51 protein-coding genes (2 of these 51 cut by a window edge) are annotated in these 56,329 nt (G+C 73.2%); 15 read left to right on the top strand and 36 right to left on the bottom strand.

The features are described 5' to 3' along the window. The 6 genes from cbiE to ACIBTU_RS24320 all read right to left on the bottom strand — a co-directional run. A protein-coding gene (cbiE, locus tag ACIBTU_RS24345; RefSeq protein ID WP_399128503.1) for a precorrin-6y C5,15-methyltransferase (decarboxylating) subunit CbiE crosses the window boundary here: on the bottom strand, window positions 1-495 show its start. The gene continues 720 nt to the left of window position 1, outside the view; only the first 495 of its 1,215 coding nucleotides appear in the window; it begins with the start codon at window positions 493-495; the stop codon falls past the left edge of the window. Window positions 496-681: 186 nt separating this feature from the next. After that, complete coding sequence (locus tag ACIBTU_RS24340) at window positions 682-1,320, bottom strand: GNAT family N-acetyltransferase (protein WP_399128502.1); 639 nt, start codon at window positions 1,318-1,320, stop codon at window positions 682-684. A gap of 165 nt (window positions 1,321-1,485) precedes the next feature. Beyond that, a complete protein-coding gene (locus tag ACIBTU_RS24335) occupies window positions 1,486-2,316 on the bottom strand; it encodes a MetQ/NlpA family ABC transporter substrate-binding protein (protein ID WP_399128501.1) in 831 nt (276 codons plus the stop codon). 68 nt (window positions 2,317-2,384) lie between these two features. Next, window positions 2,385-3,149, bottom strand: a complete 765-nt coding sequence (locus ACIBTU_RS24330; protein WP_399128500.1) for a methionine ABC transporter permease — start codon at window positions 3,147-3,149, stop codon at window positions 2,385-2,387. After that, the gene (locus tag ACIBTU_RS24325) at window positions 3,146-4,195 is read right to left on the bottom strand and encodes a methionine ABC transporter ATP-binding protein (protein WP_399128499.1); all 1,050 of its coding nucleotides are present in this window, start codon (window positions 4,193-4,195) and stop codon (window positions 3,146-3,148) included. Before ACIBTU_RS24325 ends, ACIBTU_RS24330 begins: the two co-directional genes overlap by 4 nt. Window positions 4,196-4,589: 394 nt before the next feature. Continuing rightward, entirely contained in the window at window positions 4,590-5,240 is a 651-nt protein-coding gene (locus ACIBTU_RS24320) for an HAD-IA family hydrolase (protein ID WP_399128498.1), read from the bottom strand. 73 nt (window positions 5,241-5,313) lie between these two features. Between ACIBTU_RS24320 and ACIBTU_RS24315 the strand changes: the two genes are divergently transcribed. Both ACIBTU_RS24315 and ACIBTU_RS24310 read left to right on the top strand, forming a co-directional pair. Further along, entirely contained in the window at window positions 5,314-5,673 is a 360-nt protein-coding gene (locus tag ACIBTU_RS24315; protein WP_188339963.1) for a hypothetical protein, read from the top strand. 7 nt (window positions 5,674-5,680) lie between these two features. Beyond that, window positions 5,681-6,160: a hypothetical protein gene (locus ACIBTU_RS24310; RefSeq protein WP_399128497.1), complete on the top strand. Its 480-nt coding sequence runs from the start codon at window positions 5,681-5,683 to the stop codon at window positions 6,158-6,160. A 7-nt stretch (window positions 6,161-6,167) separates the two neighbouring features. Here ACIBTU_RS24310 and ACIBTU_RS24305 read toward each other — a convergent pair whose 3' ends face one another. The 3 genes from ACIBTU_RS24305 to ACIBTU_RS24295 form a co-directional block, all read right to left on the bottom strand. Beyond that, window positions 6,168-6,665 (bottom strand): GNAT family N-acetyltransferase, encoded by a 498-nt coding sequence (locus ACIBTU_RS24305; RefSeq protein ID WP_399128496.1) that lies wholly within the window; start codon window positions 6,663-6,665, stop codon window positions 6,168-6,170. A 39-nt stretch (window positions 6,666-6,704) separates the two neighbouring features. Continuing rightward, on the bottom strand, window positions 6,705-7,220 hold the full coding sequence (locus ACIBTU_RS24300) for a sigma-70 family RNA polymerase sigma factor (protein ID WP_399128495.1): 516 nt from the start codon (window positions 7,218-7,220) through the stop codon (window positions 6,705-6,707). 74 nt (window positions 7,221-7,294) lie between these two features. After that, window positions 7,295-8,488 carry a glycerophosphodiester phosphodiesterase gene (locus ACIBTU_RS24295; RefSeq protein ID WP_399128494.1) on the bottom strand — a complete coding sequence of 398 codons (1,194 nt, stop codon included), beginning with the start codon at window positions 8,486-8,488 and terminating at the stop codon, window positions 7,295-7,297. 269 nt (window positions 8,489-8,757) lie between these two features. Here ACIBTU_RS24295 and ACIBTU_RS24290 point away from each other — a divergent pair, with 269 nt between their 5' ends. Then, entirely contained in the window at window positions 8,758-9,447 is a 690-nt protein-coding gene (locus tag ACIBTU_RS24290; protein ID WP_399128493.1) for a lysophospholipid acyltransferase family protein, read from the top strand. Between the two features lie 118 nt (window positions 9,448-9,565). Here the strand turns inward: ACIBTU_RS24290 and ACIBTU_RS24285 are convergent, their stop codons facing one another. The 8 genes from ACIBTU_RS24285 to argH form a co-directional block, all read right to left on the bottom strand. After that, window positions 9,566-11,095 (bottom strand): MFS transporter, encoded by a 1,530-nt coding sequence (locus ACIBTU_RS24285; protein ID WP_399128492.1) that lies wholly within the window; start codon window positions 11,093-11,095, stop codon window positions 9,566-9,568. Continuing rightward, complete coding sequence (locus tag ACIBTU_RS24280; RefSeq protein WP_399128491.1) at window positions 11,092-11,643, bottom strand: TetR/AcrR family transcriptional regulator; 552 nt, start codon at window positions 11,641-11,643, stop codon at window positions 11,092-11,094. The genes ACIBTU_RS24285 and ACIBTU_RS24280 overlap by 4 nt, the downstream gene beginning before the upstream one ends. Before the next feature lie 106 nt (window positions 11,644-11,749). Further along, the gene (locus tag ACIBTU_RS24275; RefSeq protein WP_399128490.1) at window positions 11,750-13,516 is read right to left on the bottom strand and encodes a hypothetical protein; all 1,767 of its coding nucleotides are present in this window, start codon (window positions 13,514-13,516) and stop codon (window positions 11,750-11,752) included. Further along, window positions 13,513-17,094 carry a DUF5682 family protein gene (locus ACIBTU_RS24270; RefSeq protein ID WP_399128489.1) on the bottom strand — a complete coding sequence of 1,194 codons (3,582 nt, stop codon included), beginning with the start codon at window positions 17,092-17,094 and terminating at the stop codon, window positions 13,513-13,515. The genes ACIBTU_RS24275 and ACIBTU_RS24270 overlap by 4 nt, the downstream gene beginning before the upstream one ends. A 5-nt stretch (window positions 17,095-17,099) precedes the next feature. Then, on the bottom strand, window positions 17,100-18,281 hold the full coding sequence (locus ACIBTU_RS24265; protein WP_399128488.1) for an AAA family ATPase: 1,182 nt from the start codon (window positions 18,279-18,281) through the stop codon (window positions 17,100-17,102). Window positions 18,282-18,344: 63 nt separating this feature from the next. Further along, window positions 18,345-23,408, bottom strand: a complete 5,064-nt coding sequence (locus ACIBTU_RS24260; RefSeq protein ID WP_399128487.1) for a hypothetical protein — start codon at window positions 23,406-23,408, stop codon at window positions 18,345-18,347. Beyond that, entirely contained in the window at window positions 23,405-24,262 is an 858-nt protein-coding gene (locus tag ACIBTU_RS24255) for a DUF4132 domain-containing protein (RefSeq protein WP_399128486.1), read from the bottom strand. Before ACIBTU_RS24255 ends, ACIBTU_RS24260 begins: the two co-directional genes overlap by 4 nt. 120 nt (window positions 24,263-24,382) lie before the next feature. Further along, window positions 24,383-25,810 (bottom strand): argininosuccinate lyase, encoded by a 1,428-nt coding sequence (argH, locus tag ACIBTU_RS24250; protein WP_399128485.1) that lies wholly within the window; start codon window positions 25,808-25,810, stop codon window positions 24,383-24,385. Between the two features lie 147 nt (window positions 25,811-25,957). On the opposite strand from argH, the gene ACIBTU_RS24245 reads away from it, so the two are divergent. The 3 genes from ACIBTU_RS24245 to ACIBTU_RS24235 all read left to right on the top strand — a co-directional run bounded on the left by ACIBTU_RS24245 (window position 25,958) and on the right by ACIBTU_RS24235 (window position 28,360). Beyond that, window positions 25,958-26,545 (top strand): pyridoxamine 5'-phosphate oxidase family protein, encoded by a 588-nt coding sequence (locus ACIBTU_RS24245; protein WP_399128484.1) that lies wholly within the window; start codon window positions 25,958-25,960, stop codon window positions 26,543-26,545. A gap of 3 nt (window positions 26,546-26,548) precedes the next feature. Then, window positions 26,549-27,271 (top strand): L,D-transpeptidase, encoded by a 723-nt coding sequence (locus ACIBTU_RS24240; RefSeq protein ID WP_399128483.1) that lies wholly within the window; start codon window positions 26,549-26,551, stop codon window positions 27,269-27,271. Between the two features lie 102 nt (window positions 27,272-27,373). After that, the gene (locus tag ACIBTU_RS24235; protein ID WP_399128482.1) at window positions 27,374-28,360 is read left to right on the top strand and encodes a bile acid:sodium symporter family protein; all 987 of its coding nucleotides are present in this window, start codon (window positions 27,374-27,376) and stop codon (window positions 28,358-28,360) included. Between the two features lie 30 nt (window positions 28,361-28,390). Here ACIBTU_RS24235 and ACIBTU_RS24230 read toward each other — a convergent pair whose 3' ends face one another. From ACIBTU_RS24230 to argC, 5 genes are read right to left on the bottom strand one after another with little or no spacing between them, the layout of a single operon-like run. After that, window positions 28,391-28,960: an arginine repressor gene (locus ACIBTU_RS24230; RefSeq protein ID WP_399128481.1), complete on the bottom strand. Its 570-nt coding sequence runs from the start codon at window positions 28,958-28,960 to the stop codon at window positions 28,391-28,393. A 16-nt stretch (window positions 28,961-28,976) separates the two neighbouring features. Beyond that, window positions 28,977-30,176 (bottom strand): acetylornithine transaminase, encoded by a 1,200-nt coding sequence (locus tag ACIBTU_RS24225; protein WP_399128480.1) that lies wholly within the window; start codon window positions 30,174-30,176, stop codon window positions 28,977-28,979. Continuing rightward, window positions 30,173-31,132: an acetylglutamate kinase gene (gene argB / locus ACIBTU_RS24220; protein ID WP_399128479.1), complete on the bottom strand. Its 960-nt coding sequence runs from the start codon at window positions 31,130-31,132 to the stop codon at window positions 30,173-30,175. The genes ACIBTU_RS24225 and argB overlap by 4 nt, the downstream gene beginning before the upstream one ends. After that, on the bottom strand, window positions 31,129-32,280 hold the full coding sequence (gene argJ / locus ACIBTU_RS24215; RefSeq protein WP_399128478.1) for a bifunctional glutamate N-acetyltransferase/amino-acid acetyltransferase ArgJ: 1,152 nt from the start codon (window positions 32,278-32,280) through the stop codon (window positions 31,129-31,131). Before argJ ends, argB begins: the two co-directional genes overlap by 4 nt. Next, window positions 32,277-33,305 (bottom strand): N-acetyl-gamma-glutamyl-phosphate reductase, encoded by a 1,029-nt coding sequence (gene argC / locus ACIBTU_RS24210; protein WP_399128477.1) that lies wholly within the window; start codon window positions 33,303-33,305, stop codon window positions 32,277-32,279. Before argC ends, argJ begins: the two co-directional genes overlap by 4 nt. A gap of 175 nt (window positions 33,306-33,480) precedes the next feature. Here argC and ACIBTU_RS24205 point away from each other — a divergent pair, with 175 nt between their 5' ends. Both ACIBTU_RS24205 and ACIBTU_RS24200 read left to right on the top strand, forming a co-directional pair. Then, a complete protein-coding gene (locus ACIBTU_RS24205; protein ID WP_399128476.1) occupies window positions 33,481-35,748 on the top strand; it encodes a protein kinase in 2,268 nt (755 codons plus the stop codon). A 152-nt stretch (window positions 35,749-35,900) separates the two neighbouring features. Further along, on the top strand, window positions 35,901-36,374 hold the full coding sequence (locus ACIBTU_RS24200) for a DUF6314 family protein (protein ID WP_399128475.1): 474 nt from the start codon (window positions 35,901-35,903) through the stop codon (window positions 36,372-36,374). Here ACIBTU_RS24200 and ACIBTU_RS24195 read toward each other — a convergent pair. Together ACIBTU_RS24195 and ACIBTU_RS24190 are read right to left on the bottom strand one after the other, a co-directional pair. Then, window positions 36,322-36,900 carry a histidine phosphatase family protein gene (locus tag ACIBTU_RS24195; RefSeq protein WP_399128474.1) on the bottom strand — a complete coding sequence of 193 codons (579 nt, stop codon included), beginning with the start codon at window positions 36,898-36,900 and terminating at the stop codon, window positions 36,322-36,324. The genes ACIBTU_RS24200 and ACIBTU_RS24195 overlap by 53 nt on opposite strands. 48 nt (window positions 36,901-36,948) lie before the next feature. Further along, a complete protein-coding gene (locus tag ACIBTU_RS24190) occupies window positions 36,949-38,376 on the bottom strand; it encodes a PLP-dependent aminotransferase family protein (protein WP_399128473.1) in 1,428 nt (475 codons plus the stop codon). Here ACIBTU_RS24190 and ACIBTU_RS24185 point away from each other — a divergent pair. The 4 genes from ACIBTU_RS24185 to ACIBTU_RS24170 all read left to right on the top strand — a co-directional run bounded on the left by ACIBTU_RS24185 (window position 38,375) and on the right by ACIBTU_RS24170 (window position 41,254). Continuing rightward, window positions 38,375-39,394, top strand: a complete 1,020-nt coding sequence (locus ACIBTU_RS24185) for a DMT family transporter (RefSeq protein ID WP_399128472.1) — start codon at window positions 38,375-38,377, stop codon at window positions 39,392-39,394. The two genes, ACIBTU_RS24190 and ACIBTU_RS24185, sit on opposite strands and share 2 nt — an antisense overlap. 38 nt (window positions 39,395-39,432) lie before the next feature. Next, window positions 39,433-39,627, top strand: a complete 195-nt coding sequence (locus tag ACIBTU_RS24180) for a DUF1918 domain-containing protein (RefSeq protein ID WP_399128665.1) — start codon at window positions 39,433-39,435, stop codon at window positions 39,625-39,627. A gap of 296 nt (window positions 39,628-39,923) precedes the next feature. Then, entirely contained in the window at window positions 39,924-40,784 is an 861-nt protein-coding gene (locus tag ACIBTU_RS24175; protein WP_399128471.1) for a 3-hydroxybutyryl-CoA dehydrogenase, read from the top strand. Window positions 40,785-40,996: 212 nt separating this feature from the next. Continuing rightward, window positions 40,997-41,254: a hypothetical protein gene (locus tag ACIBTU_RS24170; protein WP_399128470.1), complete on the top strand. Its 258-nt coding sequence runs from the start codon at window positions 40,997-40,999 to the stop codon at window positions 41,252-41,254. 20 nt (window positions 41,255-41,274) lie between these two features. Here ACIBTU_RS24170 and ACIBTU_RS24165 read toward each other — a convergent pair whose 3' ends face one another. The 9 genes from ACIBTU_RS24165 to infC form a co-directional block, all read right to left on the bottom strand. Further along, window positions 41,275-41,802: an NUDIX hydrolase gene (locus ACIBTU_RS24165; protein WP_188339935.1), complete on the bottom strand. Its 528-nt coding sequence runs from the start codon at window positions 41,800-41,802 to the stop codon at window positions 41,275-41,277. Window positions 41,803-41,907: 105 nt separating this feature from the next. After that, on the bottom strand, window positions 41,908-43,248 hold the full coding sequence (locus ACIBTU_RS24160; RefSeq protein ID WP_399128469.1) for a transcriptional regulator: 1,341 nt from the start codon (window positions 43,246-43,248) through the stop codon (window positions 41,908-41,910). A 342-nt stretch (window positions 43,249-43,590) separates the two neighbouring features. Continuing rightward, the gene (gene pheT, locus ACIBTU_RS24155; RefSeq protein ID WP_399128468.1) at window positions 43,591-46,104 is read right to left on the bottom strand and encodes a phenylalanine--tRNA ligase subunit beta; all 2,514 of its coding nucleotides are present in this window, start codon (window positions 46,102-46,104) and stop codon (window positions 43,591-43,593) included. Further along, window positions 46,104-47,240 (bottom strand): phenylalanine--tRNA ligase subunit alpha, encoded by a 1,137-nt coding sequence (gene pheS / locus ACIBTU_RS24150; protein ID WP_399128467.1) that lies wholly within the window; start codon window positions 47,238-47,240, stop codon window positions 46,104-46,106. Before pheS ends, pheT begins: the two co-directional genes overlap by 1 nt. 328 nt (window positions 47,241-47,568) lie before the next feature. Then, on the bottom strand, window positions 47,569-48,657 hold the full coding sequence (locus ACIBTU_RS24145) for an ATP-binding protein (protein WP_399128466.1): 1,089 nt from the start codon (window positions 48,655-48,657) through the stop codon (window positions 47,569-47,571). Between the two features lie 55 nt (window positions 48,658-48,712). Next, complete coding sequence (locus ACIBTU_RS24140; protein WP_399128465.1) at window positions 48,713-49,552, bottom strand: TrmH family RNA methyltransferase; 840 nt, start codon at window positions 49,550-49,552, stop codon at window positions 48,713-48,715. Window positions 49,553-49,727: 175 nt separating this feature from the next. Continuing rightward, window positions 49,728-50,114 carry a 50S ribosomal protein L20 gene (gene rplT / locus ACIBTU_RS24135; protein ID WP_017241732.1) on the bottom strand — a complete coding sequence of 129 codons (387 nt, stop codon included), beginning with the start codon at window positions 50,112-50,114 and terminating at the stop codon, window positions 49,728-49,730. Window positions 50,115-50,212: 98 nt separating this feature from the next. Beyond that, the gene (gene rpmI / locus ACIBTU_RS24130) at window positions 50,213-50,407 is read right to left on the bottom strand and encodes a 50S ribosomal protein L35 (protein ID WP_003977225.1); all 195 of its coding nucleotides are present in this window, start codon (window positions 50,405-50,407) and stop codon (window positions 50,213-50,215) included. Between the two features lie 123 nt (window positions 50,408-50,530). Beyond that, on the bottom strand, window positions 50,531-51,235 hold the full coding sequence (infC, locus tag ACIBTU_RS24125) for a translation initiation factor IF-3 (RefSeq protein WP_399128664.1): 705 nt from the start codon (window positions 51,233-51,235) through the stop codon (window positions 50,531-50,533). A gap of 366 nt (window positions 51,236-51,601) precedes the next feature. Between infC and ACIBTU_RS24120 the strand changes: the two genes are divergently transcribed. Continuing rightward, complete coding sequence (locus ACIBTU_RS24120; protein ID WP_188339929.1) at window positions 51,602-51,979, top strand: DUF1844 domain-containing protein; 378 nt, start codon at window positions 51,602-51,604, stop codon at window positions 51,977-51,979. Window positions 51,980-52,010: 31 nt separating this feature from the next. On the opposite strand, the gene ACIBTU_RS24115 is transcribed toward ACIBTU_RS24120, so the two are convergent. Then, window positions 52,011-52,760 carry an SseB family protein gene (locus ACIBTU_RS24115; RefSeq protein WP_399128464.1) on the bottom strand — a complete coding sequence of 250 codons (750 nt, stop codon included), beginning with the start codon at window positions 52,758-52,760 and terminating at the stop codon, window positions 52,011-52,013. Between the two features lie 77 nt (window positions 52,761-52,837). Here ACIBTU_RS24115 and ACIBTU_RS24110 point away from each other — a divergent pair, with 77 nt between their 5' ends. Next, window positions 52,838-53,557 carry a serine hydrolase gene (locus ACIBTU_RS24110; RefSeq protein ID WP_399128462.1) on the top strand — a complete coding sequence of 240 codons (720 nt, stop codon included), beginning with the start codon at window positions 52,838-52,840 and terminating at the stop codon, window positions 53,555-53,557. On the opposite strand, the gene mycP is transcribed toward ACIBTU_RS24110, so the two are convergent. Continuing rightward, window positions 53,541-54,707 (bottom strand): type VII secretion-associated serine protease mycosin, encoded by a 1,167-nt coding sequence (gene mycP, locus ACIBTU_RS24105; RefSeq protein ID WP_399128461.1) that lies wholly within the window; start codon window positions 54,705-54,707, stop codon window positions 53,541-53,543. The genes ACIBTU_RS24110 and mycP overlap by 17 nt on opposite strands. After that, on the bottom strand, window positions 54,704-55,846 hold the full coding sequence (locus ACIBTU_RS24100) for a hypothetical protein (protein ID WP_399128460.1): 1,143 nt from the start codon (window positions 55,844-55,846) through the stop codon (window positions 54,704-54,706). The genes mycP and ACIBTU_RS24100 overlap by 4 nt, the downstream gene beginning before the upstream one ends. Before the next feature lie 268 nt (window positions 55,847-56,114). Here ACIBTU_RS24100 and ACIBTU_RS24095 point away from each other — a divergent pair, with 268 nt between their 5' ends. Continuing rightward, window positions 56,115-56,329 carry the start of an amino acid deaminase/aldolase gene (locus tag ACIBTU_RS24095; protein WP_399128459.1) on the top strand. It continues 988 nt past the right edge of the window, so only the first 215 of its 1,203 coding nucleotides appear in the window; it begins with the start codon at window positions 56,115-56,117; its stop codon lies beyond the right edge, outside the window.

Below are 56,329 nucleotides of genomic sequence, written 5' to 3'. Positions count from 1 at the left end.
GATGACGAAGGTGCGGTGGACGCCTTCGAGGAGGAGGCCGAGTTCGGCGGGGCCGGCGCCGGGCGAGGTGAGGACGGCGACCTTGGTGTGGGCGCGGCACACGTTGATCGCGCGGCGCAGGGTGCGGCGGTGTGCGACGACCACCTTGGCGTCGTCCCAGGGCATGCCGGCGCGGGCGAAGGCCTGGGCGACGGCGGAGACGGCGGGGACGACCTCGACCTCGAGTCCGTACTCGGGGGCGCGCAGGGTGCGGACGACGCCGAAGAAGCCAGGGTCACCGTCGGCGAGGACGACGGCGGTGCCGCGGTGGGCGGTGATGCGGCGGGCGGCGAGGGAGACGCTGCCGAGCCGGATCCGCTCCGCGGTGGGCGGGACCTCGGGCAGTGCCAGGTGGTGGGCGGCGCCGGCCACGAGGGTGGCGGCGCCGAGTGCGGAGCGGGCCGCCGCGGTCAGGGGCGAGCCGTCCCAGCCGATCACCGTGACCCGGTCGGCCATCGTCGTCTGTCTCCTGGGTGTGCGCGGGGGGCTGGGCAGGGTGAGCGTACCCGGTGGGGTTCGGGGGTCTCGTCGCGGGCTGCGGGCCGGTGGGGGCTGGTCGCGCCCCGCGGCGGAGCCGCTGATGTCACAGCCCCGCGCCCCTGAGGTGCCCGCCCTTCGGGCGCACCTCAGGAGCCGCCTCGGTCAGTTCCAGTCGGAGAAGGCGGTGAAGCCGCCGGCCTCCGCGAGCTGCTCCGTGACGCCTTCGAGGTCCTCGGGGAGGAGGCTCCACACGATGAAGTCGGTGCGGACCTCGGCCAGGGTGCCGTCCTCCGTGCGCGTACGCGCTATGCACGCGTTGCGCAGAACGCCTTCGCTGATGCAGCCGATCTTCTGGGCGACCTGCTGGGACGCCGTGTTGTCGGCGGCGGTGCGCAGTTCGATGCGCTCCATGCGCTGGTCGCGGAAGAGCCACTGGGCGGTGGCGAGCGCGGCCTCGGAGGCGTAGCCCTCGCCGCGGGCCCAGGGGGCGACGATGTACGACAACTCGGTGGCGCGGACGTGCCAGTTGGTCTTGGTGAGCTGGACGACCCCGACGAGGCGCTGGGTGAGGAACTCGGTGACGGCGAGGTCGAGGCCGCGTCCCGAGCGGCGCTCGCGGGGCGCGTACTCGGTGATCCATCGGCGGGCGCCCTCCTCGGTGAAGGGCTGCGGGACCGAGGTCCAGGCGGCGACGAGTTCGTCGTTCATCATCTCGGTGAGGGCGGGGACGTCGTCCTCGTCGAGGCGGCGCAGCACCAAGCGCTCCGTGCTGATGGAGATCTCGGGGAAGGTGTTCGTCATGCGGCGCTCCGTAACCTTCGTGGCCGCCTCTTCGTCCCTCGTGCCGGCCGGGGTGAGTGCCCAGCATGCAGCATGAAGGCACGTCACTGCACATGGGGGCCGCACCCGTTGCCGGGTACGGCCCCCAGGGAACGCCTCGAAGGCGGCCGCGGAAGTGACGCGGGATCAGAACGAGGGCAGGACGGAGCCCTTGTACTTGTCCTCGATGAACTTCTTGACCTCGGGCGAGGTGAGGAGCTTGGCGAGCTTCTTCACGCGGGGGTCGTTCTCGTTGCCCGCCTTGACGGCGAGGACGTTGTTGTACGCGTTGCCCTTCGTCGACTCGAGGGCGAGGGCGTCCTTGGCCGGATTGAGGTCGGCACCGATGGCGTAGTTGCCGTTGATCACCGCGCCGTCGACGTCCTGCAGGGAGCGCGGGGTCTGCGCCGCCTCGACCTCCTTGAACTGGAGGTCCTTGGGGTTCTTGGCGATGTCCTGCGGGGTGGCCGTGGCCTCCGCGCCCTTCTTCAGACCGATGATGCCGGTCGAGGCGAGGAAGCGCAGGGCACGGCTCTCGTTGTCGGCGTCGTTCGGAAGGGCGATGGTGCCGCCCTTCTTGAGGTCGTCGAGCTTCTTGAACTTCTCGGAGTAGAGACCGAGGGGCTCGAGGTGGACGACCGCGACGGACTTGAGGTGCGTGCCGTTCTTCTTGTTGAAGTCTTCCAGGTACGGGACGGTCTGGAAGTAGTTGGCGTCGACCGAGCCGTCCTCGGTGGCGTTGTTCGGCTGGACGTAGTCCGTGAACTCCTTGACCTCGAGGTTGAGGCCTTCCTTCTTCGCCAGGTTGTCCTTGATGTAGTTCAGGACCTCGGCGTGCGGGACGGGAGTGGCCGCGACGACCAGGGGGTCGGAGGCCTTCGCCTTGGTGTCGCCCTTGTCCGAGCCGCAGGCGCTGAGGCCGAGGGTGAGGGCTCCGGTGACGAGGACAGCAGCGGTGATCTTGGTGGTGTTACGCACGAAAAGTGCCTTTCTCCATGGGTGGTGCAACCCGCCGGGGGACGGGGAGTCTGGGTGCGGCGGGTGGTTCAGTGAGTGGTCTTGCCGGTGGTGCCCGCGGTGGCTTCGGCGGCGACGGGGCCGCCGGGGAGGAAGCCGCCGAACAGGCGGAAGCGGAGCGGTTCGCCGCCCTTGCCGGCGCGGCGGTGCAGGACCCGGGCCCCGCTGTCGCCCGCGAACTGGATGAGCGAGATGACGACGGCGAGGACCGCGACGGTGATCCACATGAGGTTGCCCTCGAAGCGCTGGTAGCCGTAGCGGATCGCGATGTCGCCGAGGCCGCCGGCGCCGACGGTGCCCGCCATGGCCGAGTAGCCGATGAGGGCGACGATCGTCGTGGTGGTCGCGGAGATCAGCGAGGGCAGCGACTCGGGTACGAGGACCTTGCGCACGACGGTCCAGGTGTTGCCGCCCATGGACTGGACGGCCTCGACCAGGCCGCCGTCGACCTCGCGCACGGCGGTCTCGACGAGCCGGGCGAAGAACGGGATGGCGCCGATGGCGAGCGGCACGATGGCGGCCTCGCGGCCGATGGTGGTGCCGACGACCGCACGCGTGAAGCTCATGAGCGCGACCATCAGGATGATGAAGGGCATCGAGCGGACGATGTTCACGACCTGCCCGATGATCTTGTTCACCAGCGCGTTCTGGAGCAGTCCGCCGCGGTCCGTGAGGACGAGCAGCACGCCGAGCGGCAGGCCGCCGACGATCGCGATGAGCGTGGACCAGCCGACCATGTAGAGGGTGTCCCAACACGCCTGGGACAGCAGCGGCTGCATCTCCGACCAGGTCACTTGGTGACACCTTCCTTCTGCAGTACGGGGGCGGTCTCGCCCTGCGGGCCCTGGAGCTCGACCTGGAGGCCCTGCTCGCGCAGGAAGCCGACGGGCACGACGTTGTCCTCGTAGCGGCCGGGCAGTTCGATGCGCATGCGGCCGACCTGCTTGCCGGCGACGGTGTCCATCGCGGCGCCCAGGATCGAGATGTCGATGTTGTAGGTGCGCGAGAGCTGCGAGATGACGGGCTGGGTCGCGGACTCGCCGTGGAAGGTGACGTCGATGACCGTGCGGTCGGCGCCGGTGGCGTCGCCGCTGACCGGGAAGAGCGCGGAGGCGAGCTCCGAGCCGGGCGTCGCGAGGAGCTCGCTGACGGTGCCGGACTCGATGATCTGTCCGTGCTCCATGAGGGCGGCGGAGTCGCAGACGGTCTTGACGACGTCCATCTCGTGCGTGATGAGCAGGACGGTCAGGCCGAGCTGCTGGTTGAGGTCGCGCAGGAGCTGGAGGATGGAGCGGGTGGTCTCGGGGTCGAGGGCGCTGGTGGCCTCGTCGGAGAGCAGCACCTTCGGGTCGCCGGCCAGGGCGCGGGCGATGCCGACACGCTGCTTCTGACCGCCGGAGAGCTGGGCGGGGTAGGACTTGGCCTTGTCGGAGAGGCCGACGAGGTCGAGCAGTTCCAGCGCCTTGGCGGAACGTTCCTTCCCCGACTTGCCGAGGATCTCCAGCGGCAGCTCGATGTTGTCCTGGACGGTGCGCGAGGACAGCAGGTTGAAGTGCTGGAAGACCATGCCGATGCGGCTGCGCGCCTCACGGAGCTGCCGGCCGGCGCGGGGGCCGCGGCCGGCGAGCGCGGTGAGGTCCTGGCCGGCGACCGTCACGGTGCCGGAGGTGGGGCGCTCCAGGAGGTTGACGCAGCGGATGAGGGAGGACTTGCCGGCGCCGGACTGGCCGATGACGCCGTACACCTCGCCTTCGCGGACGTGCAGGTCGACGCCGTCGAGGGCGGTGACCTCGCGGCCGCGCGAGCGGTAGACCTTGGTGAGGCCCTGGGTCGTGATCACGTGGGGTTCCGTCACTGTCGAGTGCGCGGCACGGGTGTCGCCGGGCACGGGGCATTCATTCGGGAAGTTGCGGAAGTCCGGGCGCGCGGCTCTCGCTCTCGACGGAAAGCGGTACTGGGACCAGTACGCGGAGACTGTGCGCGGGCAGACCTGCATCTCGCTTCGGGGCGCGAGAACGGGGTTCCCTCCCTGCCCTAGGGGCGCGGGAGAGGTGCGGGGGCCCTCAGAAGGCGCACATTCGACACATACAGCGAGCACCGGGCGTCCTGGTCGCCTCGGTCGCAAGGATGCGGCTGCTCGTCGTGGTCATGCGGGCAAGTAAAGCAGACGTGAGGGTCTTTCCGGCCAGCGCTGTCCGTATAGCGGACAGCCGTGGACGGGCGTGCGGAACTCCTCACTCCCCCGCGGTGATCTCCACTCCGGCCGCCGTGGCCAGCGCTGACACGGCCGAGAGGTCCTCCACGACGAGGTCGGCGGACAGGTCCCCCGCCGGGTGCGTTGTGGTCAACGCCACGGTCCGCATGCCGGCGGCGCGGGCCGCCGCGAGTCCGGCCGGGGCGTCCTCGAGGACGACGCAGCGGGCGGGGTCCGCGCCGAGCCGCTCGGCAGCGAGCAGGAACGGCTCGGGGTCGGGCTTGCCGCGGGTGACGTCCTCGGCGGCGATCAGCAGGGGCGCCGTGATGCCGACGGCGGCGAGCCGGGCCTCGGCGAGCTCCCGTGCGGCGGAGGTGACGACGGCCCAGCGTCCGGCGGGCAGCGCGGCCAGCAGCTCGAGCGCGCCCGGCACGGCGCGGGTGTCGCCGGCGGCCACGTCCTCGACCTCCAGGCGGCCGATCCGGGCGACGGCCTCGGAGACCCGCTCGGCGGGCAGCAGGTCGGCGACGATCTCGGCGGTGGTGCGGCCGTGCAGCGAGAGACCCGCGAAGTCGTCCGCGGTGATCCCGTACTCCTGCGCCCAGCGGATCCAGCAGCGGTACGCCGACTCCACGGACAGGATCAGCGTTCCGTCGTTGTCGAACAGCAGGGCGTCGGCGGTGATCTTCATGGCCCCCGAGCGTACGGGCGGCGGTCCGGGGGCGAGGGCGGCGGGTCTTCTGTCCCGTAATAGGGTCTGGGCCATGCTTGATGTCCTGACCCTGGTGACGGGTCTCGCCGCGCTCGCGCTCGCCGCGTGGTGCGGTTTCGCCGCCTATCGCGACCAGCCGACCAAGGACTGGCACTTCATCGGGATGGCCGTGGTGTCGGCGCTGGCGCTGCTCCAGCTGGTGGTCGGGATCGTGCAGCTGGCGCGGGGCGAGAAGCCGGACCAGGGCACGACGATCTTCGTCGCGTATCTGATCGGGGCGTTCGCGTGCGTGCCGGCGGCCGGGTTCATGTCGCTGGCCGAGCGGACCCGCTGGGGGTCGGTGACGGTCGCCGCGGGCGGTGTCGTGCTCGCGGTCCTCGAAGTACGGCTCTACGACATCTGGGGAGGATGAGGTGGCGATGACCTCTTCGGAGCACGCGGAGCCAGAGCACGCGGAGACGGAGGAGAAGCCGGAGCGGGGCGGGCGGCGCCGGCTCATCGGCGGTCCCGGGCTGCTGCTCGTGTGGCTGTACGGCGTGATGGTCGTCGGCGCGGTGTCGCGGTCGGCCTTCCAGATCTCGACCGAGTTCGACAAGGCGCCGCTGGCGTACTCGCTGTCGGCGGTCGCGGGCCTGGTGTACGGCTTCATCACGTACTCGCTGGTGCGCGGCGGCGACCGCGCCCGGCGTTCGGCCTTCGTGTGCTGCGCCCTGGAGCTGGCGGGCGTGCTGATCGTGGGGACGTGGACGCTGGTGGACGCCTCCGCGTTCCCGGACCAGACGGTGTGGTCGGACTACGGGATGGAGTACCTGTTCATCCCGGTGCTGCTGCCGGTCACCGGCATGTACTGGCTGCGCAAGGGCGTGCTGCGGCAGCGGCCGGAGGCCACCGCCGCCTGAGCCGCGGTCAGGCGCTCGTGGCGAGCGCCGAGGCGTCGATCTCCTTGGCGAGGGTGACGAGGGTGAGCCGCTCGTCCACCTGACGGGTGGAGACCTGCGCGTAGCCGTGCTTCCGGTAGAGGCGCAGGTTGTGCTCGCTGCGGTGGCCGCTGAACAGCTGGAACCGCTTGGCCGGGCCGGCGAGGGCGGACTCTATGGCGGTGAGGAGCCGTCCGCCGAGGCCGTGGCGCTGCATGCGCGGGTGGACGATCAGCTTGCCGATCCGCGCGGTGCCGTCCGCGTCGACCGTCCCCCGGACGGAGGCCACCACCTCGTCACCCAGGCGGGCCACCAGGACGGTGCCGCCCGTCAGTTCGGCCCTGACGGAGTCGAGGGACTGGGTGAGGGGTTCGATCGAGTAGTCCCCGTAGAGCTGCGCCTCGCTCTGGTAGCAGAGGTACTGCAGTTTGAGGATCTGCTCGGCGTCCGCATCGGTCGCCGCAGAGATGGTCACGCTCATGCCCATGTGTGCATGCCTCCCGCTCACCTGTCCGCCGGTCGTCCCTCACCCTTTTCCCCGACGACGCCTCGGCGCAACCTCGGCGGGCAGGATTCTGCGCAGGCATCCCAGACATCTGGAACGTTCCGGTCCAAGACTGCCCTGTGAGATACCCAACTCACCTGCGATTTCACGGTAAGTGAGGTCTTTGGGGGACAGGAGTGCGCCGATGAGGCCCGGGCAGCGGCCGGGCAGCCGGCGTACGGCCGAATGCAGGGCACGGGCGCGCTCCGTGCGCAGGGTGTGGTGCTCGGGGTCGCTGTGGTCGGGGTGCTCGGCGACGGGCTCACCGGCGTAGGGCTGCTCGTGCCGGGCGGTGCGGCGGTGCCGGCGGGCTTCGGCGCGGACGGTGGCGGTGAGCCAGGCGGCCGGGTCGGCGGGTGGTCCCTGGGTGTCGAGGTGTTCCAGGAGGCGGAGCCAGACGGCCTGCTCGAGGTCGGCCCGCCCCTCGCCGGGCAGCTCGGCGCGGGCCTCGGCCGCGAGCAGCGGGCGCAGGGTCTCGAAGACGGTGTCGTGGATCATGCCCGGCGGGACGCGGCCGCCCGGTGCCCCGGTTGCCGGGGCGGCCGCGTCTCACTCCAACCGGGACCGGCGGCTCAGCCGTTGACGAAGTCCTCGCGGGCGAGCAGCCCGGTGTCGCAGTTGTCGGTGAAGATGCCGTCGATGCCGGTCGCGAAGTAGGTCTTGAAGGCTCCGAAGGCGTCGCCGTACGAGTTCGGGTCCGTGCCCTTGCGGAAGTCCGCGGGCAGGAAGGTGTTCTCGTTGCGCATCGTGTAGGGGTGCAGGATCAGCCCGGCGGCGTGCGCGTCCTCGACGAGGGTGGTGGGCTCGCCGAGCTTGCCGCTCTTGTCCTTCGGGATGATCAGGTCGAGGGTCGGGCCGATGCCCTGCGCGTAGCCGGCGATCTCCTTCAGGCCCGCGGGCGTGATGAGGTCGGCGACGGTGCGCGGGTCGCCGTTCTCGACGAAGTCGGCGGGGCGGGAGCCGGCCGAGGAGAGCAGGACGACGAGCGGGTTGTCGACGAGCTTGTCCAGGCGCTGGATGCTGGTCGGCTCGAAGGACTGCAGGAAGACGGGCGCGTTCTTGCGGTGCAGGCCGTGGGCGCGCAGCAGCTCGGCGATCCGCTCCTCGAGGCCGAGGCCGAGCTTGCGGAAGTAGGTGGGGTGCTTGGTCTCGACGTGGATCCAGACCTCGCGGCCCCGGGCGCGGCTCTGCTCGGCCCGCCATTTCAGGACTTCCTCGAAGGTGGGGATCTCCCAGCGGCCGTTGTAGAGGGTGTTGTGCGGCCGGTTGCCCGGGATGCGCTCGACGGCCCGCAGGGTCTTCAGTTCGGCGAGGGTGAAGTCCTCGGTGAACCAGCCGGTGGTGGAGACCCCGTCGATGACCTTCGTGGTCCTGCGGGCGGCGAACTCGGGGTGGGCCGAGACGTCCGTGGTGCCGCCGATCTCCGGCTCGTGGCGGCAGACGAGCCGGCCGTCCTTGGTGGGGACGATGTCGCCGGCCTCGATGACGTGGGCGCCCATGTCGAGCGCGAGTTGGTAGGAGCCGAGGGTGTGCTCGGGGCGGTAGCCGCTGGTGCCGCGGTGGGCGATGACGGTGGGTACGGGCAGCGAGGTGTAGCCCTGTCCCGAGTGATTCCCGCCACTGGCCCGGTCGGCGGCTCCGGCCGTGCCGGGCAGGGCGACGGCGGCCGCGCCGGCGCTCAGCACCGCGGCGCCGAGCAGCGCCCGCCGGCCCACTCCCCCGCTGGTGCCCGCCTCGTGTGCCGCCTGAGTCTTCTCGTTCCCCATGGAGCGCTCCTCCCGCCGAGTTACTGCCTTGCACCTGTCAAAGCGGGACCGATCGTAGGTGCGCGGGAGTGGCCAGGGGGAGACCGCGTACGGAACGTCAGGGTGATGCGGGATGACCGCTGTGTGTCGTGCGCGTGGCAGGGGTGCGTCGGTGGCGTCGTGCGGGATCAACCCGGATCAACACTGTGTATCCACTCGGTGAACCCGATGTGCGGGAAGACCGTACGCGCGAGTATCGTCCTCACCTGCACAGACCTTATGTCCATTCCTTGACCCCGGAGGGCCCGTTGTCCCGCTTCGCGCTCATCAAGGCAGTGCTCGGACCGATCATGCGCCTGATGTTCCGCCCACAGGTGGAGGGCGCTGAGAAGATTCCGGGCGACGGCCCCGTCATTCTGGCCGGAAACCATCTGACGTTCATCGACTCGATGATCCTGCCGCTCGTCTGCGACCGGCAGGTGTTCTTCATCGGCAAGGACGAGTACGTCACCGGCAAGAGCCTCAAGGGCCGCCTGATGGCGTGGTTCTTCACCGGCGTCGGCATGATCCCGGTGGACCGGGACGGCGCCAACGGCGGTGTGGCCGCGCTGATGACGGGCCGCCGGGTCCTGGAGGAGGGCAAGGTCTTCGGCATCTACCCGGAGGGCACCCGCTCCCCCGACGGCCGTCTGTACCGCGGCCGTACGGGCATCGCGCGCCTGACGCTGATGACCGGCGCGCCCGTCGTGCCGTTCGCGGTGATCGGCACCGACAAGCTGCAGCCGGGCGGCGCGGGCATGCCGCGCCCGGGCCGGGTGACCCTGCGCTTCGGCGAGCCGATGGAGTTCTCCCGCTACGACGGCATGGGCCGCGACCGGTACGTGCTGCGGGCCGTGACCGACTCGGTGATGGCCGAGGTCATGCGCCTTTCGGGGCAGGAGTACGTGGACATGTACGCCACGAAGGCGAAGGCCGCGTAGCTCTTCGCCGGCTGTGGCCGGGGCCCGGTCCCGCGGAGTTCGCTCCGCGGGACCGGGCCCCGGTCGTTGTGCCGTGTTCATCTGGACGGCGTCACCCGGACGGCGTCACCGGGGCGGGTCACTTCTCCAACTGCTGGCCCCGCAGCAGGAACCAGGCCGCGACCGAGGTCACGAGGAGCACCGCGGCGCCGATGCCCGCGGCCACCTGGAGTCCGTCGACGAAGGCCCCCTGGGCCGAGCCGAGCAGTTCGTGGGCCTGGGCCGGCGGCAGCGCGCCCGCGGACTCGACGGCGCTACCGAGCGAGGCGTGGGCCGCGTCGGCGACCTCGGCCGGGGTGCCGGCCGGGACCGTGAAGCCCGCGTAGACGCCGGTGACGATCGAGCCGAGCAGGGCGATGCCGAGGGCCGCGCCCAGCTCGTACGCCGTCTCCGAGACCGCGGAGGCCGCGCCCGCCTGTTCCTTGGGGACGCTGGAGAGGATCACGTCGGCGGTCACGGTGAACGAGAAGCCGGCGCCGACGCCGACGACCAGGAGCACCGTGCCGAGCAGCGGGTAGCCCGTGTCCTGGCTCAGGCCGGTGAGGACGGCCAGGGACAGACCGACCGCCGCGAGTCCGCCCGCGACGACGACGCGCACCGAGAAGCGGCGCGCCACGGCGCCGGCGACGAGTCCGGCGACCACCGCGCCGATCGCGGCGGGCAGTTCGGCGAGGCCGGCCTCGAAGGGCCTGCGGCCCTGGACCAGTTGGAGGAACTGGGACAGGAAGAACACCAGGCCGGACAGGCCGAGGATGGTCAGCAGGTCGGCGAGGACCGCGCCGGAGAAGCCGCGGTTGCGGAACAGGCGCATGTCGAGCAGCGGCGACGCCAGGGTGAGCTGGCGGCGTACGAACCCGGCGAGCGCGGACAGGCCGGCGAGCGCGGAGAGGGCGACGTCCCAGGTGAGGCCGTGTGACGCCGCTTCCTTGACCGCGTAGACGACACCGATCATGCCGACGAGCGAGAGGGCGACGCTGGGCAGGTCCCACGGGCCCTGCACCGGGTTCTTCGACTCGGGGATCAGCTTGACGCCGACCACGACGAGCACCGCCATGACGGGCAGGTTGATGAGGAAGACCGAGCCCCACCAGAAGTGCTCGAGCAGGAAACCGCCGACGACCGGGCCGACGGCCGCGCCGGCCGAGGCCATGGCGCCCCAGATGCCGACGGCGAGGGAACGCTCGCGCGGGTCGTGGAAGATGTTCCGGATCAGCGCCAGGGTCGAGGGCATCAGGGTGGCACCGGCGACACCGAGCAGGGCGCGCGCCAGGATCATCAGCTCGGGCGTCGTCGCGTACGCGTTGAGCACCGAGACGGCGCCGAACGCGACGGCGCCTGTGAGCAGCAGCTTCTTGCGGCCGATGCGGTCGCCGAGGCTGCCCATGGAGACGAGCAGTCCGGCGATGACGAACGAGTACACGTCGCCGATCCACAGCAACTGCGTGCCGGACGGCTCCAGGTCCTCGCTGATGTAGGGGGTCGCCAGGCCGAGGACCGTCGCGTCCACGGCGACGAGCAGCACGGCCAGCACGAGCACGGAGAGGGCGAGCCACCGGCCGGGGCGCGCCACCACCTCCGGTACCTGGGGTCGCTGGTGAGTGCTGGTCATGGTTCCACGCTCCGTCGTGCGCCGCCGAGCAGCAGCTCGGCGATCATGTATGAGAAGTCCTTGGCCGCGACGCGGCCGTCCTGTACGGCCCAGGCGCAGCTGCCGATGAGGCCGTAGAGCGCCTCGCACAGCCAGGCCGGGGTCAGATCGATCCGGAACTCGCCGGATTCCTGGCCGCGCCGGAACAGCGCGACCATGCGGGCGTCGACGCGGGCCCAGCCGGCATGCTGCTCCTCGCCCTCGAACAGCTGGTTCTCCGTGTTGAGGAAGGCCAGCAGCGGGGCGGCCGGTTCGAGCTCGGCGACGAGCCGGCGCAGCGCGTCCCCGGCCGGGCCCGTGTCGAGGCCGGCCCGGTCGAGCGCCGCCTCGCACTCCCTGAGGCCGAGGTCCTCCAGCGCGCGCACGAGGGCGTCACGGCCCGCGAAGTGGCGGTGCAGCGTGGCACGGCTGATGCCCGCGGCCTTCGCCACCTCGTCCATCGTGGCGGTGGACTTACGGGTGAGGAGAGCCGCGGCGGCGTGCAGCGTCTGGGATCGGTCGACAGCCATGAGACGAGCATAGCTTGAATGAGACATGAATGTCTCATTCGAAAGGATGACGTCTCATCGCGGGTGCCGGTTGGTGGCTCTTGAGGTTCTCGGGCTCTTTGTGGGGCTATGCCTTCCAGGCCTCGGCGCCGAGGGCCTCGGTGACCTCCTGGGTGTAGCGGGCGCAGGCCAGCCAGGTGCGGGCGAACGCGTCGAGATCGGCGGGCGCCAGGCGGCCGAACGGGTCCCGGCCCCGGTCGGCGGCCGCGCGGAGGAGCGCCTCCAGGAGGACCGCGGCCGTGGGCAGGCCCGCTCGGCGCAGGGCGGGGGCCTCGTCGGGCCGGGCGAGGGGGAGGGCGCGGCGGCCGGCGACGAGCGACTGCTCCACGCGGCGGCGCAGGGGGTGGACGGGGGGCGGGGTCGCGCCTTCTCCGGGCCGGGGGCGGGGCGGGGCCTCTCCGGTTATGGCGGGCACGGGGAGGTCGGCGCGGGTCAGGCGGTCCAGGCCCAGGTCGTGGCGGGCGCCGGACGGCAGCCGTACGGCGAGCGGGGTCGCGCGGGCCGGGGTGGACGGGACGATCCGGGCGATCAGCCGGACGCGGGTGCCGGGGGCCGAGGCGAGCAGGGCCAGGTTCTCCCGGTGGGACAGTGCCGGGTCGTCGTGGGCCACCGAGAGCCGGACGATGACGCCCTGGCAGTCGGCCGACAGGCTCTCGCCGTCCCGCTCGCGCAGGACACCGCCGAGGGTGGCGTCCAGGAACAGCAGCCCGTCCGGCGACGTGCGCGCCCGCGCCGCCTGGTCGGCCAGGGGTACGGACCACAGGGCGTCCAGGGGCGCTTCGGTCCAGTCGGTGCCCGTGGCCCGGACCGCCTGAACCGCTTTGCCGGCGCCGAGGCGGCCGTCCGCGGCGACCGTGGCGCCGGAGACGACGAGTCCGGCCCCGGACAGCTCGCGGTGGGTCAGGGCGGTGTCGCCGAGGCGGACGGCGCGGTCGGCGACGCCGCGCGCCCGGCTCGCCCCGCCCGGGGCGATGTCCGGGACCTGGTACAGGGTGCCGTCGGCGTCGGCGGTCCAGGTGACGCAGCCCGCGTGTCCGGTGGCGGTCAGCACGGGCTCGGTGAACAGCCCGTACAGGCGCAGCGATCCGGCCTGCGCGTAGCTGCGGCGGGCGGTGCCGCGCAGGGCGGCCGTCGCGGCGGGGTCCGTGCCGGGCCTGCCCAGCGCGTGGGCGATGCCGAGCAACTCCGTGAGCGCGTCGGCCAGTTCGGCGGTGCGGTGGGCCGGGTCGGCGCCGCGGGCCGCGCGTACCCCGTTCACGACGCGGATCGCGGCGGCCGCGGGGCGGTGCAGTCCGGCGACCTTGGCGATGTGCGCGGCGCGGAGCAGTCCGGCCTGGGCGACGGCCCCGGCGCCGTCGACCCCGGCGTCGAGGAGGCGGGCGGCGGCGGTCCAGAGGGCGTGGGCGGCGGCGGTGTCCGTGGGGTGCTCGGTGACATCGAGCGCCGGGGTGCTCGTCCGCTCCGGGGGACTCGGCTCCGGCTCCGGTGCTGGACCTGGTGCTGGTTCTGGCTCCGCGCTCGTGTTCTGGGCGGAGTCGAGGGCCACCGGTGCCAGGGTCGCCGCCGCCGCGCGGTGGACGCAGGACGGGGACAGGAGGCAGTCGCAGTGGATCGCGTCCGGAGTGGTCACGATGCCGTCCGTCGGGCGGAGTTCGACGTTCGACTCCTCGTCGACGGCGATCCGGTGGACGCCCGACGCCGGGTCCACCGTGTGCGGGCGGGCCGCGAGTTTGGCCGCGGCGGCGTCCAGCCGCTTGGTGAGCCGGGGTGACAGCGCCTCGACGATCTCGGCGGTGACTCCGGGCAGCACGGGCGGCAGTCCAGCGGTGGTCATCGGATCCTCTCCCCCACCCAGCGGGCGAGTTCCAACGGGCTCAGGGCGGCCACGGGCATGCCCGCCGCGACCAGTTGACCGGCCGTGCCCGGCGAGTAGCGCGGCCGGCCGGCGTCGTCGAGGCTGGCGCAGCCGAGCACGTGACAGCCCGCGCCGACCAGTTCCCGTACCTCGCCGAGCAGGCCGCCCACCGGGTAGCCCTCCTCGAAGTCGCTGATCACCACGACGAGCGTGCGGGACGGCGCGGTGACCAGGCGACGCGCGTGGCGCAGGCCGGCCGCGATGTGCGTGCCGCCGCCGACCCGCGTCTCCAGGAGCAGCGACAGCGGGTCGTCGACGTGCTCGGTGAGGTCGATGACCTCGGTCGAGAACGCCAGGAAGTGCGTGGACAGGGCCGGCACCCCCGCGAGGACGGACGCGGTCAGCGCCGCCCAGATCGTGGAGGCCTCCATCGAGCCGGACACGTCGGTGACGATGATCAGCCGCCAGTCCGCGGAGCGCCGGGCCCGCCCGTGGAACACCGGGTGCTCGGGCACGACGACGATCCGCCCGTCGTCCGCGCGCCGCGCCGTCGCGAGGTTCGCGCGCAGGGTGCGGGCCAGGTCGAGGCCGCCGCCGGGGCGCCGGGTGGGCCGGGCGGTGGCGGCGCCGGTGAGCGCGGGGCGCAGGCGGGTGGCCAGGGCGCGGGTCAGCTCGTCGACCAGGCGGCGGACGAGCGGGCGCAGTGCGGCGAGCCGGGACTCGGGCAGGCCGCCCGCGTGCTGGAGAACGGTGCGCAGCAGTTCGACGGAGGGGCGCGCCGCGTCGGGGTCGAGCGCCTCGACGGCGTCGGTACGGCCCGCTGCCGCAGCGGCGGCCAGCACCTCTTCGCGTACGCCGGGGCCGAACAGCGCGGTGAGTTCCTCGGCCCATTCCCGCACCCCGGGGTACGGGGCCTCGCGTCCGCCGCCGCGGCCGCCGAGCCCGCCGCGGGAGCCCTCGCCGCGGCCGGCCCCGTACAGCTCGTCGAGGGCGGTGGCCAACGGGGCGGTGCGGGGGGACAGTTCGCCGGCCCGGCGTCCGAGCACGAGCCGCCAGCGCTCGGCGGGAGTGATGGTCCCACTGGCTCCGGCTCGGTGCTTCACGGTGCCGGGGGCCTCCGGCGGGACCGGCCCGGTCGCGGGAACGTCCGGTGTCGGGGCGTCCACGGCGGTCAGCGGTACGCCGAGATCCAGCCCGGCCACCGTCTCCGCCGCCGCGAGGTCCGCCCGCGTCCAGACCGCCTGGGTCGCCGGGTCGACCGTCAGCTCACCGACGGCCGTGCCGATGCGGGTCTCGACCGTCTCGAGCAGGCGCTCCCGCGCGGCCGGTGACAGGGTGTCGAAGCCGCCGCGCAGGGCGGGCAGCCGGTCGAGGAACGCCCGGTCGGACAGGTCCGTCACCCGGTCGAGCAACGGGTCCAGCGCGTCCGGCGCGGTCTCCAGGAGGGCGCCGGCGGCGGTGCACAGGCCGGTCAGGCGTGCGGTGAGGGCGGCGCGCGCGGCGGAGCCGGACGCGGCGTCGACCCAGGACGCGACGCGGACGCCGAGCTCCGGGGCCGACGCGTGGCCCAGCAGGACGCGTACGGCCGCCGCGGCGGAGGCCATCAGCGGTGTGCCGTCGGCGGCCAGCGCGGCCAGCGCGTCGGTGAGCCGCAGGGAACCCAGCGCGTCGGCGCGGCGCGCCAGTTCGACCAGGGCGCGGGCGTCCTCCGGGTCCTCGGAACCGGTGATGCCCTCGACGGCGCGCACCGCGGCGGCGCTCAGCACCTCGGACGCGGCGGCGAGCCGGTCGGGCCGGTCGCCGTCGGGCGTGAATCCGGCGACGTGTCCGGCGGCGAGCCGGTCCACGAGGGCCAGTCCCGTGAGCAGTTCGGCGAGCGAACCGGCGGCCGGGAGCGCCCGGGACAGCTCCTCGAGGGCTTCCTCCGCGAGTTCGGGAAGGGCGCATTCGGCCGCCGCCGTGAGCGCGGTCAGGGCCTGGGCGGGGGTGGGGCCGCCCTCGTCGCGGGCGGCGCGGGCCCGGGCGCGCAGGACGCCCTGTGCCGCCTGGGCCGGGGTCACGCCGCGCACGCTCGCGGTCGTCAGGACGGCGGCGGTCGCGGGGGTCCAGGTCACGGTCCACCGGGTGGTGAGCGCGTCCGCGCCGCCCGCGCCGGTGACGCCGTGCTCGTCCGCGTACGGCACACCGCAGACGGTCAGGCGGCGCAGCAGGATCTCGCGGCGCCGGTCGCGCGGGGTGCGCAGCACGTCGAGCCGCAGGTCGCGCTCCTTGCCGGGCTCGGCCGGGCCGGGCAGCCCGAGTTCGGCCGCCTCGCGCTCGACGGCGGGCCCGAGTCCGCCGCGGGGTGCGGCGGGTGTGGGCCGGCCGGTGCGCTCGCCGACGAGCACGCGCTCCATCGCGCGGGCCACGGCGCGGCCCCGCCCGAGGGGCTCGCCCTGGGCGAGCACGGTCTGGAGCGCCTCGACGAGTTCGCCGCGGCCGGGGGCGCGCAGCCCGCGCAGGGCGGCGAGGTCCCCGGCGACCCGGGCCACCTCGCGGGCGTCGGCGGGACCGCTCGGGTGGCCCTGGGCGCGGAGGTCGGCACTGACGGCGACGGCGGCGCGCAGCACGGCCTCGCGCAGCGCGTCCGGGTCCCCGGCGGCGTCCAGCACCCGGTGCTGCCACTCCGGGTCCCGGATGCCGGCCGGGTAGCCGGACCGGGCGTCGAGCAGCGGATACGTGTACGGGATGAGACTGACGGTGCTGCCGGGGGCGTCGGCGGGCGGGTGTCCGGGAGCCTGAGGCTGTGTGCCCAGGGGCTCCTCGGTCAGGGCGTCGGCGCTCAGGGCCTCCCCCGTCAAGGCCGCCGCGTGGAACGAGCCGATCACCGCCGCCGCCCGGCGTCCGTCCCGGGTCGCCTCGCGCAGGCGGGCCCGCATCCAGGCCTCACGGGCGAGGTCGAGCGCGTCGATGCCGGGGCCGTCGTCCGCGTCGCGGCGCAGGGCCCAGCCGGTGAGCAGCGCGGCGCGGCGCAGTTCCTCGGGGGTGGCGCCGGGGGCGGGGGCCTCGACGAGGCGGTCCCACAGGTCGTCACCGTCACGTCCGGTGATCCGGTCGCGCAGGGCGGCCTGCAGTCCAGGGCCGGAGGCGGCCGGACCGGGAAGTCGGGGTTCGCGCCAGGCCCGGTCGGCGAGCGGCAGGTCGCAGGCGAGCACGGGCACGCCCGCGTCCCGGGCCCAGCGCAGCGCCGCCAGTTCGGGCGAGAAGTCGGCGAAGGGGTAGAAGGCCGGGCCCCGCCGGTCCGCCGCCGCGTCCGCCCCGGGCTCCGGCTCCGGGACCGCCGCGAGGGCGACGGGTGCGACGGTCTCCTCGTCGGCCAGCCAGCCCAGGAAGTCCTGGGTCTCCGCGGGCAGTTCGACGAGGAGCACGTCGGGCCGCGCCGCGTCGAGCAGCCGGGGCACGGCGGCGGCGAGCGACGGCGCGTGGTGCCGTACGCCGATCAGGTACGGGCCGTCGGGCGCGGTGAGCGCCGCGACGGCCTCGTCCGGGGCCTGCGGCAGCGGCGGCGGGGTGGTCATACGGGTCAGCCCTCCAGCACCGGACGCAGGTCCCACAGGGTGCGCCAGGTGGCGGAGCCCTCCTCGGCGCGGCGGCGCACGGCCCCGTCCCAGTAGCCGAGCAGCCGGGCCGCGTCCGCCGGGTCGTCCTTGCGCACGACGCCGGTGAGGTGGCCGGGCAGCAGCGCGAGGGGGTCCCGGTCGCCGGGGAAGTAGGCCGTGGCGAGACCCAGGGCGGTGGCCACGGAGACGGCCTCGGCGGTGCTCATGACGGTGGAGGGCCGCTCGATCTCCCAGCCCTCGGCCGAGCGTCCGGTGCGCAGCTCACGGAAGGCGGTCACGAGGATGTCGAGGACCGTGTCGTCGAGCCGGTACGCGGCGCCGGAGCGCTCCACGGCGGCCCTGGACTGGCTGCGCACCAGGTCCAGTTCGGCCTCGAAGTCGCCGATGGGGCCGACGGTCTCGAAGTTGAACCGGCGCTTGAGCGCGGCGGACATCTCGGAGACGCCCTTGTCGCGGAGGTTCGCCGTCGCGATGACGTTGAACCCGGGGGCCGCGTGCGCCTGGGCGTCCTCGGTGCCGGCGAGCTCGGGCACGGCGATGCGGCGCTCGGAGAGCAGCGAGATCAGCGCGTCCTGCACCTCGGGCAGACAGCGGGTGACCTCCTCGACCCGGGCCACGGCGCCGCGGCGCATCGCGGTGAGCACCGGCGAGGGCACGAGCGCCTTGGAGCTGGGGCCCTGCGCGAGCAGCAAGGCGTAGTTCCAGCCGTACTTGAGCTGGTCCTCGGTCGTGCCGGCGGTGCCCTGGACGGTGAGGGCGCTGGTGCCGCTGACGCCCGCCGCGAGCAGCTCGGACAGCATCGACTTGGCGGTGCCGGGCTCGCCGACGAGCAGCAGTCCGCGCTCGCCCGCGAGGGTCACCACGCAGCGCTCGACGAGCGCCCGTTCGCCGACGAACTTGCGGCGGATCGTCATGCGCCGGGGTGTCCCCTCGGGCGCGGTGGCGCCCTCGGGCAGGCTGAGCGGCCGGTCGCTGCCCATCCCGAAGGTGACGACCGCGCGGGGCGTCAGCGCCCAGCCGGGCGGCCGGGGCCCTTCGTCGTGGGCGGCGAGGAACGCCAGCTCCGCCGCGTACAGCTCCTCGGGCGGCACGATCTGCCGGGCCGGTGCCGCGCCGGTCGCCGTGCTCGTCTCGGTGATGGTCATGACCCCGTCTTTCTCACTGTCGTTCCGTCGTTCGAACTGCGCGTCCTGTGGCCGTCCGCGCGGTCAGCCACGCCTGCGGCCCTTGCTGGTGGCGCGGGTGGTCAGCTCCTCGTACGCCGGGACGTCGCCGGAGCGGACCCGCTGCCAGGCGACGGCGAACAGCTCCGGCACGGGCAGCATCGGGACCGCCCTGCTGTCGCCCGGCACCGCGTACAGGCCGCTCTTCCACGTCTCCACCGGCAGGGCCGGGGCCTTGTGCGCGAGCCAGCCGCCGGGCAGGAACAGGACACGGCCGGCCCGGGCGCGCTTGGCCTCGACGACGAGGTCGGTCGCGGCGAGTTCGGCGCGGGCCTTCTTGAGGCGGGCGGGCTTCCAGCCGGTCCAGCGGGCCACGTTGCGGTCCGTGGGGTCGGGCAGGGCGAGCAGCTGGAGGTAGAGGGCCGCGGCGTCGGCGCCGATGCCGTGAGTCTCCGCGACCTCGGCGACGAGCTCGGGCACGCTGCGGGTCGGGTCCTGCGCGTAGCCCTCGAAGCCGCCGTCGGCCCCGAGGGTGCGGGCGAGTTCGTCGCCGCGCACGGCCGCGATCCGGCGGACGAAAAGGCCCGCGGAGGGCCGGGCGATGCCCTCGGCCAGGCCGACCGCCGGGTCGTCCGTCCCGGTGAGCCCGGCGGGGCGCAGCAGCGTGCCCTCGTTCTCCGCGTACCAGGGGTGGAGGACGAACGCGGTGCCGGCACGGGTCATTCCGTCCGCTTCCGCGCCGCCCGCCTCGGGCATCCCGTAGGCCTTGCGCAGCCGGGCGGCGGTGGGCAGGCGGCCCTCGGCGGCCCAGGACAGGTCGGCGTCCAGGAGCAGCCCCGGGTCGGCGAGACGCTCGCGCAGCGCGGTGAGCCCCTCGGGCAGCCGGGCACGCAGCGGGTGCCCGTACGGGAGTCCGTAGGCGAGGGCCGCGAGGCCCTCGACGGCGCCCGTGAGGGTGCGGCGGTTCGGCACCGCGGACGGGTCGTCGGCGCGCAACCGCCCGTTCTCGTCGAGGCGCTGGGTGGTGGTGCGGGTCAGCCAGGCCTGCCGGGCGGGGTTGAGGACGGCCTCGGTGGCGGGGAGGTCGGGGACGTCGGCGTCGCCGCCCTCCGGCAACCGCACGAGGGTGCCGAGCCGCTCGGTCCACGCCGCGTGCGCGGCGTCCACGTCGAGGCCGGTGCGCCACAGGGCGGTGAGGTCCTCGGGCAGCAGGGCGGCGGCGATCTCGCAGCGCTCGTCGAGGGGCAGGGCACGCAGCCGCTCCTCGCCGTCCTCGATCTGGGTGCGGGTGAAGCCGGTCAGCTCACGGCACTCGGCCATCTCCGTGGTGGTGAGGGTGCCGGTGGGCCGGCCCGTGAGCAGCAGCGCGGCCTGGGCGGGACCGCAGCCGGGGGCGGCGGCGAGCCGGTCGACGGCCTGCGTGTCCCACTGCGCGGGCCCGTTCGCCCGCACCAGCGTGACGAGTTCGGTGAGCCGCTCGGGGGTCACACCCGCGCTGACGGGGGTGGCGGCGTGCACGGTGAAGTGGCCGACGGCCCCGAAGGCGCCGGACGGGTCGTGGTCCAGCGCCCGCCAGGCCAGGAACTGCCCGCGGTCCTCCCCGTACAGGGACTCGGCCTCCAGGAAGACGAGGGTGCGTTCGCCCTGGCGGTGCACCTCGCCGCGGCGCACGGGCGATCCGTTCTTGCCCGGCAGGGGCTCGCGGAGCCGGACGACGCGCAGCGTGCCGCCGCCGGCGCCGAGCGGGCCGGCCGCGACGGCCTCGAACAGGTGGAGCAGCGCGGCCCGTTCGCCCTCGAACAGGGACGGGGCGGCGGCCCGGGTGGCGAACACCGGCAGCCGGTCCAGGAGCTGGGGCCAGCCGCTGCTGGTGGCGGGGACGGTGCCCGGGTCGCGGGTCCAGCCCTCGGCGAGCGGGCGGGTGTCGGGGTGGGGTGCGGGGCCGTGGGCGGGGGTGCCGCCGAGCACGTCGTTGACGGCCTTGATGTGGCGCAGCACGGTCGGCTCGTCGCCGGACCAGTAGCCGGTGACGGTGTTGCCGAGGGCGGCGCGGACGGCGCTCAGCAGAGTGCTGTCGCCGCCGTGCTCCGGCGAGAAGTCCGCGTACATGGCCTGCGGCGGGCGCGGCGCCGCAGGGGCGCCCGACCCGGCCGGCTCGGGGTCGGTGTACCGCCGCGCGGTGGCGCGCAGGCCGACCGGGACCAGGGCGACCGAGGTGACGCCTGCGAGCAGGGCGAAGTCGGTGATGCCGGGCAGGGCGCGGGCGACGGCGGCGCTGGTCGCGTCGGCCAGGTCCTGCCGGTCCTGGGCGCGCTGCTCCTCGCTGCGCTCGCCGCTGGTGGCGGCGATGTGCTCGTCCATGATCTCGGCGAGGGTGTCGACCAGGGAGGCGGCGAGCTCGTCCGTGCAGTCGCGCAGGGCCTTGGATCCGGCCTCGTCGCGGACGCGCAGCAGGTGCCAGAACGGAAGCGGCGGCACGAGCGCGGTGCCCGCGGCGAACCGCCCGCCGGGGTTCCCGGGCTGCGCGACGACGAGCGGGCCGCTGTCCCGGGTCGCGCCGTCCTCGTAGAGCGCCACGAGGCCGCTCTGCCGGGCGAGCACGGGCGCGCTGCCGGGCAGGCGCAGGGCGCCGACGGGGACGGCGCCCAGGCCGTCGGGGAGGCTGACCGTGGTGCCGTCGGGGGTGCCGGCGGTGAGGGTGTCGCCGTCGGCGCGGACCCAGCGGCCGAGGACGGTGCCGTCGGTGCCGAGCGGGGTCTCCTCCAGGCCGGGCCGCATCGGCAGCAGGTCACAGTCGGCGGGGCGCAGGGTGCTGCCGTCGCGCACGGCGGTGGCGAAGGCGGCGGGCAGCGAGGCGCGGCCGGTCGCGCCGGTCGCCGCGTCGTACTCGATCCAGGACGATCCGGCGCTGGTGGTGCGCAGCCGCCAGTGTCCGATGCCGTCGCCGATGACGCGCTCCTCCTCGGTGAGCTGGGTGTCACCGGCGTGCAGCGGGCGGCGTCCCGCGGTGCGGCCGCCGGTGGGCAGCGGCAGGCTGACGCCGCGGTCCCGGTGGTGGAAGAAGACGGTGTGCGAGGCGGAGAGGGCGAAGACGTCGCCGGGCCGGGAGGTCCAGTAGGCGCGGTCGCGGCCGTCCTCGCGCCACATGACGAGGAGGTCGCCGTCGACGTAGCGGAAGGCGGGGTCGGTCCAGCGGTCCGCCTCCTTCGGGACGCGCAGGTCGTGCTCGAGGAGGACGCCGTCGGGGCCCGCGACGACCGCCTTGTCGCGGTGGGAGACGATCAGGGCGGGCCAGGACTCGCTGACCCGGATGCCGCCTCGGCTGTTGCCCTTCGGGGCGGGGCCGAGCCGCTCCATCGCCTCTTCGAGCGCGGGCCAGACGAGCTCGTCGAAGACTCCGGTGCGCAGGGTGCGGGCCAGGTTGCGGGAGAGGTCGTGGCGGCGGACGCGGTCCACGGCGTCCGGGGCGACCTCGGCGGCGACGGCGCGGAAGCGGCGCAGCTGGTTGAGGACCGTCTCGGCGCCGGGCAGTCCGGCGGCGGCCGTGTAGGCGTCGGTCCGCTCGTCGATCCAGGCGCTCAGGACGCCGCGCAGCACCGGGTGTTCGGCGACGGTGCGCAGGTGGAGCTTCTCGTTCCACCGGCTGTGGCCGACGTCCGCGCGCAGCCGCGGGCCGTACCGCTCGTCGGCGGCGAGGGCGGCCAGGTCGCGGCGTCCCTCGGCGCTGCCGTCGAGCCATTCGCTCAGGCCCAGGTCGCGTCGGCCGCTGTAGGAGTGCGGGTTCGCGTCCGGGGACGGGCCGGTGACGGGGACTCCGATGGCGAGGCACAGGTCGAGCAGGTCGAGGTCGACGCGGCTGGTCCACTGCGTGCTCGCCTTGTTCAGGTCCACGGGCCGGCCGTCGGCGATCAGGCGCGGGGCCATGCGCTCGACGAGCGCGTAGGTCAGCGGAGTGCGGCGGCGGCCTCGGTACCCGCCCTGGAGGTGGGCGGCCCAGCGCGCCAGCCAGTCGCTCGCGGAGACCTCCGCGCCGGCCGCGGGGCCGGTGAGGAGCGGCTCGGCGCCGGACTCGGCGAGCAGGCCGAGCCACTGCTGCTCGGCGGCGGCGCCGCGGCCCAGACCGGTGGGCACGAACTCCAGGAGGCGGGCCCGCACTTCGGGCCGCTCCTTGGCGAGGACGACGAGGGTGGCCTGGTACGCCGTCCAGAAGGAGGCGGGTGCGCGGACGACGGCCGGTGAGGCCAGCAGATCGGCGAGAAGGGAGGTCTCCTCGGTGACGCGGTCGAGACCGGCCGCCTTGATGAGCTTGCGCGCGTCCTGCGGCAGGGCGGCGTAGGGCGGCATGCCGGCGCCGCAGCGCTCGACGACGAGCTGCCGGTACTGGAGCCAGGCGTCCTCGGCGCTGAGCCGGGCGGTGAGGTCGGCGACGTGCTCCTTGAGGGCCTTGACGGTGAGCGCCCCGGCGAAGGCGAACTCGAGGAACACCGCACGCTGCCGGGCCTCGTCGACGGTCAGGCTGTGCACCCGCTCGGCCTCGCGGGCCTTGCCGAAGAACTGCGCCGCGTACGTGGTGTTCTCGTGGCGCAGGAAGGCGCGGCCGGCCTCCTCGTAGAACGTGGGCAGGAAGTGGGGCACGGAGCGGCCGAGGCGCTCGCCGAGCGCCTCGAAGCCCTCCTTGGCGGCGCCCGCACGGGACTTGGCCATGCGGGAGAACCGCTCGACGTCCTTGACGAGGGCGAGCGCGTGGTGTCCGTTGGCCGGGTCGTGGACGAGGGCCCAGGCGGGGAAGCCGAGGGTCTCGCGGCGCACCTGGCCGAGGCCGTCATGGTGGGCGGTACGGGTCAGGCCGAGGAAGTCGAGGGCGAGGTCCTCGGCCTCCCCGAGGGTCCCGGGGACGAGGCGGACGACGGTGCGGCCTTCGAGGACCGGGTGTTCGTAGGCGCGGACGGTCAGCTCGTCGGCGTCCTCGCCCTGGTGCGTACCGGGGAGCAGGACGGCGCCCGCTTCGAGGAGTGCCCCGGTGTCCTGTGTCTGCTCGTCGTCCTTCATCCGCCGGTCCCCCGTCGCGCTGTTCCGTGTGTGCTGGTCGCTGATGTCGGTGGTGCTCACGCCGCCTGCTCCTCGTCCTCGACGTCGCGGCCGGCGTAGAGCGCGGCGGCCATGCGCATGCCCTCGGACCAGGCGACGGGGCCGACCTCGCCGAGGGTGAGGGCGCCGCCCTGGGGGGTGGTCCAGGTCAGCGGGCCCGTCTCGGTCTGCTCGTAGCCCTCGTAGTCGCCGACCCAGACGCGGGCCTCGATGCCGCGGCCGGCTTCGAGGACGGGCAGGACGGCCTGGCCGCCGCGGACGCGGTAGCCGAGGGAGGTGGCGCGGCCGACGAGGAAGCGCAGCTCCTTGAAGACGCCGCCCTCGTAGTCGTCGACGCCCCGGGCGCCGGTGTCGCGGTCGGCGCCGCGCACGTACGTCTCGCGGAAGAGCTGCTGGACGCCCTGCTCGACGCCGAGCTCGACGGCGAACTCGCGCAGTTCGTCGAGGTCGTCGAGGAGGACGGGGTGCGGGACGCGGATCTGCTCGGGGCTGATGCGGACGGTGTCGCCGTCGAGGTCGACGAGGCCGATGCCGCGCTCGGGGTCGGCGTCGCGCAGGAAGCCGGCGACGGCCCCGTCAGGGCCGGTGACGACGAGGTCGCGCAGGGCGGTGCGCCAGGCCGGATCGGGCCAGACGCGGGCGAGGACGGCGGTGGGGACGGGCAGGGAGCGCGTCATCCAGTTCTCCACCTGGTCGCGGCAGTCGCGCTCGTGGCGCTCGAGCCACTCGGTGAGCTGGCGCAGGCCGATCACGGCCTGCTCGTCCGCGATCTTGGGGGGAACCGACTTGAGCAGACGTCCCTTCCCGTTCCGGCAGATGACCTTGCCGTTCTCGTCCAGGGCCACCTCGTAGTCGCCCGCGGGCATCCACCCCATCACTGCCTCCCCGACAGCCGTACCGATCAACTGTCGGGAACTCTAGAGGGGCCCACTGACAACGCGATGCGGCCCGTCCCCCACACGAGGGGCCGGGCCGCGTGAACCGCTGTCGGCGGGTTACTTCTTGGCGTCCGCCCAGGTCCGCTGCACCGTCAGGTCCTGCTTGACCTCGGCGAGCTGGACCGCGACCGCGCTGGGCGCGGTGCCGCCGCGGCCCGAGCGGGAGGCGAGGGCACCCGGCACGTTCAGCACCGTGCGGACCTCGGGGGTGAGGTGCTCGGAGATCTTCACGAACTGGTCGTCGGTCAGCTCGTCGAGCTCCTTGCCCTCGGCCTCGGCGACCTTGACGCACTCGCCGGCGACCTCGTGGGCGACGCGGAACGGCACGCCCTGCTTGACGAGCCACTCGGCGATGTCGGTGGCGAGCGAGAAGCCGGCGGGGGCCAGCTCCTCCATCCGCTCCCGGTTGACCGTGAGCGTGGCCATCATGCCGGTGAACGCGGGGAGCAGGATCTCCAGCTGGTCGCAGGAGTCGAAGACCGGCTCCTTGTCCTCCTGGAGGTCGCGGTTGTACGCGAGGGGCAGCGCCTTGAGGGTGGCGAGCAGGCCCGTCAGATTGCCGATGAGGCGGCCCGACTTGCCGCGCGCCAGCTCGGCGATGTCCGGGTTCTTCTTCTGCGGCATGATCGACGAGCCGGTGGAGAAGGCGTCGTGGAGGGTGACGAAGGAGAACTCCTTCGTGTTCCAGATGATGATCTCCTCCGCGATGCGGGAGAGGTTCACCCCGATCATCGCCGTGATGAAGGCGAACTCGGCGACGAAGTCCCGGGAGGCCGTGCCGTCGATCGAGTTGGCCGCCGAGCCGTGCTCGAAGCCGAGGTCGCGGGCGACCGCCTCCGGGTCCAGGCCGAGCGAGGAACCGGCGAGCGCGCCGGAGCCGTACGGGGACACGGCCGTGCGGGTGTCCCACTGGCGCAGCCGCTCGGCGTCCCGGGACAGGGACTGGACGTGCGCCAGGACGTGGTGGGCGAAGAGGACCGGCTGAGCGTGCTGGAGGTGCGTGCGGCCGGGCATGGCGACGTCCGCGTGCGCCTCCGCGAGGCCGACGAGGGCCTCCTGGAGGTCGGCGATCAGACCGCCGACGATCCGGGCGTGGTCGCGCAGGTACATCCGGAAGAGCGTCGCCACCTGGTCGTTGCGCGAGCGGCCCGCGCGCAGCTTGCCGCCGAGGTCCGGGCCGAGGCGCTCGAGCAGGCCGCGCTCCAGGGCCGTGTGGACGTCCTCGTCGGCGATGGTGCCGACGAAGGAGCCGTCGGCGACATCGGCCTCGAGCTGGTCGAGCCCGGCGATCATCCGGGTCAGTTCGTCCTCGGTGAGCAGGCCCGCCGCGTGCAGCACGCGCGCGTGGGCACGGGAACCCGCGATGTCGTACGGCGCGAGGCGCCAGTCGAAGTGGACGGACGCGGACAGTTTGGCCAGGGCCTCGGCGGGGCCGTCGGCGAACCGGCCGCCCCAGAGGCGGACATCGCCGGTGTTGCTGCTCACGTGCTCTGCTCCTCAAGCCGGGCGTTCATGCGTTCAACGTGCTCATGCGTTCAAAGTCTCATGCATGAGTATGCAGTCCTCTGCATGATTCGTCAATCGCCCTCACGGACGATGCCGCCGGCCCCGGCCGCGCCGGGCAATGCCCGCATGGGAAAGACCTACGAACGCATCGACGGACACCTGCGCACCTTCATCGAGTCCCAGCCCATGTTCTTCACGGCCACCGCTCCGCTCGCCGGTGACGGCACGGTCAATCTCTCACCGAAGGGCCTCACGGGCTCCTTCGCCGTGCTGGACGAGCGGACGGTCGCCTATCTGGACTTCGCGGGGTCGAACGCGGAGACGATCGCGCACCTGCGGGAGAACGGCCGGATCACGCTCATGTGGTGCGCCTTCCAGGGACCGCCGAACATCATGCGCGTCCACGGTCGCGGCGAGCCCGTCTTCCGCGACGACCCGCGTTTCACCGCACTCCTCGAGCGCTTCCCCGACATCGATCCGTCGCGGCACGGCCTGCGCGCCGTGATCGTCGTGACCGCCGAGCTCGTCCGCGACACGTGCGGCTACGGGGTCCCGTTCCTGTCGTACGACGAGGACCGCGATCTGCACGGCAAGCGCTTCGCGCGGGAGGACGACGCCTCGCTCGACGCCTACTTCCGGAAGAAGGAGCACATCGGACAGAGCCTGGATGGCCTACCTGGGCTGCCGCTCCCGCTGCCGCCCGCTAATTTCTGATCCATGCGCCGCTCACGAGCAGTCCGTGCGGGTCTCGCCGTCTCCGTCGCCGCCTGCGCGGCGCTCGGGGCGGCCGCGCCCGGCACCCAGCCCTCCGCCCCGCTGCCCGAGCGCCTCGCCGACACGGGCGGGGGCCGCCAGCTGATCACGGCGGAGGCGCCCCGCACGGCGGCCACGAGCGGCACGGTCACCTGGTGGGACCGGCGGCCCGACGGCCGCTGGGCGAAGGCAGGTTCGGCCCCGGCCCGCTTCGGGGCGAACGGACTGGTCGAGGGGGCTCGACGCGAGCAGGGCACGAACACGACGCCGACCGGCCTGTACGACCTGCCCTTCGCGTTCGGCACCGAGGCGGCTCCGGACGGCACCTCGATGCCGTACCGGCCGGTGCGGGACAGTTCCTGGTGGTGCCAGGACAACGACTCGCGCGCCTACAACCGCTGGACGGACCCCCGCCCCGCCGACTGCCGCGCCACCGAGTCCGAGCACCTCGCCGACTACGGCACCCAGTACGCGCACGCGCTGGTCGTCGGCTTCAACTACCGCACCCCGGTGCGCGGTCGCGGCGCGGGCATCTTCCTGCACGTCAACGGCCGGGCGGCGACGGCCGGTTGTGTCTCCGTGCCCGGCGAGGCCATGCGGCGCATCCTGACCTGGGTACGGCCGGACACGGCGCCCCACATCGCGATCGGCACCCGGTCGGGCGCCACCGCCATCACCCGGTACTGAGCCCTTCGCCGGACCTGGCAGCCGCCGGGCCCGAGACCCGTGTAGCGACCACATAACGAGACACGGTTGCGGGGCTCCGGTCCGACAACGTTGCATCGCCGGGTGCAGAGCCGAACCGAACTCACGTCCACCGATGCCCCCGCGCCGAGCGCGTCCGCGTCCGCCGACCGCGCGGCCCGTCTCGCGGTGACCGTCTTCCCCGTCCTCGTCCTCGTGGCGGGCGTCTGGGGACTCACCGCGCCGGGCACCTTCGCCGGCTGGGGCACCAATGTGCCCTACCTTCTGGGCGTCGTGATGTTCTGCATGGGGCTCACGATGACGCTCGACGATTTCAAGGGCGTCGCCAAGCGCCCCTGGGCCGTGGGTCTCGGGCTCGTCGCGCACTACGTGATCATGCCGGGCCTGGGCTGGCTGATCGCCCACGCGCTGGGTCTGCCCCCGCAGTTGGCGGCCGGTGTCATCCTCGTCGGCTGCGCACCCAGCGGCACCTCGTCGAACGTGGTCACCTATCTCGCGCGGGGCGATGTCGCCCTGTCCGTGTCGGTCGCCACCGTCTCCACGGTCCTCGCGCCGCTGGTCACTCCGCCGCTGACGCTGCTGCTCGCGGGCGCCTATCTGCCCGTGGACGCCGCGTCGATGATGACGGACATCCTGAAGACCGTGCTGCTGCCCGTGCTCGCGGGTCTGGTGGTGCGGCTCGTGCTCGGCCGCTACGTCGACCGGCTGCTGAAGGTGCTGCCGTGGCTGTCGGCGCTGACGGTGGCCGTGATCGTCGCCGTGGTGGTGGCGGGCAGCGCCGAGGCCATCAAGTCGGCGGCCGGGCTGGTGCTCCTCGCCGTGGTGCTGCACAACGGCCTGGGTCTGCTGCTCGGTTACGGCGCCGGCAAGGCGGCGCGGCTCGGGGCACCCTCGTCGCGCGCGATGGCCTTCGAGGTCGGTATGCAGAACTCGGGTCTCGCCGCGTCCCTGGCCACCGCCCACTTCAGCCCGCTGGCCGCACTGCCCGCCGCCGTGTTCTCCGTTTGGCACAACGTGTCGGGCGCACTGGTCGCGGCCTGGATGTCGTACCGGGCGCGGCGCTCGGCCTGACGCCCGGTACGTACGTCCCGCGGGGTCCGCTCAGTGGTCGTTCTGCGCGATGCGCAGCATGTGGTCGGCCAGTGCCTGGCCGCCGGCGGGGTCCCGGCTGATGAGCATCAGGGTGTCGTCGCCGGCGATGGTGCCGAGGATGACCTGCAGCTCGGCCTGGTCGATCGCCGAGGCGAGGAACTGGGCGGCGCCCGGCGGTGTGCGGAGCACCACCAGGTTGGCCGAGGCCTCGGCGGAGATCAGCAGTTCACCGGCGAGGCGGCGCATGCGCTCCTCCTTCGCCGATTCGCCCAGCGGCGCCTGCGGGGTGCGGAAGCCGCCCTCGCTGGGCACCGCGTAGATCAGCTCACCGCCGGTGTTGCGGATCTTGACGGCGCCCAGCTCGTCCAGGTCGCGCGAGAGCGTGGCCTGCGTGACGTTCAGTCCGTCGTCGGCGAGCAGCTTCGCCAACTGGCTCTGCGAGCGCACTGGTTGCCGGTTCAGGATGTCCACGATCCTGCGGTGGCGGGCCGTGCGTGTCTGCGGCACCTGCGGGCCGGAACCCGCGCTCAGCGCGAGGCTCTCGGCTGCGCGCAGGTCGTTCTCCGCCTTGCTGCTCATCGTCGTCGTCCCATCCTCAGGATCCTGCTTCCCCGTCGGCCGCGGCCGTGTCCAGTACGGCGGGCAGCGCCGTGAGGAACGCGTCCGCCTCGGCGTCCGTCAGGTTCAGCGGGGGCATGAGCCGGATGACGTCGGGTGCGGGCGCGTTCACCAGGAGGCCCGCGTCCTGGGCCGCCTGCTGCACCTGGGGTGCGCGCGGCCCGGTGAGCACGATACCCAGCAGGAGTCCGGCGCCCCTGACGTGGCTGACCAGTGGGTGCTTCAGGGACTCGATTCCGGCCGTGAGCCGCTCGCTGACGCGCCGGGTGTTCTCGAGGAGTCCGACGGCCGCGACGGTGTCCACGACGGCGAGGCCGGCGGCGCACGCGACGGGGTTGCCGCCGAAGGTGGTGCCGTGCTGTCCGGGCTTGAGGAGCTTCGCCGCCTCGCCGAACGCGACGGTGGCGCCGAGCGGCAGGCCGCCGCCCAGGGCCTTGGCGAGGGTGACGACGTCGGGGTCGACGCCTTCCTCGGCCTGGTGGGCGAACCAGTGGCCGGTGCGGCCGACGCCGGTCTGCACCTCGTCGAGGACGAGAAAAGTGCCGGTGGCGCGGGTGATCTCGCGGGCCGCCCTGAGGTAGCCGGCGGGCGGGGTGACCGCCCCGTTCTCCCCCTGGATCGGCTCGATGATCACGAAGGCGGTGTCCTCTGTGACCGCGGCCCGCAGCGCGTCCACGTCTCCGTACGGGACGTGCGTGACGTCGCCGGGGAGCGGGGTGAAGCCGTCCTGCTTGCCGGGCTGGCCGGTCAGGGCGAGGGCGCCCATGGTGCGGCCGTGGAAGCCGCCGGTCGTGGCGACCATGTGGCGGCGGCCGGTGAGCCGGCCGATCTTGAAGGCGCCCTCGTTGGCCTCGGCGCCCGAGTTGCAGAAGAACACCGCGCCGTCGCGGCCGAAGAGCTCCAGCAGCCGCTCGGCGAGGGCGACGGGCGGCTCGGCCATGTACAGGTTGGAGACGTGGCCCAGGGAGGCGATCTGAGTGGAGACCGCGTCGACGATCGCGGGGTGGCCGTGGCCCAGCGCGTTCACCGCGATACCGCCGACGAAGTCGAGGTACTCCTTGCCGTCGGCGTCCCACACCTTCGCGCCCGCGCCCTTGGCCAGGGCGATGCGGGGTGTGCCGTAGTTGTTCATCAGGGCGCCCTGCCAGCGCTGGGCCAGCTCCGCGGTGCCGGTCATGCCGTTCCCCCCTTTTCCCCGTCCGGCACGACCATCGTGCCGATGCCTTCGTCGGTGAAGATCTCCAGCAGGATCGAGTGCTGGACGCGGCCGTCGATGACGCGGGCGGTGTGCACCCCGTTGCGCACGGCGTGCAGGCAGCCCTCCATCTTCGGGACCATGCCGCTCGCCAGGTCGGGGAGCAGCTTCTCCAGCTCGCTCGCGGTGAGCCGGCTGATGACCTCGTCCGAGTTCGGCCAGTCCTCGTAGAGGCCCTCGACGTCGGTGAGGACCATCAGCGTCTCGGCGTCCAGCGCAGCAGCGAGTGCCGCAGCCGCCGTATCAGCATTGACGTTGTAGACATGGTGGTCGTCCTGGGAGCGGGCGATCGAGGAGACGACCGGGATGCGGCCGTCGGCGAGCAGGGCCTCGATGGCGCCGGTGTCGATCTCGGTGATCTCGCCGACGCGGCCGATGTCGACGAGCTCGCCCTCGATGCGGGGCTGGTGCTTGGTGGCGGTGATGGTGTGCGCGTCCTCGCCGGTGAGGCCGACGGCGAGCGGCCCGTGCTGGTTGAGCAGGCCGACGAGCTCGCGCTGGACCTGGCCGGCGAGCACCATCCGTACGACGTCCATGGCGTCCTCGGTGGTGACGCGCAGGCCGGCCTTGAACTCGCTGACGATGCCGTGCCGGTCGAGGGCCTTGCTGATCTGCGGGCCGCCGCCGTGCACGACGACGGGCCTGAGGCCCGCGTGGTGCAGGAAGACGACGTCCTGCGCGAAGGCGGCCTTCAGCTCCTCGTCGATCATGGCGTTGCCGCCGAACTTGATGACGACGGTCTTGCCGTGGTGCCGGGTCAGCCAGGGCAGCGCCTCGATGAGGATCTGCGCCTTGGGCAGCGCGGTGTGCTTGCGCGCGCCGCTCTTCTTCTGCGGCGGCTCGCTCTTGGAGGTCTCGTTCTGCGGGGTCTCGGTCATGACGAGTACGCGCTGTTCTCGTGGACGTAGTCGGCGGTCAGGTCGTTCGTCCAGATCGTCGCGGCCTCGGTGCCGGCCGCGAGGTCCGCGGTGACGACGACCTCGCGGAACCGCATGTCGACCTGGTCGCGGTCCTCGCCCACGCCGCCGTTCTTGCAGACCCACACGCCGTTGATCGCGACGTTGAGGCGGTCGGGCTCGAAGGCGGCGGACGTCGTGCCGATCGCGGACAGGACGCGGCCCCAGTTGGGGTCCTCGCCGTGGATGGCGCACTTGAGGAGGTTGTTGCGCGCGATGGAGCGGCCGACCTCGACGGCGTCGTCCTCGCTCGCCGCGTTGATCACCTCGATCTTGATGTCCTTGCTCGCACCCTCGGCGTCACCGATGAGCTGGCGGCCCAGGTCGTCGCAGACCGTGCGGACGGCCTCGGCGAACTCGGCGTACTCGGGGGTGACTTCGGCGGCGCCGGAGGCGAGGAGCAGCACCGTGTCGTTGGTCGACATGCAGCCGTCGGAGTCGACGCGGTCGAAGGTGACGCGGGTGGCGTCGCGCAGTGCCTTGCCGAGGACCTCGCTGTCGAGGTCGGCGTCCGTGGTGAGGACGACGAGCATGGTGGCGAGGCCGGGGGCGAGCATGCCCGCGCCCTTGGCCATGCCGCCGACGGTCCAGCCGGCGCCCTCGTACACGGCGGTCTTGTGCACGGTGTCGGTGGTCTTGATGGCGATGGCGGCCTTCTCGCCGCCGTGCTCGGACAGCTGGGCGGCGGCGGTCTCGACGCCGGGCAGCAGCTTGTCCATGGGGAGCAGGACACCGATGAGGCCGGTGGAGGCCACGGCGACCTCTCCCGCGTTCAGCCCGAGGACCTCGGCGGCCTTCTCGGCGGTGGCGTGCGTGTCCTGGAAGCCCTGGGGGCCCGTGCACGCGTTGGCGCCACCGGAGTTGAGGACGACGGCGGACACGAGACCGCCCTTGAGGACCTGCTCGGACCACAGGACCGGGGCGGCCTTGACGCGGTTGGAGGTGAAGACGCCCGCGGCCGCGAGACGGGGGCCGCGGTTGACCACGAGGGCCAGGTCCGGGTTCCCGCTCTCCTTGATTCCGGCGGCGATGCCCGCGGCCTGGAATCCCTTGGCTGCCGTCACACTCACGGCGCGACTCCGATCGTCGAGAGCCCGGTGGTCTCGTCGAGACCCAGGGCGATGTTCATGGACTGGACGGCACCGCCTGCGGTGCCCTTGGTGAGGTTGTCGATCGCGCTGATGACGATGACGCGGCCGGCGGCCTCGTCGTACGCGACCTGGATCTGCACCGCGTTCGACCCGTACACGGCGGCGGTGGCGGGCCACTGGCCCTCGGGGAGCAGCCGCACGAACGGCTCGTCCCCGTACGCCTTCTCGTAGGCGGCGCGCACGGTGTCGGCCGTGACACCGTCCTTGGCCTTGGCGCTGCACGTGGCGAGGATGCCGCGGGGCATCGGCGCGAGCGTCGGTGTGAACGAGACGGAGATCCGCTCGCCCGCCGCCGCGCTCAGGTTCTGGATCATCTCGGGGGTGTGCCGGTGGCCGCCGCCGACGCCGTACGGCGTCATGTTCCCCATGACCTCGCTGCCGAGGAGGTGGGGCTTGAGCGACTTGCCGGCGCCGGAGGTGCCGGACGCCGCGACGATCACGGCCTCGGGCTCGACCAGGCCGGCCGCGTACGCCGGGGCCAGCGCAAGGGAGACGGCGGTCGGGTAGCAACCGGGCACCGCGATGCGCTTGGACCCCTCCAGCGCGGCGCGGCCACCCGGCAGCTCGGGAAGGCCGTACGGCCAGGTGCCGGCGTGGGGCGAACCGTAGAACTTCTCCCAGTCCGCGATGTCCTTGAGCCGGAAGTCGGCGCCCATGTCGACCACCAGCACGTCCGGACCGAGCTGCTCGGCGACAGCGGCGGACTGGCCGTGCGGCAGCGCCAGGAAGACGACGTCGTGCCCGGCGAGCACCTCGGGGGTCGTCGCCTGCAGCACGCGGTCGGCCAGCGGCTGGAGATGGGGCTGGAGCGCGCCCAGTCGCTGCCCCGCGTTCGTGTTCGCCGTCAGGGCGCCGATCTCTACCTCGGGGTGGGCGAGCAGCAGACGCAGGACTTCGCCGCCCGCGTATCCACTCGCTCCCGCCACCGCTGCACGTACCGCCATGGAACCCTCCTCCTGGATGGCATGACTATACGCCGCACTGCACGTTTATGCAATCGATCACCCAGCACTCCCCCGCGCCCGGCCCTTCCCCTCTCTCGCACGGTAAGCGCGGCGGCCGGGCTCCGCGATCCGGCGGCACGGCCTAGGCTCGGTGGCCGGGACCGAGAAACGGTCCGTGAGGGGGGACGGGGTGCGGGGGCATCGGCTCAGCGGGCGGTACGAGCTCGTGGAGGTCATCGGGGCGGGCGGGATGGGCGAGGTCTGGCGGGCGCGGGACCTGCAGCTCGACCGGGACGTGGCGGTCAAGGTCCTCAAGGGCGGCGGGGACGGGGGCGCGGAGGAGTCCGAGGCGCTGGCCAGGTTCCGGCGCGAGGCGCTGGTCGCGGCGGCGCTGGACAGTCCGTACGTCGTGGCGGTGCACGACCACGGGATCGACGGGACGCGTCCGTACCTGGTGATGGCGCTGGTCGCCGGGCGGACGGTGCAGGAGATCCTGCGCGACGAGGTACGGGTGTCCGTGGCGGACGCGCTGGCGTGGACGGCGGACGTGTGCCGGGGCCTGGACGTGGCGCATCGCGCGGGCGTCGTGCACCGGGACATCAAGCCGGCCAACATCATGGTCTCCGAGGAGTCCGGGGTCTCGCGGGCCCGCATCGTGGACTTCGGGATCGCGCGCTACGTGGCCTACCGCGCCGCCGATCCACGGCTGACGCACACGGGGCAGCTGCCGTTCGGGAGCGTGCAGTACATGGCGCCGGAGCGGTTCCGCGACGGGGCCGGGGACGCGAGCGCGGACCTGTACGCGGTGGGGTGCGTGCTGTACGAACTGCTCGTCGGGCGGCCGCCGTTCGTCGGTGACGCGGCGGGCGTGATGTTCAACCACCTCAACGACGTGCCGCTGCGGCCCAGCAGGGCGCGGGCCGAACTGACGCCCGCGGTCGACCGGTTGGTGCTCGACCTGATGGCGAAGGAGCCCGGGGAGCGGCCCGCGGACGCGCGGGAGGCGCTGGAGCGGGTGCTCGCGGCGCGGCCGGGTACGAAGCCGGCGCCCACACCTGTCCCGACTCCGGCTCCGGCTCCGAAGCCCGTGCCGGTGGTGAAGGACGCCGTACCCGTCGCGAAGCAACCGGAGCCCGCACCCGCACCGGAGCCCGTGAGGACGCCGGTGAGCGCCTGGACGCCCGCTCCCCCGGCGCCCCGCCGCTCCCGTCGCGGTCCCCTCCTCGGCGTGGCCGCCGCGCTGCTCGTCCTCGGGGTGCCCACGGCGATCGGCCTCTCTGCCGCCTCGGACGGGGAGGACGGCGTCGTCGAGACCGGGCCCGACGGCCCTCCCCCGGTCGCCACGTCGACCGCGCCTTTGGGGACGTACACGATCGGACTCGCCGTGGACGACGACGCGGCGGGTGCCACGGCGAAGGCCCGCGAGCGGACCGTGCGGGCGGCCCTCGACGAGGCGCGCCGGCGCTCGAAGCACAAGGTGCCGCTGGAGGTCGTCACCGTACGGGACGACCAGGAGTCGGCGGCGACCTTCACCGACCGGCACCCGTCGGCACTCGCCCTGATCGGTGACATCGCGGACTTCGACGACCTCGAGGCGGGCATGCCCGTCGTCAACGTGTGCCGGTCGACGTGGGCGGCGGAGGGCGTCGAGTACGGCGTCACGGCGCCCGAGACGGCGGCCGGGCGGCAGGCCGGACGCTATCTGCGCGGTGCCTTCGGCATGGAGCGGGTGATGGACATATCGGAACTGGACTGGACGGCGTCGTACTCGGGCGAGGAGTCGTTCGGTATCGGCCTGCGGGCGTCCGGGCTCACGGCCGACGACACGGTCGACGGGCGGGGTACGAGCACCCCGGACACCGCGAAGTTCCTGAAGGACCTGGACCGCAAGCGTTCACAGCTGGTCGTGGTGAGCGACCTGCCCTCGCACGACGACGAGGACCGGATCGAGAAGATGATCGAGCGCGGAACCTCCCTCGCCGTGCGTGACGCGTACGCGAACGCCTGCGACACCCCGGAGGACCGCGCCATGTTCGACCGGAACGACGCGCAGCTCCCGGACGGGAGCCTGCGCTTCCGCGCGTTCAACGACGAGCGGCAGAAGCCCGACTGCGCGGACTTCCCGAAGCTCTGCTCGGCGCCCGCCGAGGTACGCGCGCTCCTGAAGCACCGGGGCACGGCGGAGCTGTACGACACGACGCTGGCCGTCGCGGCGGCGGTGGACCGGGCGCTGGGCGCGGAGCGGCCCGCCGTCGAGCAGCTCGACATGGTGCGGGCCCAACTGCGCACGGACCTCGACGACGTGGAGGTGGACGGACTGCTCGGGCACTACGCGTTCAAGGGTCACCGCGCCCAGGACCGCCCCGTGTGGGTCGACCGACGGGTGAAGGGGTCCTGGAAGCAGCTCGGCACGGTCGAGGGGCTGACCGGAGGGACGTCCTGACGCCGATTCCCGACGAGGTGACATCGGTTTCCGGCTGCGGCCCGAGCCGTGGAACCGGCAGGAGAGCTCGCTCGGCAGGACCTGCCCGAAGCCGGGCGTCCTAGACTGCGGCGGATCCGGGAGACAGGGCTTCGGTGGAAGGGGCGAGGGGCGTGGGCGAGACCTGGGCGGTGCCCGACGCGCTCGGGTTTCTGGGCGGGCGCTGGGACGTCGAGCGCAGCGTGCGGGACCTGTCCGAGGACGTCACGGGCCGCTTCGTCGGGACGACGGATTTCGGCCTGGCCGGGGACGGCGAGGGCGGGCTGCGGCACTTCGAGTCCGGGGCGTTCACCTGGCGCGGGGTCGCGCGGCCAGCCGAGCGCACGCTCTTCTTCCGGCCCGGTGACGAGCCCGGCACGGTCGTGGTGCGCTTCGCGGACGGCCGGTTCTTCCACGGCCTCGACCTGCGCACGGGCACGCACGTCACGGACCATCCGTGCGCGGCGGACCTCTACCGGGGCACGTTCACGGTGACCGGACCGGACGTCTGGCGGTCGGTGTGGCGGGTGCGGGGCCCGGCGAAGGACCTGCTCCTCACGACGGACTACCGCCGAGCCGCAGGTTCCAGCGCCCCGGCTGCCCGCTGACGGTGGCCGTCGACAGGGGGCGTACGTCGATGTTCCAGTACGTCGACGGGGGCGCCTTCAGGGCGTAGACGAGCGCGGCCCGGACGACGGAGGGCTCGGCGATCGCGACCATCCGGGTGCCGTCGTCGGCGGGCCGAGTGTCCAGCCAGGTGCCGACGCGGGAGATGAAGGCGAGCAGCGGTTCGCCGCCGTGCGGGGCCGAGCGGGGGTCGCGCAGCCAGTGGTCGACGGCGGCCGGTTCGACGGCCGTGACCTCGCCGAGGGTGCGGCCGCGCCAGCGCCCCATGTCGCAGTCGCGCAGGGCGGGCTGGACGAGCGGGGCGAGTCCGAGGGCGTCGCCGGTGGCCCGGCTGCGCGGGGTGGGTGAGCAGTAGCGCAGTTCGGCCGCGGCGAGCGCTCCGAGCACCGGTCCCACGCGCTGCACCTCGTACCAGCCGGCCTCGTCGAGCGGGCGGTCGTCGTCGAAGCGCTCGGCGAGCAGGGAGGAGCTGCGCGCGGCGGCGAGAAGCGTGACGCTGAGCTGCATGGGCCCGATGGTCTACTCGCTGGTAGGAGAGGTCAAGGGCCGCGTCCGTCAGGGTTCGGCCCAGGCCGCGGCGAGGCGCCGTACGCCCTCGGTGATCTCGGCGGCCCCGGCGACGGCCACGAAGCTGAGCCGCAGGTACGGGGCCGGCGGCTCGGCCGCGAAGTAGGGACGGCCCGGGGGCACGGCGACGCCGGCCCGCAGGGCGCTCGCGACGAGGCGCTGCTCGTCGGTGCCGTCGGGGAGCCGGGCCCACAGGTGGTAGCCGCCGGAGGGGATGTGGTCGACGGACAGCTGGGGCAGCCGCTCCGCGATCCCGGCGGCGAGGAGGTCCCGCCGGTGCTTGAGTTCCGCGGCGACGGTGCGCAGGTGGCGCGGCCAGGCCGGGGAGCCGACGAGTTCGAGGGTGGCCTCCTGGAGCGGGCCCGGCACGAAGAGCTGGTCGACGACCTGGATGGCGCGCAGCCGCTCCAGGACCGGGCCGCGGGCGGCGAGGCAGCCGATGCGCAGGCTCGGCGAGGTGGCCTTGGTGAGCGAGCAGACGTGCACGACGACGCCGTCGGGGTCGTCGGAGGCCAGCGGCCTGGGCAGCGGTCCGGCATCGGAGTGGACGAGCCGGCGCACGAAGTCGTCCTCGACGACGAAGGCTCCGGCGGCGCGGGCGATGCGCAGCACCTCGGGGCGGCGCTCGGGGGCGAGGACGGCACCGGTGGGGTTCTGGAACAGGGGCTGGCAGACGAAGAGGCGGGCGCCGGTCGCTTTGAAGGCCTGTTCGAGCAGTTCGGGACGGACGCCGTCGTGGTCGACGGGGACGGGTACGGGGCGGAGCCCTGCGGCGCGGGCGATGGCGAGCATGCCGGGGTAGGTGGGCGACTCGACGAGGACGGGGGCGCCGGGCGGGGCGAGGGCGCGCAGCGCGGTGGCGAGGGCGGACTGGCCGCCGTTGGTGACGAGGACCTCGGCTGCGGTGACGCCGCCGCCGACGCCGCGGGCGAACCAGTCGCGCAGTTCGGGGAGTCCGTCGACGGGCGGGCGGTTCCAGGCGCCGGGGCGGCGGCCGGCCCGGGCGAGGGCGGCGGCCATGGCGGCGGTCGGCTGGAGGGCCTGGTGCAGATAGCCGCCGTTGAACTCGATGACGCCGGGCGGCGAGGCGGCGAGTGTGATGAGGACGCCGGACGCGTCGACCGCGCGCGGGACGGGTTCACCGGCGGTCTCGGCGCTGAGCGCGACCTCCTGCCAGGAGGTGTCACCCACGGGTGCGGTGGCGCGCGGTGCGGCCTTGAAGGCGCCGGCGCCCGGGCGGGTCACGACGAGGCCCTCGGCGGCGAGCTGGGCCAGGGCCCGGGAGACGGTCACGGGGCTGACGCGAAAGCGGTCGACGAGGGCCCGGCTCGACGGCAGCTTCTCACCGGTCGAGTAGCGGTTCAGCTCGGATCGGAGCTGTTTCGCCAGTTCATCCCCACTGCTACGCTCATGCATGAGAGCAGAGAATAGCGCTATCGCGCCGAGCGGAGTAGCAGTCGACCCCTCGGCGGACACGTCGGCGAGCACCTCGGCGGACACGTCAGCGGGCTCCTCGGCAGGCACCTCGGCGGATGCCCGGGGCGGCCCCGGTTCCGGCCGCGGCCTGCTGCTCGCGGCGGCAGGGGTCGCCACGTTCTCGCTGACCTTCCCCGGTACGGCCTGGGGCCTGGAGGGGTTCGGGCCCTGGTCTCTGGTGAGCCTGCGGGTGGTGCTCGCGGCGCTGATCGCCGGCGGCTGTCTGCTCGCGCTGCGGATACCGGTGCCGCGACCGCGCGACTGGGCGGGGCTCGCGGTGGTCGCGGGCGGCTGTGTGCTCGGCTTCCCGATGCTGACGACGCTGGCCCTGGAGACGGCGACGACCGCGCATTCCGCCGTCGTCGTGGGCCTGCTGCCGCTGACGACGGCCGCGGTGTCGGTGTTGCGGACCGGCGCCCGGCCGTCGCGCGCGTTCTGGTGCGCGGCCTGCGCGGGCGCCGCGGCGGTCCTCGCGTTCACGGTGCAGCAGAGCGGCGGCGCGCTCGGCCGCGCCGATCTGTATCTGTTCGCGGCCCTGCTCGTCTGCGCGGCCGGTTACGCGGAGGGCGGGCGGCTGGCCTCCGTCATGCCCGGCTGGCAGGTGATCGGCTGGGCCGTCGTCCTGTCGCTGCCGCTCGCGATCGTGGGCGCGGCGCTCGCCCTGCCGCACGAGCCGGTGCGGCTCACAGCGCACAGTGTGGCGGGCCTGCTGTGGGTGTCGGTCGGCTCGCTCTTCCTCGGGATGGTCGTCTGGTACCGGGGCATGGCGCTGATCGGTGTCCCCCGGGCCAGCCAGGTGCAACTGGCGCAGCCGCTGCTCACGCTGGTGTGGTCGGTGACGCTGCTCGGGGAGCACCTGCCGGTGGCGGCGCCGCTCACCGCGGTCGTGGTCCTGCTGTGCATCGCGGTGACACAGAGGTCCGGCCGACGGGGGTCCCGAAAGGGACGAGAAGCCTAAACTGGGCGTACCGACGTGTATGGCGAGGAGGTTCCGTGATGCAGGCAAGCGAAGGAGACCGGCTGCTGGTCCACGGCCGGGTCGTCGGCCAGCACGACAAGGTCGCCGAGATCATCGAGGTCCTCGGCGGCGACAGCGGCCCGCCGTTCCGTGTCCGCTTCGAGGACGGTCACGAGGCGATCGTGTCACCGGGCCCCGACTGCGAGGTCCGGCACGCGACCGCCACGGCCTAGAGCCCGGCGGGGTTCGGCCCACATCCGACCCCGCACCCCGTCCCACACCCCACTGCGAACCCCACTCCGCACCCCCGTTCCCCACCCCACCCGCACCTCTCACACCGGCGCCTCCGTGGACGTGAGATACGTCCCATGGATGCGCCGGTTCCGTTGTGCCACCGTGTGGCCGGGGCGATCCGGCGTCAACCCGGGCTCCACTCCTGCCCCTACGACGGGGTAACGTGCAGCCCCGGTAGACCCCCGATCCCCGGCGACCCCGGAAGATCAGCGAAAGGCACGAGGTGACGGACCCCTTGACTGACATCCAACGCGTCGGAGTGGTGGGCTGTGGCCAGATGGGCGCGGGGATCGCAGAGGTCTGCGCCCGCTCCGGCCTGGACGTGAAGGTGGCCGAGACCACCGGCGAGGCTCTGGAGATCGGTCGGACCCGACTGCTCAACTCGCTCGCCAAGGCCGCCGAGCGCGGCAAGATCACCGAGGAGGAGCTGGCGGAGACGCAGGCCCGCCTCACGTTCACCACGGACCTCGGCGAGTTCGCCGACCGCGACCTCGTGATCGAGGCCGTCGTGGAGAACGAGCAGGTCAAGACGGAGATCTTCCAGGTCCTCGACCAGGTCGTCACCCGCCCCGACGCCATCCTCGCGTCGAACACCTCCTCCATCCCGCTGGTGAAGCTGGCCGTCGCCACGTCCCGCCCGGACCAGGTCATCGGCATCCACTTCTTCAACCCGGCCCCGGTGCAGAAGCTCGTCGAGCTGATCCCGGCGCTCACCACGTCCGAGGGCACGATCAGCCGCGCCCAGGCCATGGTGGAGAAGATCCTCGGCAAGCACGCGATCCGCGCCCAGGACCGCTCGGGCTTCGTCGTGAACGCGCTGCTCGTGCCGTACCTCCTCTCCTCGATCCGGATGTTCGAGTCCGGCATCGCCAGCCGCGAGGACATCGACAACGGCATGGAGATGGGCTGCGCCCACCCGATGGGCCCGCTCAAGCTCTCGGACCTGATCGGCCTCGACACGATCGTCTCGATCGCCGACTCGATGTACGCCGAGTACAAGGAGCCGCTGTACGCCGCTCCCCCGCTGCTGCAGCGGATGGTCGACGCGGGCCGGCTCGGCCGCAAGACGGGCTCGGGCTTCTACACGTACGCCTGAGCCGTGCCCCGCGGGGCATCACACTCCGTGCTCGCCGACGGGCCCGGTGTTCTTCGGAACACCGGGCCCGTCGCGTTCGCACGGGGCACGCGCGCGTGACCCGCATATGCCCTCCGCACACGCTCCCGCCGCGCCCACCAGGCGAGTTGACTTCCCGTGCGCACCAAGGTGCGTACGACAAGGAAGTGACGGCTACGGAAAGGAGCGGACCCGTGACCACCGACCCGGAGCGTCCCGTGGTCCCCGAGGAACTCGCAGAGTTACGCCGCGTCTTCGAGGTCGGGCTGACCCGCGTCGACGGCCGGCTGGCCCTGCTGGCCCACCGCGACGACGAGACGGCCAAGGACCAGGACGAGCTGAACGCACGCGTCACCGCGCTCGAGCACACCCGCTGGCCGCTGCCCGCGGTGGCCGCGCTGGCCGCCGTCGGCGCCCTGACCGTCGCGGTCTGGCAGCTGCTGGGCCGCTGACGCCGGGGCGAGACCCGTCCTCACAGGCGCATGTGATGGAGCAGGAGTAAGGCGGCCGCCATGTTGGCGGCCGGGACCTCACCCCGGGCGATCATGTCGGGGACGAGCTTGAGCGGGACCCATTCCCTGCGGTCCGACTCGAAGTCGTCCTGGGGGTGGCCGATGTACGTCCCTTCGTCGGTCCAGTAGATGTGGTGCCGGGCGTCCGTGAGGCCGTTGGACGGTTCGACACTCATCAGGTGCCGCAGTGGTCCCGGCCGCCAGCCGGTCTCCTCCTCCAGTTCCCGCGCGGCCGCGTACGCGATGTCCTCGCCGTCCTCGACGACGCCGGCCGCCAGCTCCCAGCCCCAGCTGTCGGTGATGAAACGGTGCCGCCACAGCAGGAGTACTTCGTTCGCCTCGTTCACCACCGTGGCCACGGCCACGGGGCGCAGCCGGATGAGGAAGTGGTCGAGGTGCTGGCCGTCAGGGAGTTCGACATCTGCCAGATTGACGCTGAACCACCTGTTTTCGTACACGGTTTGCTCGTTCTGTTTCGTCCACTGCACGGTTCTGCCACCTTCCGCCGAGTTGATGGCAATATCGCAGCAGGGGTGTGAACGAGCGCCTCTCGAAAGGGACCAGAAAGAACCCAGAGGGAATCGGACGGGGGCTCAGAGCGGCACGCGCAGCGCTCCGTCGATGAGCTCGGCGGCCTCGGCCGTGCCGGCGCACCCGCTGCGCACCAGGTGCTCGCGGACCGCCCGGAGTCTGTCGCGCAGCCGCTGCGACTCCATCCCGCGGGCCCGCTCGGCCATCTCGACCGCGGTGGCCACGGCCTGTTCCGCGTTGCCCTGGCGCAACTGGATCTGACTGAGCACCGCGAGCCGGTGCACCCGCCCCCGGTCGTGCGCCGGCGTGTGCACGGCCTCCTGCGCGTGCTCCTTGGCCCCCGCGCAGTCCCCGAGGCGGAGCAGCGCCTCGGCCACCTGGACGTTGACGAACCCGGGCTGCACGTAGCCCGTCTCGTCCGGTTCGTGGCCGCGCCGGATGCGGTCGGCGGCGGACTCGGCACGCCGGACGCATTCCAGGGCGCTCGTACCGTCGCCGATGTGCGCGTACGCCTTGGCCTGCATCGCGTACAGGTCCGAGGCGAGCGCCGGGGTGATGTGCCGCCCGGCGGCCCGCAGCGCGGCCTCCGCGAACGCGACGGCCTGCCGGTGCTCGCGCATGTGCAGCGCCTGGTTGACCAGCAGCGCTATCACGTACGCGCCGAGCCCCCGGTCCCCGCTGGCCTTCGCGAGCCGCAGCGCCTGGTGGAAGTAGCGCTGCGCGAGCCCGTGCGCGTCCGAGTCGTAGGCGCAGATGCCGGCGATGGCGACGAGCCCGCCGGTGGCCCGGTGCAGCTGACGGCCCGTCGCGTCGGTGTAGCGGCCGCGCAGCAGCGGCGCCGCCTCCGCGTTGAGGAAGCCGACGATGCGGGTGCGGGTCGCTATGCCGCCCGCCTTGCGGTACATCTGCTCGTAGTGGGTGCGCGCCGAGCGCATCATGTCGAGGTCGGCCTGGCTGACCGGGTGCCGGCCGCCGCGGGACACGTCGTTGTCCTCCGGCGGGTTCTCCCACTCCCAGACCGGCATCACGGCCGGGGTCCCGGTGACGGCCGGGGCGTCGAGGACGTGCCGGCGCTGCTGCTCGTCGGAGCGCCACAGGGCGGTGGCCCGCTCCACGAAGCCGGACAGGCTCGACCCGTGCGCCGAGGCCGGCTCGCCGGGGATGCCGAGGCCGATGTCGTCCAGGGTGAGGTGCCGCTGGAGCCGTCCGGCGAGGACCTCGCAGATCAGATCGGGGACCTGGCCGCGCGGGCGCTGGCCCTTCAACCAGCGGGCGACGGCCGTGTGTTCGTAGCGCAGCGCGAGTCCGCGGGCCTTCCCCGCCTGGTTCACATGGGCGGCCAGGCCGGCATGGGAGATCCCGGCCTCGTCGAGGATCGCGTCGAGCAGGGTGTTGGGCTGCATGGAGGCCCTCCGTTGGCTCGGTGGCGTCAGCCTAGGGCAACCGCCTTCACACGGGGTGTGATCGGAATACCCGACTCCGGGCGGTGTGCACTCTGTTGCTCCCGGTATCCGCCCGCTTGACTGAACTGCCTCGAAAGAGAGGCCGGCCGGGTCGTCGGCTCCCCCTCGTACAGACGACGGCCCGTGCTTGCGCCGTCCGCCCGCTCGCCTGCCCGACAACTCCTGCGGCGGGCGGACGGCGCCGATCCAGCGGCCGGCCTCAGGTCCACGGAAGGTGGTCCCACAGAGAAGGGGCGCATCCGGTGATCCGGATGCGCCCCTTCGTCCTGTCCTGCCGTGGCGTCAGGCGCCGCGCAGCACCGCGCCCGTGATCTCGGCCGCGTGGGCGACCGCCGCGTCACGCGCGGCGCTGGCCTCCTCGACCGTCAGGGTCCGGTCGGCGGCACGGAAGCGCAGGGCGTAGGCGAGGGACTTCTTGTCCTCACCGAGCTGCTCCGCGTTCTCGTACACGTCGAACAGCCGGACCGCCTCGAGCAGTTCACCGGCGCCGGTCCGCAGGGCGTCCTCGACGACCGCGGTCGGCACGTCCTTGCCGACGACGAGCGCCACGTCCTGGGTGGCCACGGGGAACGTGGAGATCCGCGGGGCCTGGAGCGCGCCCGTGGAGGCCTGCTCGACGAGGTCGAGCTCGATCTCCATCGCGCAGGTGCGCTCGGGCAGGTGCAGCGCCTTGACGACGCGCGGGTGCAGCTCACCGGCGTGGCCGACGAGCGTCTCCGTGCCGTCCACCGTCGCGTACAGCGCGGCGCAGCGGCCCGGGTGCCACGGCGCGTGCTGGTCGGCGCGGACGGTCAGCTCGACGCCGGCCTCGCGGGCGACGATCCGGGCGGACTCGACGGCGTCGGCCCAGGTCGCCGGGTAGCCCTTGCCCCACCAGCCGGCCTGCTCGCGGGCGCCCGCGAGGACGACGGCGGCGCGCCGCGGCTGGCGCGGCAGCGCCGAGGTCAGCTCCGCGATCTCCTCGTCGGTGGGCCGGCGGTCGACGGGCAGCCGGACCGCCTTGTGCTCCTGGCCGGTCGGCCGGAACACCAGGCCCGTCTCGAAGAGCGCCAGGTCGTGGCTGCCGCGCCCGTCGTTGCGGCGCAGCGCGGACAGCAGGCCCGGCAGCAGCGTCGTACGGAGCGAGGGCTCCTCGTCGGACAGCGGGTTGACCAGCTCGACCGTGACGCGGCGGGCGTCGTCCGCCTCGAGGCCGAGGGCGTCGAGGGCGGCGGCGCCGATGAACGGGTAGTTCAGCGCCTCCACGTAGCCCGCGCCGGCCAGCGCGCGGCCGACGCGGCGGTGCAGCCGCTGGCGCTCGGTCAGGCCGCGGCCCGCGGGGGGCCTCGGCAGGGTCGAGGGCAGGTTCTCGTAGCCCTCGAGCCGGATGACCTCTTCGGCCAGGTCGTTCGGGTCGGTCAGGTCGGGCCGCCAGGACGGCACGGTGACGACCAGCTCGTCCTGCCCGTAGACGTCGCAGCCGACCTGCTGGAGGCGGCGCACGACGGTCTCGCGGCCGTAGGCGACGCCCGCGACCTTGTCCGGGTGGTCGGCGGGGATCGAGATGGTGCGCGGGGCGCCCGGGGAGATGACCTCGGTGACGCCCTCCTCGGCGGTGCCGCCGGCGAGCAGCACCAGGAGGTCGACGACGCGCTGGGCGGCCGCCGAGGCGGCCATCGGGTCGACGCCGCGCTCGAAGCGCTTGGACGCCTCGGAGGTCAGTTTGTGACGGCGCGCGGTGCGGGCGATGGTGATCGCGTCGAAGTGCGCGGCCTCGATGACGACGTCGGTGGTGCCGGCGTCCTCGGAGTGGTCGGCGATCTCCGTGTTGGCGCCGCCCATCACGCCGGCGAGGCCGATGGGGCCGCGCTCGTCGGTGATGACCAGGTCCTCGGCGTCGAGCGTGCGCTTGACGCCGTCGAGCGTGGTGAGCTGCTCGCCCTGCGTGGCGCGGCGCACCCCGATCGTGCCCTGGACGAGGGTGCGGTCGTAGGCGTGCAGCGGCTGGCCGAGCTCGAGCATCACGTAGTTCGTGACGTCGACGGCGAGCGAGATCGGACGCATGCCGGCCTTCTGCAGGCGGCGCTGCAGCCAGATCGGCGAGCGGGCCTCGGGGCTCAGACCGGTGACGGTGCGCGCGGTGAAGCGGTCGCAGCCGATCGGGTCGGAGACCTGGACCGGGTAGCCGTGCGCGTTCGGCGCGGGGACGTCCAGGAGCGCCGGGTCGCGCAGCGGAAGCCCGTACGCGATGGCGGTCTCACGGGCGATGCCGCGCAGGGACAGGCAGTAGCCGCGGTCCGGGGTGACAGAGATGTCGAGGACCTCGTCGACGAGCTGGAGCAGCTCGATGGCGTCGCGGCCGACCTCGGTCACCGGCGGCAGCACGATGATGCCGTGCGTGCCGTCGTCGCCCATGCCCAGCTCGTCGGTGGAGCAGATCATGCCGTGCGAGGTCTTGCCGTACGTCTTGCGCGCGGCGATCGCGAAGCCGCCGGGCAGCTCGGCGCCGGGCAGCACGACAACGACCTTGTCGCCGACCTGGAAGTTCCGGGCGCCGCAGACGATCTCCTGGGGCTCACCGGTGCCGTTGGCCTGGCCGACGTCGACGGTGCAGAAGCGGATCGGCTTCTTGAAGCCCTCGAGCTCCTCGATGGTCAGCACCCGGCCCACCACGAGGGGGCCCTTGATGTCCGCGCCGAGCTGCTCGACGGTCTCGACCTCGAGGCCGACCTCGACCAGCTTCTCCTGTACGTCGCGACCGGTCTCGGTGGCCGGCAGGTCGACGTACTCCCGCAGCCAAGAAAGCGGGACCCGCATCAGATCTCCATCCCGAACGGCCGGGTGAACCGGACGTCACCCTCGACCATGTCTCGCATGTCTTCCACGTTGTGGCGGAACATCAGCATCCGCTCGATGCCGAACCCGAAGGCGAAGCCGCTGTACTTCTCGGGGTCGACGCCGCAGGCCACGAGGACCCGCGGGTTGACCATGCCGCAGCCGCCCAGCTCGATCCAGCCCTCGCTGCCGCAGGTGCGGCACGGACGGTCCGGGTTGCCGACGGACGCGCCGCGGCACACGTAGCAGACCATGTCCATCTCGGCGGACGGCTCGGTGAACGGGAAGTAGTTGGGGCGCAGCCGGGTCTTCATGTCGTCGCCGAAGAGCGCCTGGACCATGTGGTCCAGGGTGCCCTTCAGGTCGGCCATGGTGAGGCCCTCGTCCACGGCGAGCAGCTCGATCTGGTGGAAGACCGGGGTGTGCGTGGCGTCCAGCTCGTCCGTGCGGAAGACCCGGCCGGGGCAGACCACGTACACGGGCGGCTCGCGGTCGAGCAGCGTGCGGGCCTGGACGGGCGAGGTGTGCGTGCGCAGCACGACACCGGACTCGTCGCCGACCGTCTTCTCGCGGCCTTCGGGGCCGGCCACGAAGAACGTGTCCTGCATCTGCCGGGCCGGGTGGTCGGGCGTGAAGTTCAGGGCGTCGAAGTTGAACCACTCCGCCTCGACCTCGGGGCCCTCCGCGATCTCGTACCCCATGGACACGAACACGTCGGCGACGCGCTCCATCATGGTGGTGAGCGGGTGCCGGGCGCCCTCGGGCACGCGGTCGTAGGGCAGCGTGACGTCCACGGCCTCCTCGACCAGGACGCGCGCGTCACGCTCGGCCTCCAGCTCGACCTGGCGGGCGGCGAGGCCCCGGCCGACGGCGGCGCGGGCCTGCCCGACGAGCTTTCCGGCCGCGGCCTTGGCCTGCGGCGGCAGCGCGCCGATCTCGCGGTTGGCGAGCGACAGCGGCGAGGTGCCGCCCGCGTGCGCGACCTTGGCCTCCTGAAGCGCCTCGAGCGAGTCCGCGGCGGCGAAGGCGGCGAGCGCCTCGTCCCGCACGCGCTCGATCTCTTCCGGTTTCAGTGCCTCGACCTCGACAGGGTCGTACGACTTGTTCGGTGCCGACATCTCTTCCCGTGCTTCCGATTGGCTGGCGGATGGCCCCGTCTGCGACGCGTCCTGCCTTGGGGACTAACCGTCTCTGATCTGGAGACGCAATGTGCCAAAGGACGAGTCTAGACGAGTGAGCCCGTGCCCCCGACGTCCGTCCGAAGGACGGGCCAGGATCGGTCTGGTGCGTGCGATCGCAAGGCGGAGGAGGGAGTCGACGCGGAGCGTCGGCGAGTGACGACAACGCCGCGAGCGTGCGTGCCAGACCGATCCTGGCAGGCGGGGGCACGGGCTCACTCGTCTGGGCGGGGGTGAGGTGTGCGAATGCGCCCGTGGGCCGGTCTGCTCAGGCGTTGAGATACGCCGGCGTGGCCACGGGCAGCATAAATCGGAACCGGGCGCCGCCGCCGGGCGCGCGCCCGACCGTGATCGAACCCCCGTGGGCCTCGACGATGCCCTTCACGATGTACAGGCCGAGCCCGGTGCCGCCGCGCTTGCTGCCCCGCCAGAAGCGGGTGAAGACGCGGTTCATGGACTCCTCCGGGATGCCGGGCCCCTCGTCGCTCACGGTGACCGACGCGCCGACGGGGTCGGTGGGCTCGACGTCAATGGTGACGGTTCCGTCGCCGTGGCGCACCGCGTTTTCCAGGAGATTGCTGAGCACCTGGTCGACCTTGTCGGGATCGGCCCACACCCTGGGCAGCGGCTGGGTGACCCGGAGCAGGAACCGGTCGGCGGGCTGTCCGGAGGCGACGTGGGCCTGGATGTGCCGGGAGACGGCGGCCGCCACGTCGACGGGCTGGCGGCGCACCTCCAGCCGGCCGGAGTCGATGCGGGAGATGTCGAGCAGCTCGGCGATCAGCCGGGTCACGCGGTTGGCGTCGGCGTCGACGGTCTCCAGCATGAGCCGCTTCTGCTCGTCGGTGAACCGCTCCCACTTCGCGAGCAGGGTCGCGGTGAACCCTTTGACGGAGGTGAGCGGGGAGCGCAGCTCGTGGGCGACGGTGGCGATCAGCTCGGCGTGACTGCGCTCGGTGCGGCGCCTGGCCTCGGTGTCGCGTATCGAGACGACGACCCGGCGCACGGGCCCGGTGGGGCGGCTGCGCACGTACCGCGCGGTGACCAGGACCTCCCGGCCGCCGGGCAGCAGCAGGTTCCGCTCGGGCTGGCCGACCCGGATGGCGAGTCCGCCGTACGGGTCGGTGAGCTGCCACCAGCGCCGGCCCTCCAGGTCCTCCAGCGGCAGCGCCCGCTCCAGCGAGGCACCGAGGGCGCGCTCGGCGGGGACGGCGGTGATGCGCTCGGCGGCGGCGTTGAAGCAGACGACGCGGCCGCCCTCGTCGGCGACGACGAGCCCGTCGGAGAGGTCGTCGGGGTCCAGGCCGAGTCCCGCGGGGTCGCTCACCCGCGCGGGCCTGCTGGTGCGGACTGTCATCTCCCCGTACCCCACCTCTCGAAACGGCGCAGTGGGCCCCGAGTCCGTCACCCTACTAGCTGGACGTGACGGACCGGCACCCTCCGGGCGCGCGCTGTGCCCGCGCGGACGCGTACAGGCACACGGCGGCGGCCGTGGCGAGGTTGAGGCTCTCGGCCTTGCCGTGGATGGGGACGCGGACGACGGCGTCGGCGAGGGAGCGGGTCTCCTCGGGCAGTCCCCAGGCCTCGTTGCCGAAGACCCAGGCGGTGGGGGTGCCCATCGTGCCCTGGTCGAGCTCGTCGTCGAGGTCGTCGTCCCCGGCGCCGTCGGCGGCGAGGATGCGCACGCCGGCCGCCTTGAGTCCGGCGACGGCCTGCTCGACGGGGACGCCGACGGCGACCGGCAGATGGAACAGGGAGCCGACCGAGGCGCGAACGGCCTTCGGGTTGTACAGGTCGACGGAGGCGTCGGTGAGGATCACGGCCTCGGCGCCCGCGGCGTCGGCGCAGCGCAGCACGGTGCCGGCATTCCCGGGGTCGCGGACGTGCGCGAGGACGGCGACCAGCTTCGGCCGGGCGGCGAGGATCTCCTCGAACGGCGTGTCCAGGAAGCGGCAGACGCCGACGAGGCCCTGCGGGGTGACGGTGGTGGAGATGTCGGCGATGACGCTCTCGTCGGCGAGGTGCACCCCGGCGCCGGCGGCGCGGGCCTCGCCCACGATGTCGGCGTAGCGCTCCGCGGCTTCGACGGTCGTGAACATCTCGACGAGCCCGCCGTGCGCGGCGGCCTCCCGCACGGCCTGCGGCCCCTCGGCGAGGAACAACCGCTCCTTCCCCCGAAAGTTCCGCTTCCCGAGCCGCCGGGCAGCGGAGACACGGGACGACTTGGGAGAGATCAGTTCGGGGCTAACCATGAGGACTCACCTAGGGGCAAGCGCCCCCGAAGGGGCGCGGGGAACTGCGCGCTCAGCCACGAACGGCTCGCACACGGCAGACAACGGACGTCGGCGGACGGGAAGCCGAACGCATGCGGACCCGCAGGCCGGCTGGCCTGCGGGTCCGAATGTCACGTCCGGCTCAGCGGAGCGCTCAGGCGGCAGCCTTGGGCGCGTTCACGTCGGCCGGAAGCGCCTTCTGGGCAACCTCGACCAGCGCGGCGAACGCGTTGATGTCGTTGACGGCCAGCTCGGCGAGGATCTTGCGGTCCACCTCGATGTTGGCGGCCTTCAGACCCTGGATGAGGCGGTTGTACGTCATGCCGTTCTGGCGGGCAGCGGCGTTGATGCGCTGGATCCACAGCTGACGGAAGTCGCCCTTGCGCTTCTTGCGGTCGTTGTAGTTGTAGACCAGGGAGTGGGTGACCTGCTCCTTGGCCTTGCGGTACAGGCGCGAACGCTGACCGCGGTAGCCGCTGGCGGCCTCGAGGATCGCCCGACGCTTCTTGTGCGCGTTCACCGCGCGCTTGACGCGTGCCACTTTGTAACTCCTTGTAGCGGGGCCGGGGTTGTCTTCACCCGACCCGAATTCGAATAGGTCCCGGTCAGTCGATGCTCAGGGTGCTCCGCACCCGAGCATCACTTGCCGAGAAGCTTCTTGATCTTCGCGGCGTCGCCCGGGGCCATCTCGGCGTTGCCGGTGAGGCGACGCGTCACGCGGGACGACTTGTGCTCGAGCAGGTGGCGCTTGCCGGCGCGCTCACGGAGCACCTTGCCGGAGCCGGTGATCTTGAAGCGCTTGCTGGCACCGCTGTGCGACTTGTTCTTCGGCATAGCGCCGTTCTCTCCTCGTCAGTGGCGCTCCCGGCCGGTCCGTGCCAGAGGCCCGGACCGGCCGTGGGGGAACGTCAGTTGTGTCAGTTGGTATCCGGGGCGCACAGGCTGTGCGCCGACGGATCATGCCTCGGCAGGAGCCTCGGCGGGGGCTTCGGCGTCGGCCTCGACCGTGGTCTCGACCTCGGTCTCGGCCTCGGTCTCAGCCGCGTTCTGCGACTTGCCCGGGTTGGCCTTCGCGTCGGCCTTACGTGCGGCCTGCGCCTCACGGGCCTCGGCCATGGCCTCGGTCTTCTTCTTGTGCGGACCGAGAACCATGATCATGTTTCGGCCGTCCTGCTTCGGGTTCGACTCGATGAACCCAAGGTCCTGGACGTCCTCCGCGAGACGCTGCAGCAGTCGGTAGCCGAGCTCCGGCCGGGACTGCTCGCGACCACGGAACATGATCGTGATCTTGACCTTGTCGCCCTGCTTGAGGAACCGGACGACGTGACCCTTCTTGGTGTCATAGTCGTGCGGGTCGATCTTCGGCCGGAGCTTCATCTCCTTGATGACCGTGTGCGCCTGGTTCTTGCGCGCCTCACGGGCCTTCATGGCCGATTCGTACTTGAACTTCCCGTAGTCCATGAGCTTGCAGACGGGCGGACGGGCTGTCGCCGCCACCTCGACCAGGTCGAGGTCGTACTCCTGAGCAAGCTCAAGGGCCTTGGCAAGCGGAACAATCCCGACCTGCTCGCCGCTGGGACCGACAAGTCGCACTTCGGGAACGCGAATCCGGTCGTTGATGCGGGGCTCGGCGCTGATGGATCCTCCTCGGTAGCACCACACGACGGTCTGGCGGACCGCCGCGTAACGTCTGTTACGTAAGTACCAACCGCGCCGAGACACAGAAAATGCCCCGGACGGTACACAGGCGGGGCTCCAAGACTTACCGGAACACCGCACGGCGGACCGCGGGGCGCTGTTCGGACGGCTCCATCGTCCGTACGGAACGATGGTGGCCGTCTGACCGGTGACCCGCCGCCCTGAGGGCGGCCAGGTGGGAGATCGGAGCCTCCACTTGTGGGCCGGTCACCTGAGTCACGAGGACGTGGGCATCCGGCCGGTCGTCACACAAGGTTAGCAGCACTTGGGCGGTGCGCCCAACCGGGTGCGCGGCGCGACGCCGGCCGCGGTCCGCATATCGTGGAGCCCATGAGTGACGCGACCCCCGCTGCTGCCCCCGACGCCCCCGACACCCCTGACTACGACGCCCTGACCCGCGACATCGCGGAGGTGCCCGCCGTCGAGGTCATCGTGACGGTCGCGGTGAACCTGATGAGCGCCGCCGCGGTGAAGCTGGGCCTCACCGAGGAGGGCGACGCCCACAAGGACCTCGACGAGGCACGGAAGCTGGTCTCCGCCCTCGCCGGTCTGCTCGACGCGAGCGCCACCGAGATCAGCTCGTTCCACGCGGCCCCGCTGCGGGACGGCCTGAAGTCGCTGCAGCTCGCCTTCCGCGAGGCCTCGATCGTGCCGGACGAGCCGGGCCAGGGCCCGGGTGAGAAGTACACGGGCGCCGTCTACGGATAGCGGACAACCGAGAACGTCACGTGCGCCCTCCTCAGGGGCGCACGTACAAGGGCTCGCCGGAGGGCGCGGTCCCGGCCGGCAGCAGTGCCAGGTCGAGGCCGCCCACCAGGCGGGCCCTCAGTGTTGCGTCGGCGGCGATGCGCGCGGCGAGGGAGCGGGCGGTGGCCTGGACGTCGGCGTTCGCGTCGAGGACGAGGGCGAGGGTCCCGTCGGTGCCGTCGGTGCCGCCGGAGGGGCCCGGGGCCAGGTGGGCGCGGACGATCGCGGGCTCGGCCGCGACCGCGGCGCGCACGGCCTCCACGACCGCCGGGTCGGCCAGCGGGTCCGTGTCGGTGCGCCCCTCCGCGAGGGCGTACAGCGCGGAGCCCGTCAGCTCGTACGGGACCGGCCCTGCGAGGTCGATGACGACGGTGTCGGCCTTCTCGTGGGCGGCGGCCTGGAGCGCCTGGTGCAGCGGGACGGCGACCGGGCGGGCGTCGGGGTCCCACAGGGCGAGGGACGCGATCGAGGTGAACGCGGGCAGCGCCTTGCGGTCGCCGGCCTTCAGGGTCGGGACCGCCATGTCGCTGGTCTTCTCGCGGCGCAGCCCGTTCTCGTCCTCCTCGACCTCGCCGAGCACGGCCACGATGGGCACGAGCAGCCGGGCGTCCTTGAGGGCGGCCAGGACCGGGCCGTGCGCGCTGCGGTCGGCCGACCAGGCGGCCAGGGCCTCGGCGAGACGCGGGTCCGCGGAGCCGTCGTCGTCGGAGTAGCCGGGGTCGGGAATGTTCTTGTTCGCCACGTTCACCGACCCTACCGAGCGGGCCCGGACCGCACCCCGGCGGACCCTGTCACCGGGCCGGCACTACCGTCTGGGCCATGGACTCCGCCCTCGCCGCAGCACTGGCTCCCGTCGTCGAGGGGCACTCCGGGCGGCTGTCGGTCGCGGTGCTCGATGTGGCCAGCGGCAGATCGGCCGCGTACGCGCCGGGCGGCGGCACGTACGACACCGCGAGCGTCGTGAAGGTCGACGTGCTGTGCGCGCTGCTGCTGGGCGCGCAGGACGCGGGGCGGGAGCCGACCGCGCGGGAGCGGGAGCTGGCCGCGGCGATGATCGAGCGCAGTGACAACGCGGCGACGACCGAGCTCTGGGAAGCCCTGGGGCGGGCGGCGGGGCTCGACGCGGCGAACGCGCGGCTCGGGCTGAGCGGGACGACGGGCGGGGCCGGGCCGTTGTGGGGGCTGACGCAGACCACGGCCGGCGATCAGCTCGCACTGTTCCGGCAGGTGTTCGGGGTCGGCGACGGGCCGGTCCTGAGCGCGGCCTCGCGGTCCTGCGTCGGGGAGCTGATGGGCCGGGTCGTGGCGGGGCAGGCCTGGGGAGTGTCGGCGGCCGGCGCCGCCGAGCTGAAGAACGGCTGGCTGCCGCGCAGCACCACGGGACTGTGGGTCGTGAACAGTGTCGGGCGGGTGAGCGCGGAGGGGCGGTGCGCTCTCGTGGCCGTGCTGTCCGACGGAAGCCCGACGATGGACGCCGGGGTCGCGGTGGTGGAGGCGGTGGCGCGCGTGGCGGTGGAGGTCGTCAGCGGCGTCGGCTGAGGCGGTGGCCTCGCCAGAGGTGGACGGCCGCGCCGAGGAGGAGGACGCCGAGGCCGCCCGCGACCGGGCCGACCCAGGCGGTGCTCGCGGCGTCGTCCGGGTCGTCGGGGCCCGGGCCGAAGTACCGGTCTCTGTACGCGGCCGAGGCCAGGCGCTTCGGCTTGAGCTTCGCCCCGGCGCGGATCGCGGCGGCCGGGTCGACCAGGCCGTAGCCGCGCGAGTCGTCGCGGCCGCCCGAGGGCGGGTCCTGGGCGGTGTCCTCGAGGAGCTTCTTGATCTGGGCGGGGTCCAGGCCCGGGTGGGCCGCGCGGACGAGGGCGACGGCGCCGGAGACGAACGCGGAGGCGGCGCTGGTGCCCCAGGCCGAGTAGTACTTGCGGTCGGGGTCGGCGGTGACGATGCCGCGGCCGGGGGCGGCGACGGTGGCGTACCAGCGGCGGGTGGAGAACGAGGCGCGGGTGCCGGAGGAGTCGACCGCGGTGGCGGTGATGACGCCCGGGTAGGCGGCCGGGTACGAGATGTGGTCGCCCTTCTCGCCGCCGTTGCCCGCGGAGGCCACGACGGAGACGCCCTTCTTCAGTGCGTACTGGACGGCGGCGTCCTCGTCGGCCTCGGGGTGGGCGGTGTCGGAGTCGTCGCCCAGCGAGAGGTTGATGACGTCGGCGCCGTGGTCGGCGGCCCAGCGGATGCCCCGGGCGAGGGCGTCGCCCCGGGTCTCGCGGGCCTTGGCGCGGGCCGGGTCGCCGTCCTCGAGGATGACCCGCACGGGCAGGATGCGCGCTTCGGGGGCGACGCCGACGACACCGTCGCCGTCGTCCTTGCCGTGCCCGTGACCGGCGATGATGCCGGCTATGGCGGTGCCGTGGCGGGCCCAGGGGCGGTCGCCGCGCTCGGCGCCGAAGCCGACGAGGTCCTTGCCGGTCAGGACGTTGCCCTCGAGGTCGGGGTGGCGGTCGTCGACGCCCGTGTCGAGGACGGCGACCGTGATGCCCCGGCCCTTGGTGGTGCGCCAGGCCTCCTCGGTGTGCATCGCGGCGAGGCCCCACTGCTGGGCGCGGACCGCGTCGGCGTGCGCGGCGGTCGACGGGATCAGGGCGACGGCCGCCGCGGTGGCGGCGACGAGGGCGATCCGGTGGGCGCGGCGGGTCATGACGGCTGCTCCGTGGACTTCTGTACGGCCTTGCGCAGGCCGCGCTCGATCCGGTCGGCGACGCCCTGGGCCTCGTGGCCGAGACCGGCCTGGGCGGGGGCGCTGCCGGCGCTCTGCTTCATGGCCTCGGCGGCGGGCTGCGGGTCGCCGACGGTGCGGCCGTCGGCGAAGCCGGAGACGGCGTAGACGACGACCGGGGCGTCGGTGAGGACGTTGATCGTCCAGGAGGCGCGTTGGGCGTCGCCGAAGCCGGCGGCGGCGGTGCCCTCGGCGGCGTAGGGGCGGGGCATGAGGTCCTCGCGGCGGTCCAGGCCCTGCTCGGCGAACCGGCCGTGCAGCGCCTGGGTGGCCTCGGCGTCGGCCTTGGTGAAGAGGAGGCCGACGGTGGTGACGCTGCTCTGGGTGGCGTCGACGTAGGTGGCGCGCAGCAGGCGCAGGCATCCGACGGAGCGCAGGGCCTTGTGGAGCAGCGGGTCGAGGGCCTTGGCGCAGCCGCTGTCGGGGGCGACGGCGATCCGGGTCCAGGTGCGGTCCGAGCCGCCGGGGCCCGCGCCCTCGCCCTTGAGCGTGCGCGGGAAGAGGCGGTCGACGGGGACGCTGTGCCACAGGGCGGCGGCGGCGTGGTACGTGGTCTGCGCGGAGACGGCGGGGCCGTCGTCCTCGCCGGTCAGCAGGAAGCCGGTGGTGGCTCCGCCGAGCAGGCCGATGCCGAGCACCAGGCAGGCCGCGGCGGCGGCTGCGCGGGGCGCGATGCGGTGGGTCAGGTGGCCGAGGGGGCGCAGGCGGGTGGTGCGGTCGTCGTACTGGGGCGGAGGGGGTGCCGAGGTGACGAAGGGGCGGCCCGCGGTGGTCGGGTTCGGGGTGAGGTCGACGCGGCCCGGGGCCCTTCGGGGGGCGGGTGGGGTGTGCGGGCCCGTGCCCGGGTGCGGCGGGATCGGGCGCAGGCGGGTCGTGGTCTCGGTGAGGGGTGCCTCCGGCGGGAGCGGGACCGACTTCGCGCCGTGCGGGGCGGGGGGAGGCGGGGTGGGTGCCGCGCCGCCTCGGCCGGTCGCACCCCTGGCGGGACTGTCCGTGCCCGGCGCCGGTTGCGGAGGGGTGTCCGGGAAGCGGGAGGACGGCGTGGGGGGCGGAGGCGTCACCGGGCGCTTCGGGGCGTCGTCCGGGAAGCGGGAGGAGGCGGTGGGGGGTGGGGGTGTGGGGGGCAACGGGGGGACCGTCGCGGGAGGTTGGGCAGGGCGTGGCGGGACGCGCCGGGCTTCCGTGCTCATGCCTCCCCGTTTCGTCAGCCTGCGTGCGCGTCACTCTAACGGGCCACGGCAGGTCAGCGGGTCCTCAGGCGGCTGGCTCGGCCGATCTGCCCGGATCGTCCCTCTACCCTGCGGTAATCAGGTCTGGCAGGCTTCGGCCATGACACCGCGCGCCGCCGACCGGTCCCGCTTCGACCGGGCCACCGCACATCTCGACGCCCCCGTGGCGATCGTCGACCTCGACGCCTTCGACGCCAACGCCGAGGACCTGGTCCGGCGTGCGGCGGGCAAGCCGATCCGGGTGGCGAGCAAGTCCGTACGGTGCCGGACGCTGCTCGAGCGGGTGCTGGCCAAGGACGGGTTCGCCGGGGTCAT

Source organism: Streptomyces sp. NPDC050145, assembly GCF_044460245.1.
Taxonomy (GTDB): Bacteria; Actinomycetota; Actinomycetes; order Streptomycetales; family Streptomycetaceae; genus Streptomyces.
Note: the sequence above shows the minus strand (reverse complement) of the source record. Positions and strands in the feature narration are given on the sequence as shown.

Coding starts and splice junctions, on each gene's coding strand:
- ACIBTU_RS24340 (WP_399128502.1), bottom strand. CDS start 1,320: ATGACGAACACCTTCCCCGAGATCTCCATCAGCACGGAGCGCTTGGTG.
- ACIBTU_RS24320 (WP_399128498.1), bottom strand. CDS start 5,240: ATGAAGATCACCGCCGACGCCCTGCTGTTCGACAACGACGGAACGCTG.
- ACIBTU_RS24315 (WP_188339963.1), top strand. CDS start 5,314: ATGCTTGATGTCCTGACCCTGGTGACGGGTCTCGCCGCGCTCGCGCTC.
- ACIBTU_RS24310 (WP_399128497.1), top strand. CDS start 5,681: ATGACCTCTTCGGAGCACGCGGAGCCAGAGCACGCGGAGACGGAGGAG.
- ACIBTU_RS24305 (WP_399128496.1), bottom strand. CDS start 6,665: ATGGGCATGAGCGTGACCATCTCTGCGGCGACCGATGCGGACGCCGAG.
- ACIBTU_RS24300 (WP_399128495.1), bottom strand. CDS start 7,220: ATGATCCACGACACCGTCTTCGAGACCCTGCGCCCGCTGCTCGCGGCC.
- ACIBTU_RS24295 (WP_399128494.1), bottom strand. CDS start 8,488: ATGGGGAACGAGAAGACTCAGGCGGCACACGAGGCGGGCACCAGCGGG.
- ACIBTU_RS24285 (WP_399128492.1), bottom strand. CDS start 11,095: ATGACCAGCACTCACCAGCGACCCCAGGTACCGGAGGTGGTGGCGCGC.
- ACIBTU_RS24280 (WP_399128491.1), bottom strand. CDS start 11,643: ATGGCTGTCGACCGATCCCAGACGCTGCACGCCGCCGCGGCTCTCCTC.
- ACIBTU_RS24275 (WP_399128490.1), bottom strand. CDS start 13,516: ATGACCACCGCTGGACTGCCGCCCGTGCTGCCCGGAGTCACCGCCGAG.
- ACIBTU_RS24270 (WP_399128489.1), bottom strand. CDS start 17,094: ATGACCACCCCGCCGCCGCTGCCGCAGGCCCCGGACGAGGCCGTCGCG.
- ACIBTU_RS24265 (WP_399128488.1), bottom strand. CDS start 18,281: ATGACCATCACCGAGACGAGCACGGCGACCGGCGCGGCACCGGCCCGG.
- ACIBTU_RS24255 (WP_399128486.1), bottom strand. CDS start 24,262: ATGGGGTGGATGCCCGCGGGCGACTACGAGGTGGCCCTGGACGAGAAC.
- ACIBTU_RS24245 (WP_399128484.1), top strand. CDS start 25,958: ATGGGAAAGACCTACGAACGCATCGACGGACACCTGCGCACCTTCATC.
- ACIBTU_RS24240 (WP_399128483.1), top strand. CDS start 26,549: ATGCGCCGCTCACGAGCAGTCCGTGCGGGTCTCGCCGTCTCCGTCGCC.
- ACIBTU_RS24230 (WP_399128481.1), bottom strand. CDS start 28,960: ATGAGCAGCAAGGCGGAGAACGACCTGCGCGCAGCCGAGAGCCTCGCG.
- ACIBTU_RS24225 (WP_399128480.1), bottom strand. CDS start 30,176: ATGACCGGCACCGCGGAGCTGGCCCAGCGCTGGCAGGGCGCCCTGATG.
- argB (WP_399128479.1), bottom strand. CDS start 31,132: ATGACCGAGACCCCGCAGAACGAGACCTCCAAGAGCGAGCCGCCGCAG.
- argC (WP_399128477.1), bottom strand. CDS start 33,305: ATGGCGGTACGTGCAGCGGTGGCGGGAGCGAGTGGATACGCGGGCGGC.
- ACIBTU_RS24195 (WP_399128474.1), bottom strand. CDS start 36,900: ATGCAGCTCAGCGTCACGCTTCTCGCCGCCGCGCGCAGCTCCTCCCTG.
- ACIBTU_RS24185 (WP_399128472.1), top strand. CDS start 38,375: ATGAGAGCAGAGAATAGCGCTATCGCGCCGAGCGGAGTAGCAGTCGAC.
- ACIBTU_RS24190 (WP_399128473.1), bottom strand. CDS start 38,376: ATGCATGAGCGTAGCAGTGGGGATGAACTGGCGAAACAGCTCCGATCC.
- ACIBTU_RS24180 (WP_399128665.1), top strand. CDS start 39,433: ATGCAGGCAAGCGAAGGAGACCGGCTGCTGGTCCACGGCCGGGTCGTC.
- ACIBTU_RS24160 (WP_399128469.1), bottom strand. CDS start 43,248: ATGCAGCCCAACACCCTGCTCGACGCGATCCTCGACGAGGCCGGGATC.
- pheT (WP_399128468.1), bottom strand. CDS start 46,104: ATGCGGGTCCCGCTTTCTTGGCTGCGGGAGTACGTCGACCTGCCGGCC.
- pheS (WP_399128467.1), bottom strand. CDS start 47,240: ATGTCGGCACCGAACAAGTCGTACGACCCTGTCGAGGTCGAGGCACTG.
- ACIBTU_RS24145 (WP_399128466.1), bottom strand. CDS start 48,657: ATGACAGTCCGCACCAGCAGGCCCGCGCGGGTGAGCGACCCCGCGGGA.
- ACIBTU_RS24140 (WP_399128465.1), bottom strand. CDS start 49,552: ATGGTTAGCCCCGAACTGATCTCTCCCAAGTCGTCCCGTGTCTCCGCT.
- rpmI (WP_003977225.1), bottom strand. CDS start 50,407: ATGCCGAAGAACAAGTCGCACAGCGGTGCCAGCAAGCGCTTCAAGATC.
- ACIBTU_RS24120 (WP_188339929.1), top strand. CDS start 51,602: ATGAGTGACGCGACCCCCGCTGCTGCCCCCGACGCCCCCGACACCCCT.
- ACIBTU_RS24110 (WP_399128462.1), top strand. CDS start 52,838: ATGGACTCCGCCCTCGCCGCAGCACTGGCTCCCGTCGTCGAGGGGCAC.
- mycP (WP_399128461.1), bottom strand. CDS start 54,707: ATGACCCGCCGCGCCCACCGGATCGCCCTCGTCGCCGCCACCGCGGCG.